This window comes from Streptomyces hypolithicus, from assembly GCF_052934925.1.
This window is the reverse complement of sequence record NZ_CM128811.1, coordinates 5,334,954-5,389,767: the sequence shown is the minus strand read 5'-3', so window position 1 is coordinate 5,389,767 and position 54,814 is coordinate 5,334,954. Positions and strand designations below refer to the sequence as shown.

The window sequence follows — 54,814 nt, the reverse complement described above, 5'->3', positions numbered from 1 at the left end:
CCCGGCCTCCCCGGAGCCCCCGCGGGCCTGCGGCCCTTCTTCGGTGCTGCCACCTTCTCGTTTCTCCCTGTCCAACCGCCCTGCGCCGGGTGAGCGCCGGGGCGGCCACGAAGTATGTGGGGCCCAGCCCCGCGGAAGTCGGCACGATCCGGGGACCGGGGTACGCCGGTGGGCGCGCCGCGGTCCCCCTGCGTGACTACTTCACGTCGCCCTCGCCGTCGGACTTCTTGTCCTTGGGCTCGTCGGTGGCCGCGTCCGCCGCCGTGTCGGCCTTCTCGTCCTGGTCGTCCTTGTCGAGGTGGACGCCCTTTTCCGGCTTCTTGCCGAGGTCGATGTGCGCCACCTCGTCGTCGGAGGTCGTCAGCGAGGAGGCGTCGTCCGGGACGACCGGGGTGTCGGCGTCGGGGTGGCTCTCGCCGTGGACGATGCGGTTGTACTCCTCGTCGTCGAGGACGGCGCCGACGGAGTTCTTCGCGTAGACAGCGTGCACGCCCGGCGCGACCTCAAGGAGGACCGTGTCGTCGTGGACTTCCTTGACGGTGGCGTACATGCCCCCGATCGTCCGGACGCCGGTGCCGGGCTGCATTTCGTTGCGCATCTGCGCAGCTGCCTGCTGCTTCTTCTTGGCGGAGCGGGTCATCAGGAACATGGCCCCGATGAGCACGATGAAGGGGAGGAGGAAGCCGATATTCACGGGACGAAAATTCCTTCGCACGACCGCGCCGGGGAGCGGCCTGATCTACGGGGGTGGGCACGCCGCTGATAGGGGCGGCATCGGCGGAGTCTAAGCGAGTCCGCATCAATGGAACAACGCCCAGCATCGCACCGTGGTTCCTGGCCGGGCGAACCTGCGCGCCGTCACGCCCTGAACAGGCCCTGTTGTCCGCTGGTGCCAGGGCCCTGCTGCGGCGGTACGAGCCCCAGGTGGGCCCAAGCGGCGGGCGTGGCCACCCGGCCCCTGGGGGTACGGGCCAGCAGGCCCTCCCGTACGAGGAAGGGCTCGGCCACCTCTTCGACGGTCTCCCGCTCCTCCCCCACGGCCACGGCCAGCGTGGACAGCCCCACGGGGCCGCCGCCAAACAGCTTGAGCAGCGCGCCGAGCACGGCCCGGTCGAGGCGGTCGAGGCCCCGGGCGTCAACCTCATACACCTTCAGGGCGGCGGCGGCAATGTCGCGGACGATCACGCCGTCGGCCTTGACCTGGGCGTAGTCACGGACGCGGCGCAGCAGCCGGTTGGCGATCCGGGGCGTCCCGCGGGAGCGTCCGGCGATCTCGGCGGCGCCCTCGACGTCGATCTCGAGGTCGAGGAGGCGGGCGGAGCGGTGGATGACCCGCTCCAGCTCGGCGGGCTCGTAGAACTCCATGTGGCCGGTGAAGCCGAAGCGGTCGCGCAGCGGGGGCGGCAGCAGGCCGGCCCGGGTGGTGGCGCCGACGAGGGTGAACGGGGGGAGTTCGAGCGGGATGGCGGTGGCGCCGGGGCCCTTGCCGACGATGACGTCGACGCGGAAGTCCTCCATGGCCATGTAGAGCATTTCCTCGGCCGGGCGGGACATGCGGTGGATCTCGTCGAGGAAGAGCACCTCACCTTCGTGGAGCGAGGAGAGGATCGCCGCGAGGTCGCCGGCGTGCTGGATGGCGGGGCCGGAGGTGATGCGGATCGGGGCGTTCATCTCGGCCGCGATGATCATCGACAGGGTGGTCTTGCCCAGGCCGGGGGCGCCCGAGAGCAGGACGTGGTCGGCGGTGGCGCCGCGTGCGCGGGCCGCCCGCAGGACCAGGTCGAGCTGCTCGCGGACCTTCTCCTGGCCGACAAATTCGTCGAGATCCTTGGGGCGCAGCGCGGCCTCTACGGCCTGGTCCTCACCGTCGGCGCCGGAGTCGACCAGCCGCTGGTCGGTGTCGGGTCCGGTCTCGTCCCAGTTCATTTACGGATCTCTCGAATCAGCGGGCGCGGTTGAGGGTCTGGAGCGCGGCGCGCAACAGCTGGGGCACCGGGGGCCTACTGCCCCGGGCCAGGGCCTCCTCGGCCTGCGGCGCCACCGCCGCCACGGCCTCGTCCGCCTCGCGCGGGGCGTACCCGAGGCCGATCAGCGCGGCCTGCAGCTGCTCGCTCCACGGGGCGGGTCCGGATGCGGCGGCGCGCTGGGCGCCCACGTGCGCCCCGGTGCCCAGCGGTTCTCCGAGCCGGTCCTTGAGCTCCAGGAGGAGCTTCTGGGCGCCCTTCTTGCCGATGCCGGGGACGGCCATGAGCGCCTTCTCATCACCTGTCGACACCGCGAGGCGCAGGGCGTCCGGCGCGTGCACGGCCAGCATGGCCTGCGCGAGCCGGGGGCCCACGCCGCTGGCGGTCTGGAGCAGCTCGAAGACCTGACGCTCGTCGTCGTCGGCGAAGCCGTACAGGGTCAGCGAGTCCTCGCGTACGACCAGGGAGGTGGCGAGCTTCGCGTCCTGGCCCATCCGCAGGGTGGACAGCGTGTTCGGCGTGCACTGGACGGCCATGCCGACACCGCCGACCTCGATGACCGCGGTGGCCGGGGCGAGTGCGGCGACCGGGCCGCTGACGAACGCGATCATCGGGTGACCTTCCGTACGGGGATGCGGGGCGGGCGGGCCGCTGCGTGCGCCTGCTGAAGCCGGTTGAGTGCGGGGGCACGCCAGATGTGGCAGATGGCGAGCGCGAGGGCGTCCGCCGCGTCGGCGGGCTTGGGCGGGGCGTCGAGCCGGAGCAGCCGGGTGACCATCGCGCCGACCTGATCCTTGTCCGCGCGGCCGCTGCCGGTGACCGCCGCTTTCACCTCGCTCGGCGTGTGCAGGGCGACAGGCAGTCCGCGGCGGGCGGCGCAGAGCATGGCGACCGCGCTGGCCTGCGCTGTGCCCATGACCGTACGCACGTTGTGCTGGCTGAACACCCGCTCCACGGCGACGCATTCGGGCCGGTGTTCGTCGAGCCACTGCTCGATGCCGCGCTCGATGGCGACGAGCCGCTCCCCCAGTTCGGCGTCCGCCGCCGTACGTACGACGCCCACGGCGATCATCTTGAGGGGACGGCCGGCGACACCTTCGACGACGCCGACGCCGCACCGGGTCAGCCCGGGGTCCACGCCCAACACCCGCATCGCGCCCCCTCCCCTCACGCTTTCGGCCATGTGTCCCTGCGTTCCTGCAGGTTAACGGCTGCCACTGACAACGCGCGGACGGGCCGGCGGGAGCGTGTCCCGTCGGCCCGTCCGCGCGTGCAACGCACTGCCGCCGTGCTGATCAGCCGTCAGGCATGACCTCAGGCGTCGACCTTCTCCATGACCTCGTCCGAGACGTCGAAGTTGGCGAAGACGTTCTGCACGTCGTCGCTGTCCTCCAGCGCGTCGATGAGCTTGAAGATCTTCCGGGCGCCTTCCTCGTCGAGCTCGACCTGCATGGTCGGCACGAAGTTGGCGTCCGCCGAGTCGTAGTCGATACCGGCCGCCTGGAGCGCGGTGCGGACCGCGACCAGGTCGGTGGCCTCGCTCATGACCTCGAAGGACTCACCGAGGTCGTTGACCTCCTCGGCGCCGGCCTCCAGGACGGCGTCCAGGACGGTGTCCTCGGACAGCTCGCCCTTCGGGACGATCACCACGCCCTTGCGGTTGAACAGGTACGAGACCGACCCTGGGTCGGCCATCGAGCCGCCGTTGCGGGTCATGGCGACACGCACGTCGGAAGCGGCGCGGTTGCGGTTGTCGGTGAGGCACTCGATGAGTACCGCGACACCGTTCGGGCCGTACCCTTCGTACATGATCGTCTGGTAGTCGACGCCGCCCGCCTCAAGACCGCCGCCGCGCTTGACCGCGGAGTCGATGTTCTTGTTGGGGACGGAGCTCTTCTTCGCCTTCTGCACGGCGTCGACGAGCGTCGGGTTGCCTTCGGGGTCGACGCCGCCGGTGCGGGCCGCGACCTCGATGTTCTTGATCAGCTTCGCGAAGAGCTTGCCGCGCTTGGCATCGATCACGGCCTTCTTGTGCTTCGTCGTAGCCCATTTAGAGTGGCCGGACATCCGCCTGTCTCCTTCGCGTCACCAATACTGCTGCGTTCGGCAGAGATCCTACCGGGATCCCCTCAGCGTACGGCGCGCACCATGGCGGTAAACAGCTCGTGCACACGGTGGTCGCCGGTCAGTTCCGGGTGGAACGACGTGGCGAGGACGTTGCCCTGGCGCACGGCGACGATGTGGCCACCGTGCTCGGCGAGCACCTCGACCTGAGCGCCGACCGACTCCACCCACGGTGCGCGGATGAAGACGCCCTCGACCGGGCCGCCCTCGACGCCCTGGACCGCGACCGCGGCCTCGAACGACTCGTTCTGCCGTCCGAACGCGTTGCGGCGCACGATCATGTCGATGCCGCCGAGCGTCTCCTGGCCGGAACGCGGGTCCAGGATCTTGTCGGCCAGCATGATCAGGCCGGCACAGGTCCCGTACACGGGCATACCGCCCTTGATGTACTCGCGCAGGGGCTCCAGCATGCCGAACAGCTCGGCCAGCTTGGACATCGTGGTGGACTCGCCACCGGGGATGACCAGGCCGTCGACCTCGGCGAGCTCCTCGGGGCGCCGGACCGGCCTGGCCGTGGCGTCGGCCACGGCCAGGGCGACCAGGTGCTCCCGTACGTCGCCCTGGAGCGCCAGGACTCCGATCACAGGATTGCTCATCGAATTACCAGCCGCGGTTGGCGTAGCGCTCGGACTCGGGGAGGGTGTCGCAGTTGATGCCCACCATGGCCTCGCCCAGGTTGCGGGAGGCGTCCGCGATGATCTTCGGGTCGTCGTAGAAGGTGGTGGCCTTCACAATCGCGGCGGCGCGCGCGGCGGGGTCGCCGGACTTGAAGATGCCGGAGCCGACGAAGACACCCTCGGCGCCGAGCTGGCGCATCAGCGCGGCGTCGGCGGGGGTGGCGACGCCGCCGGCGGAGAACAGGACCACCGGCAGCTTGCCGAGCTCGGCGACCTCCTTGACGATCTCGTACGGGGCGCGCAGCTCCTTGGCGGCGGCGTACAGCTCGTTGTTGTCGTAGCCACGCAGCCGGGCGATCTCGTTCTTGATCTGGCGCAGGTGACGCACGGCCTCGACGACGTTGCCGGTGCCGGCCTCGCCCTTCGAGCGGATCATGGCCGCGCCCTCGGCGATGCGGCGCAGGGCCTCACCCAGGTTGGTGGCGCCGCACACGAACGGGGTGGTGAACGCCCACTTGTCCGAGTGGTTGACCTCGTCGGCCGGGGTCAGGACCTCGGACTCGTCGATGTAGTCGACGCCGAGGGACTGGAGCACCTGGGCCTCGACGAAGTGGCCGATGCGGGACTTGGCCATGACGGGGATGGACACGGCCTCGATGATCTCTTCGATCATGTTCGGGTCGGACATCCGGGCCACGCCGCCGTCCTTGCGGATGTCGGCGGGCACGCGCTCCAGCGCCATGACCGCCACGGCGCCGGCGTCCTCGGCGATCTTCGCCTGCTCCGCGTTGACGACGTCCATGATGACGCCGCCCTTGAGCTGCTCGGCCATGCCGCGCTTCACGCGGGCGGTGCCGGTCTCGGGGGCCTGGGGGGTGTGGGTGCTGGACACGGATGGACCTCACTCGGTGAAAGAAGGCTCTTGCCTCACTGAGGGAACCCTCCACGACCAGTCCACTGCAAGGGCCAATGGGTAGCCGGTGGATCGTTTTACTGGCTACCGGGTCGGTCCGCCAGGGCTACCGGGGGTGAGTCGTCCATCTCGAACGCGAGCGGGAACGGGGCGTGGCCGGCCAGCCGGAACCAGCGGACCTTGCGGTGGCGGCGCAGGGCGCGGGCCGCTCGTACCGAGTCGTTGTGGAAGCGCCGGGCCATCGGGACGCGGCGTACGGCCGCCGCGAGCTCGCCGGCGGCGTCCTCGCCGCCTGGCGCCTCCTTCACGGCGTCCACCTGCGCCACCTCCCCGAAGACGGCCCGCAGCGCCTGGCTGAGCTCGCTCTCGGCGACCTCGCGGTGGTCCTCCTCGGCCTGACGGGCGGCGTGCGCGGCCTGGTACAGCACGATGGAGGCGGCGGGGTCGAGGACGTTGGAGGTGGCCAGTTCCTGGGTGACCGAGGCGCGACGCAGCAACTGGGCGTCGAGCGCGGCGCGGGAGGCGTCGATACGGGCGTGCAGTCGGTCGAGCCGGCCGGCGGTCCAGCTGAGGTACAGCCCGATCGCTAGGAGGGCGACGACGATCCAGATGAGGGTTGCGGTCACGAACGCCAAGGCTACCGGGGGCCGGCCTTGGCCTTGGGCGGCCGGCTGCGGGGCGGTGGGGCCGGTGGGGGTGCGGTGGGGGTGTCGGGCGCGGCGTGGGTGCGGCCGGAGCCGGTGGGGGTGCCGGGGGCGGGCCGCTACGGGGGCGGCATTCGGGACTGCATGATTTGCGGCCCGGTGCGCGATAGGGGCCGGGCCGTAAGGCGCGACTCGGGGGCATGGAATATGACGGCCACGCCGAGCCCACAAATCACGCTCTACGTCCCGAACACCACCCCCTTAAGCGCCCCACCCCCTCACGCCGGTGGACACGTGCGGGCCACGGAGCTGCCCGGGGAGGGGTGCAACTCGCCAGTGAGCACTGGTACCGCGGGGTGGCGTGTGCGCGAATGGCGGAGGGCGGCAGTCCCCCTCCCGTAGGAATCCCACACCTGATGGCCACACCGGGCCGGTACCAAACCCCGGTCAGTCGCGGGCCAGGCCGAACCGTGCTCGTAGTCCCGTGCGTTCGTCGGTGTCGACGGACGCCGCCCCGTCCGTCACCGTCTCGTACACCGACAGGATGTCCGCCGCCACCGTCGACCAGTCGAAGCGCCGCACATGCGCCGCCCCTCGCTCCCGCAGCTCCGCCAGCCGCTCCGGGGCCGCCAGCAGCCGGACCGCCGCCGAGGCCAGCGCGTCCGCGTCCTCGTTGGCGAAGAGCTCGCCCGCCGCCCCCTGGTCCAGCACCTGCGCGAACGCGTCCAGGTCGCTGGCCAACACGGCCGCGCCCGCCGACATCGCCTCGACCAGGACGATGCCGAAGCTCTCGCCGCCGGTGTTCGGGGCGACGTACAGGTCGACGCTGCGCAGCAGCCGCGCCTTGTCCTCGTCGCTGACCATGCCGAGGAACTCGACCCGCCCCCGCATCCCCTCGGGGAGAGAGGCCACCGCCTCGTCCTCGTCGCCGCGCCCCGCGACGAGCAGCCGCGTACCCGGCCGGTCGGCCAGGATCTTCGGCAGGGCCCGCATCAGGACGGGCAGGCCCTTGCGCGGCTCGTCGATGCGGCCGATGAAGCCGATGGTCTGCCCCTGCCAGTCGGGCCTGGGCTCGGCCTTGGCGAAGAAGTCGACGTCGACGCCGTTGGGGATGACGACCGCGTCCCCGCCGAGGTGTTCGACCAGGGTGCGCCGCGCGTACTCGCTGACCGCGATGCGCGCGCTGATCTTCTCCAGCGCGGGCTGCAGGATCGGGTAGGCCGCGATCATCGCCCGCGACTTCGGGTTGGAGGTGTGGAAGGTGGCGACGATGGGCCCCTGCGCGGCCCAGCAGGTGAGCAGCCCGAGCGACGGCGAGGTCGGCTCGTGGATGTGGATCACGTCGAACGCGGCGTCGTGCAGCCACCGGCGGACCCGCGCGGCGGACAGGAACCCGAAGTTGAGCCGCGCGACGGAACCGTTGTAAGGGACGGGAACCGCCCGCCCCGCGGACACGACGTACGGCGGCAGCGGCGTCTCGTCGTCGGCGGGTGCCAGGACCGAGACGTCGTGGCCGAGCCCGATCAGGTGCTCCGCGAGGTCGCGGATGTGGAACTGAACGCCCCCTGGCACGTCCCACGAGTAGGGGCAGACGATGCCGATCTTCACGGGGACTCCTGCCGCAGCTCCAGGTCGTCGAGCCATAGTCGTTGCAGCATGTGCCAGTCCTCGGGGTGGTCGGCGATGCCGGTGGCGAAGGCGTCGGCCATCGCCTGCGTCATGGCCGCCGTCTTCTCGGGCCGCGTGCCGGTCTCAGGTACGTCGACGGGTGCGTGGACCCGGCCGTGCATGACGGGGCCCTCGTACCAGAGGGTCACCGGAAGCAGCAGCGCCCCGGTCTGCTGGGCGAGCAGCGCGGGCCCGGCGGGCATCCGCGCGGTGGCGCCGAAGAATTTCACCTCGGTGCCGGAGGCGGACAGATCGCGGTCGGCGACCAGGCATACGAGGCCGCCGTTGCGCAGCCGTCGCGCCAGGGTCCCGAAGGCGGAGCCGCCCGAGTGCGGCAGGACCTCCATACCGAGGCTCTCACGGTAGGCGACGAACCGGTCGTACAGCGACTCCGGCTTGAGCCGCTCGGCGACAGTGGTGAAGGGAACGCCGAGCTGGGTGGTGCCCCAGGCGCCGGCGAGGTCCCAGTTGCCGAGGTGCGGGAGCGCGACAACGACGCCGCGCCCCGCGGCCAGTGCGTCGGTGATGCGGTCGGAGTCGTGGATGCGGACGCCGGACGCGATCCGCGCCGGGCTCCACGTGGGGAGCCGGAAGGACTCCATCCAGTAGCGCATGTACGAGCGCATGCCGGCTTTGGACAGCGCGGCGAGCCGCTCGGGGGACGCGTCCGGGACCACCCGGGCGAGGTTGGACTCCAGTCGCAGCACGCTCTTGCCGCGCCGCTTCCACACCGTGTCGGCGAGCGTGCGGCCGAGGGCGACGGACACCGGCTCGGGGAGCTTCTTGACGGTTCCCCAGCCGAGTCCGTAGAGCGCGTCGGTCAGCCGGTCCTGGGCGCCGCTCATGAGGCCGCCTCGGTCCCGGGCGCGGCGGCGTCCGCCTCGGCCGATTCGCGGCGCACGGTCACGACGCGCTGCCCGAGCGTCACCAGGCTGCCTGCGGCGACGATCCACAGGGCGACGGGCAGCAGTACGTCGATGCCGGGCACCCCGAACTTGTGCAGACCTGCGAGGCCGGCGGCCACGAGCGTGATGACGAGCCGTTCGGCGCGCTCCACCAGGCCGTTGACCGCGACGGGCAGACCGATGGATTCGCCGCGCGCCTTGGTGTAGGAGACGACCTGGCCGCTGGCGAGGCAGAAGATGGCGACCGCGCACAGCACGTTGTCGTTGCCGCCGCCGGCGTACCAGAGGGCAATGCCGGCGAAGATCGCCGAGTCGGCGACCCGGTCGAGCGTCGAGTCGAGGAAGGCGCCCCAGCGGCTGGAGACCCCCGCCTGGCGCGCCATGTTGCCGTCGACGAGGTCGGAGAAGACGAACAGGGTGATGACGATCGTGCCCCAGAAGAACTCTCCCCGGGGGAAGAAGACCAGCGCTCCCGCCATCACTCCGGCCGTACCGATGAGCGTCACCGCGTCCGGGCTCACCCCACAGCGGAGCAAGAACGAGGCGAACGGTGTGAGGACACGCGTAAAGAATGCACGCGCGTACTTGTTCAGCATGGCCTTCCCGACGGTCGGTGGCCGCATGGCCCCTTGTGGCCACCGGCTGGCCCATCGTAGCCAGGGCGGGGCCCTCGCTGTGCCGGGGCACCGGCAGAGCCCACGGGTGCGTGCGGTGCCCGCCGCCCGCCCGTCGGCCCTGCCGGTGCGGTACGACGTATGGACGCGCCGTGACGTGAGTGGAAAGCTCGAATGACCGCGGGCGACACCGGTGCCGCCTCGCCACTGCGACTCCCCTGCGTCCGCGCCGCCACTCCTTCACTGCGTACGGCCCCTCTCTCTCCTCTACCTGGGAGGCACGGATCATGGGAGCCAAGACACACGCACACCCCGGAGCCGCCGGCAGGGCGCTCACGGCCGACCGGCCCTCGTCCGTCAGGAACGTTGTGCTGGTCGGCCACAGCGGATCGGGAAAGACCACCCTGGCCGAGGCCCTCGCACTGGCGTCGGGAGCGCTCAACCGGGCGGGCCGCGTCGAGGACGGTGCGACTGTCTCCGACTACGACGAGATCGAACACCGCCAGCACCGCTCGGTGCAGCTGGCCCTGGTCCCCGTGGCCTGGGACGGCGTGAAGATCAATCTGCTTGACACTCCCGGTTACGCCGATTTCGTCGGCGAGCTGCGGGCCGGTCTGCGGGCGGCGGACGCGGCCCTGTTCGTCGTCTCGGCGTCGGACGGCGTGGACGGCGCGACGCGGATGCTGTGGGAGGAGTGCGCGGCGGTCGGTATGCCGCGGGCGATCGTCCTCACGCACCTGGAGGCGGCCAGGTCCGACTTCGACGGCATGACCCGCCTGTGCGCGCAGGCCTTCGGCGGTGACGACCCGGACGCCGTGCTGCCGCTGTATCTGCCGTTGTACGGGCCCCAGGGAAGCGATGGGCACGCCCAGGTCGAGGGGCTCGTCGGCCTGCTGTCGCAGCGGATCTTCGACTATGGATCCGGTGAGCGGCGGGAGCGCGCCCCGCAGGGCGAGCAGCTGCCGAGGATGGCGGCGGCCCGCGACCGGCTGATCGAGGGGATCATCGCCGAGAGCGAGGACGAGACCCTCATGGACCGCTATCTGGGAGGCGAGGAGATCGACGTCAAGACCCTCGTCGACGACCTGGAGCGGGCTGTCGCGCGCGGGACGTTCCATCCGGTGCTCGCCGCCGCGCCGGCCGGCGAGGGCGCCCGGCAGGGCATCGGCACCATCGAGCTGCTGGAGCTGATCACGGGCGGATTCCCGACGCCGGGCGAGCGCGAAGCGCCGGCCGTCACCACGCCGGACGGCGGGCCGCGACCGGCGATCACCTGTGATCCGGCGGGGCCGCTGGTCGCCGAGGTGGTCAAGACGGCGTCCGATCCGTACGTCGGACGGGTCAGCCTGGTGCGGGTGTTCTCCGGCACGCTGCGGCCCGACGAGACGGTGCATGTGTCGGGGCACGGCCTGAAGAACCGGGGGCGCGACGTGCTGGAGCTGCACGAGCTGGACGAGCGGATCGGCGCCCTGTCGTCCCCGTTCGGCAAGCAGCAGCGCATCCTCGCGCAGTGCATCGCGGGCGACATCGCGTGCGTCGCGAAGCTGATGCACGCCGAGACCGGCGACACCCTGTCGGCCAAGGACGATCCGCTGCTGATGGAGCCCTGGACGATGCCGGACCCGTTGCTGCCGCTGGCGATCCGGGCGCACAGCAAGGCGGACGAGGACAAGCTCGCGCAGGGGCTTTCGCGGCTGGTCGCAGAGGACCCGACGATGCGTCTGGAGCAGAACCGGGACACCCGTCAGCTGGTGCTGTGGTGTCTGGGCGAGGCGCATCGCGACGTGGCACTGGAGCGCCTGCGCAGCCGGTACGGCGTACAGGTGGACGTAGTGGCCCACAAAGTGGCGCTGCGCGAGACGTTCGGCGCGAGGGCGGCGGGCCGGGGCCGGCACGTGAAGCAGTCCGGTGGCCACGGCCAGTACGCGATCTGTGAGATCGAGGTGGAGCCGCTGCCGCCGGGGAGCGGCATCGAGTTCGTCGACAAGGTGGTGGGAGGCGCGGTACCACGCCAGTTCGTCGGGTCGGTGGAGGAGGGCGTACGCGCGCAGGCCGGGCGCGGGGTCGCCGCCGGCTACCCGCTGGTGGACGTACGCGTCACGCTGCTCGACGGGAAGGCGCACTCCGTCGACTCGTCCGACGCCGCGTTCCAGACGGCCGGCGCACTGGCGATGCGCGAGGCGGCCGCCGAGGCGACGATTCTTCTGCTGGAGCCGGTCGCCGAGGTGGTGGTGCTGGTGCCGGACCACTATGTCGGGCCGGTGATGAGCGATCTGTCGGGACGGCGGGGCCGGGTCGTCGGGACGGAACAGGCCGGGCAGGGGCGCACGGTGGTGCGGGCCGAAGTCCCCGAGATCGAGATCGGGCGGTACGCCGTCGACCTCAGGTCGGTCTCACACGGCACCGGACGGTTCAGCCGTTCGTACGCCCGCCATGAGCCGATGCCACCGCAACTCGCGGGAAAGGTCCGCGAAAGCGCCTGATGGAAGCAGAGTTGGCGGCGCCGTGCCCCAAGTGTGTGGTCGCGGACGGCATTTCGCTGCGCCTCAACGGGCAGTGATCCCCCTGGACACCTGGATACGCTGGGGCAGCCCCGCAGGTGTGCGGGGCGGGCCGGCAGGGAAAGGGCCGCACGGGCGGATCTCGTGCGGCGATGGGGGGCAGCAGTGGCGGACAACGGATTCGACTTCTCACCAGGGGCGCAGGTTCCGCTCCAGGGTTCCGCCGGGCAGACCGCGGCGACGCAGGCGCTCGCGTCGGCAGCGTACCGCGACAGCCCGGTGGTCCAGCTGCTCGACGCCAACAGCGAGTGGCACAAGTCCGAGGTGAAGAAGGGCAAGTTCTCCCTGCTGGAGCCGAACCTGGGCGAGGCGTTCTCCCGCGCCGTGCAGGTGCGCTTGCTCGGCGGCGGCCGCAAGGCGCTCATCCAGTCCTTCGGCACCGAGCCGCAGACCGTCGTCGAACACTGCCTCGCAGCGACCCGTATCCGCAAGGAGCGGGACACCAGACTCACCGGCGTCATGACCCTGTTCGGCCTGGTCTTCCTGCCGGGGATGCTGATCTGGCTGGGCCTGTTCCAGCTCCGGCGTACGCTCGCGGGCGCCCAGAACAAGCGGACGAGCGCGCTGGCGACGACGGCCCTGGTCGCCCTCGCCGGGATCGCGGTGATCGCGGTGATCATGCTGCCGTTCGGCGGCTTCTGGGCCGTTTACCTGCGGGCGATGCTCGTCGCCCCGATCATCGGCTGGCTGTGGGCCAAGAGGATCAGTGAGGCCACCGCCAGGGACATGCGGACCCGCTGGGAGAGTCTGCTGGCGGGCGGCGGCGTGGGCGCCAAGGTCCCCGAGGCGGTTCCGCGCGACCCCAACGAGTCGGCGGCCGAGCAGCTGCGCCAGTCGCTCGCCCGACTCACGGCCGAGCAGCACAGCAACGCGGTCTTCTACGCGGGCCCCAAGGGAATACTGGGCATGGGCACCCGCTGGGGCAGCTGGCAGCTCGCCGAGGAGCTGATCCCGAAGGATTCCGGCAAGGAGATCCACGGGTTCCGCAGCTGGGACGTCATACGGTCCATCCACGACCAGCTGCGCATGCTGGAGCGCGGCCCGCTGCACACCGGTGGTTTCCCCAAGCCGTCCGTGCGGCACTGGATCGTCGCCCCGGTCGGAGAGAACGCGGCGGAGGTGACCAGGCCCGAGGGCCAGGACGTGGACGCCTTCCAGATCAAGGGCCACGAGATACAGCGCATCTGCAACGAGCAGCAGTTCGGCGCCGGAAACCGCCACTATCTGGGCGTGCAGTTCACCCTGTGGGACGGTCAGCTGATCATCACCATGCTGATCACCGTCACCGTGCTGCACGAGACCCTGCGCATTGAGGTGACCGGCCATGCCCTGGGGCCGGTCCACTCCCTCTTCACCACCAAGCCGCAGCCCAAGACGGTGACGGTCGGCAAGGCCTTCAAGTTCTGGGAGACCGTCGACAAGAACCTGCCGCTCGTCGACGCCAACGAGGTGGTGCGCCTGGCCGTACGGGCCCCCATGACCTGGTTCCCGCCGGTCCTGGACTACTTCGGCGGCAAGCTCGTGCTGCCCGAACCGTTCGGTCTGCGGCACGCCTGGGCCGACAAGCCCTGGCGGCACCGCTTCATGGCCGACGACGCGATGCGCGCCGCCACACCCGTACTGCGCGTGGTGCACGCGGCGGCGATCCGTGTGCTCGACGACCACGGCGTCGACACGGAGCGCTTCACGAACCGGTCCCTGATCGTCAGCGGCCTGATTCAGGACCCGGCACCGAGGCAGGCCGACCTGTACGACGCGTAGGGGGCTGCACGACGCGTAGGGGGTGTACGACGGATCAGGCGGTCGGCCAGACGTCGGCAAGCATCTTGCGGGTGTCCCCCAGCAGCTGCGGCAGCACCTTGGTGTGCCCCACGACCGGCATGAAGTTGGTGTCCCCGCCCCAGCGGGGCACCAGGTGCTGATGCAGATGCGCGGCGATCCCCGCCCCCGCGACCGCGCCCTGGTTCATCCCGATGTTGAACCCCTGCGCCCCGGACGCCGTGCGCAGCGCCGTCATCGCACGTTTGGTGAAGACGGCGAGCTCGGCGGTCTCGGCGGCGTCCAGGTCCGTGTAGTCGGCGACGTGCCGGTAGGGGACGACCATGAGGTGCCCGCCGTTGTACGGGTACAGATTCAGCACCGCGTACACCTGCTCGCCGCGCGCGATGACGAGCCCGTCCTCGTCGGACTTCGCCGGAATCGAACAGAAAGGACAGCCGTCCTCCGCGCCCGGACCGGTCGGCTTGTTCTCACCCTGGATGTACGCCATCCGGTGGGGTGTCCACAGGCGCTGGAACGCGTCCGGCGTCCCGACTCCGATCTGCTGCTCCGGCTCAATCGTCATGGTGTGCAGCATATGACTTGCCCCCCGCCGGACGTGTCGCCGGGGCGCGTCCCGCGAAGGCCCGGCCATGCTGGGGCAATGTGCGCTGATCAGGACAGTCCGCTGCGCCGCTGGGAGCGGCGGAGCCAGCTCCCGCTCGCCGTCGCGTCGCTGCTCTTCCTCGCCTCGTACGCGGTCCGGGTGCTGGCCCACGGTCTGCCGCAGAGCTGGCGGGACGTGTGCGTGGCGGTGACCGCACTCACCTGGGCGGCCTTCGGCGCGGACTATCTGGTGCGGTGGCGGCTGACCGGACGGCGACTGGGCTTCGTCCGTACGCACTGGCTGGACACCCTGGTCCTGCTGCTGCCGCTGCTGCGCCCGCTGCGGGTGGTGCAGGTCTACGCGGCGGTGCAGCGCAGACAGGGCCGGCCCCGGCTGACCCTGCACGCACGCGTGATCACGTACGCCGGCCTGACGGCACTGCTGCTGGGCTTCGCGGGCGCCCTCGCGGTCTACCAGCAGGAACACGCGGCTCCCGGCGCCACGATCCGTACCTTCGGGGACTCCGTGTGGTGGACCTGCTCGACGCTGGCGACGGTGGGGTACGGCGATGTGACGCCGGTGACCTGGCGTGGGCGGGTGATCGCGGTGGGCCTGATGGGATGCGGGCTGGCGCTGCTGGGCGCGGTGACGGGCTCGTTCTCATCCTGGCTGATCCAGAAGTTCGCGCGGGAGGACGAAAAGCCCCCGGGGAGCTGATGCTCCCCGGGGGCCGACCCCCGCTTGCGCGGGGAGCAGGGCACCTTTTGCTTCTGTGCTTCCGCATCGGTACACCCCCGCTTATGCGGGGAACAGGCCTCACACCTGGACGCGACGCTCCACCACGTCAACGAGTTTCGCCAGCGCCTGGTCACGCGGCACGCCGTTCTCCTGCGAGCCGTCCCGGTAGCGGAACGAGACAGTGCCGGCGCTCATGTCCTCGTCACCAACGATGATCATGAACGGGACTTTCTGCTTCTGCTGGGTCCTGATTTTCTTCTGCATCCGGTCCGAGGACGCATCCACCTCGACCCGCAGCCCCTTCTTCTTCGCCTCCGCGGCGAATTCCTGGAGGTACGGGATGTGGGCGTCACCGATCGGGATGCCCACCGCCTGGACGGGGGCCAGCCACGCCGGGAAGGCGCCCGCGTAGTGCTCCAGGAGCACCGCGAAGAAGCGCTCAATGCTGCCGAACAGCGCACGGTGGATCATGACCGGGCGCTGCTTGGTTCCGTCCGGGCCGGTGTACTCCAGGTCGAAACGCTCCGGCAGGTTGAAGTCAAGCTGCACGGTCGACATCTGCCAGGTTCGGCCAATCGCGTCTTTGCACTGGACCGAGATCTTCGGGCCGTAGAACGCGGCGCCGCCCGGGTCCGGGACCAGCGGGAGGCCCTGCTTCTCGGCGACCTGGCGCAGGGTCTCGGTGGCCTCTTCCCAGATCTCGTCGGAGCCGACGAACTTCTCCGGGTCTTTGGTGGACAGCTCCAGGTAGAAGTCGGTCAGACCGTAGTCACGCAGCAGCCCGAGGACGAAGGTGAGCGTCCTGTCGAGCTCCTCCGCCATCTGCTCCTTGGTGCAGTAGATGTGCGCGTCGTCCTGGGTGAAGCCGCGGGCACGGGTCAGGCCGTGCACGACACCCGACTTCTCGTACCGGTACACGGTCCCGAACTCGAAGAGACGCAGCGGCAGTTCACGGTAGGACCGGCCCCGCGCATCGAAGATCAGGTTGTGCATCGGGCAGTTCATGGGCTTCAGGTAGTAGTCCGTGCCCTCGTCGAGCTGCATGGGCGGGTACATGCCGTCGGCGTACCAGTCCAGGTGCCCGGAGGTCTCGAAGAGCTTCCCCTTGGTGGCGTGCGGGGTGTAGACGAACTCGTACCCCTCCTCCTCGTGCCGGCGGCGCGAGTAGTCCTCCATCACCCGGCGGATGATGCCGCCCTTGGGGTGGAAGACCGCGAGGCCCGAGCCGATCTGCTCCGGGATCGAGAAGAGGTCGAGCTCGTTGCCGAGCCGGCGGTGGTCGCGCTTCTCGGCCTCGGCGAGGAACTCCAGGTGCGCCTTCAGCTCGTCCTTCGACGGCCACGCGGTGCCGTAGATGCGCTGCAGCTGCTTGTTCTTCTCGCTGCCCCGCCAGTACGCGGAAGCATTCCGCATCAGCTTGAACGCCGGGATGTTCCGGGTGGTCGGCAGGTGCGGACCACGGCAGAGGTCCTTCCAGCACAGGTCGCCGGTCTTGGCGTCGAGGTTGTCGTAGATGGTCAGCTCGCCGCCGCCCACCTCGACACTCGCGCCGTCGTCGGAGGACGCGGAACCCTTGATGCCGATGAGCTCCAGCTTGTACGGCTCGTCCGCCAGCTCCTCGCGCGCGGCCTCGTCGGTGACAACGCGGCGGGAGAAGCGCTGCCCGCGCTTCTGGATCTCCTGCATCCGCTTCTCGATGGCCTTGAGGTCCTCGGGGGTGAACGGCCTCTCGACGTCGAAGTCGTAGTAGAAGCCGTCCTTGACCGGCGGGCCGATACCGAGCTTGGCGTCGGGGAAGAGCTGCTGCACGGCCTGTGCCATGACGTGCGCGGCGGAGTGGCGCAGGATGTTCAGGCCGTCCTCGGAGGACATCTCGACCGGCTCGACCTCCTCGCCGTCGGCGAGGACATACGCCAGGTCCTTCAGCTCACCGGCCACGCGCGCGGCCACGACGGTGCGCTCGCCGGGGAAGAGCTCGGCCGCCGTAGTGCCCGTGGTCACCACGCGCTCTTCCCGCTCGGAATCGCGTTGGATGAACACACGGACGTCTGACACCGGTCACTCCTGACTGAAGGGAAGCACGGCATTCCTGGTGCACGTGCACGAGGAATCGTACCGAGCCCCGGGGTCACATCGCGAAACGGTTAGTCGCCGCCGCACGCCTCCTCGAAGAAGTCCAAGTTCTCCTGCAGCGACTTCATGAGCCGGTCCCGCTCCGCGTCGTCCACCTGCACCGGCACCACGCTGTTCGCCCCGGTCAGCCGTCGGAAGCCGCCCCGGCTCTCCAGCTGCCCGTGCACCCTGATCGGCAGGCCGACCAGGTGGGCGTGCCCGGCGATCCGGTACGCCTCCTCGTCGAGCACCATCCGTATGTGCGCCACCTCGGCGCCCGCCAGGACGCGCAGCCGGACCGTACCGGGCCCGCGTGGCCCCGAGCGCCGCATGCGTACCACCGCACCCGTGACCCGTACCGCGACGGACGGCTCGTCGAGGAGGTAGCGGGCGGCCGCTTCCCGCAGCGCCGGCAGGTCGCCAGGGGAGAACTCCACCGCCTCGGGGTGGGCCGCGCATCCCGAGGGAACGCCCGCGGCCGGTGACCACTCCAGTCCGACGCGGGCGCCCTCGGAGCCGTGCACCAGCGCGATCACGGCGTCCGTCAGCTCGCGGCTGACGCCCGCCTCGACGGCGGCGTCGAAGGCCTCCATGCCGCCGGTGGCCCGCTGGTAGTCGGCTGCCTCGCGGGCGGCGTGCAGCGCGTGGTGCAGGCGTACCACCGCCTCGCGGCCGCCCTCCACCGGCACGAACGCGGTCAGCGCGCGCCCCCCGGGGAGGGGCCCCACCAGCACGCCCTCCAGTGATGCCTGCGCCTGCCGCCGGTGCCGCGCGCCGTAGTAGCCGGCGCGCCCGCGGGCGGCGAGCGCCGCGGCCAGCAGCATCTGGCGCGCGGCGGAGCGCAGCTTGTCCTGCGCGGGCCACGGGGCGGTGCCGGACGGGCCGTCGGGTACGTCGCGCCACCAGCGGATCTCGTCGCTGGGTACGACCAGCGAGACGAGCACCTCGCGGGCGGACGGCGCCGGACAACGGGCGAGGGCGGTCAGGGCCTCGCCGAGCAGGTCATCGCTGTCCGGGAACGCCCTGCTCTCCGGTACGAGCAGGCTCGTACCGGCGCCGGAGGGCCCGGGCGGCGTCCAGCGCGCGTACCGGCCGGCCGCTCCGCCGTGGCGCCGCCAGCCGTGCCGGTGGAGCAGCACGCCGAGCACCGCGGGGTCGACGTGGGCCGGGTCGGGGCCCCCGCCGGCGTCCCAGATACCCGGAACGTCCGTCGGGTGTGGTCGCATTGGCTCGTCGATCGGCCGGTGGTGCATCAGGGTCTCCCTCCCACACCGACCCGGGTCATGATCTCGCACAACGCCCGGTCGTCGAATATCCGCGAGGTCGGGATCCGCACGGTGGTCCTGCGCCTGCCCGTCACCGGGTGTCCGGCCAGGTTGGTCCAGTAGCAGCAGTGCCGCAGGTCGAGGCTGTCGTGGCCGGCGCGCAGCCAGTCGTCCTGGGTCCGCGGTACAAGCATCACGACCAGGATCTTGTGCACCGAGACCGGGCTGCGGGCGAGCTTCTCCAGATGCGGGTTGTCGAGTGTGAAGGAGAAGGAGGCCCCCGGCGGGCGGGGCGGGATCTGGTACGTGCACTTGAGCTGCACCTTGATGGTGACTTCGTCGTCGACGGTGTGCCCGGGAGCGCTGTGGCTCACGTGCCAGTCGATGCCGTTGTCCGGGAACGGCTGAGACAGAGAGCATCCAGCGGCAGCCGCGACCGCGTGGAGGTAGCCCACCTGAAGAGTCTCCATGCAGGCGGTGGTGGCGAGTCCGCCGCGCAGCGGTGGGATCCGCTCGGGCAGCAGCCCGCCCGGTTCGGGCTGCGTGAGCGCCATGGCTGACGTGTGCCTTCCGGGCTGTGCCGATCATGCTGTGCTGATTCGTGCGGTGGTGATTCGTGCGGTGGTGATTCATGCGGTGCGACCATTTCGGCCGCGACGAACCGTCAACTGCGCGCTCCGTCACCTGTGTTGTTTCCGCTCCGCCTCGGCCGCAAACAGCGGCGTACCGAACAAACGACCCGGGTATCACCGTTTCGGGCAGGGGGACGCACGCCATCTGCCAAGGCAGCAGAAGGAGTTCGGACATGACGTGCTGGTATGAGGGACCTCTGGCCGCGTTCGACACCGAGACGACGGGCGTGGATGTGGAGGAGGACCGCATCGTCTCCGCCGCCCTGGTCGTGCAGGACACCCCGGCGGCTCGGGCGCGGGTGACGCGCTGGCTGGTCAATCCGGGGATCGCGGTGCCCGCCGGGGCGACCGAGATACATGGGCTGACGGACGAACACCTCCAGTGCAACGGCCGCTGGCCCTCGCCCGTCATGGAGGAGATAGCAAAGGCGCTCGCCGAGCAGACCATCGCGCGGCGGCCGTTGGTGGTGATGAACGCACCTTTCGACCTGACCCTGCTGGACCGCGAACTGAAACGGCACCGGGCGTCTTCGCTGGCACGCTATCTGGACAGCCGTCCGCTGTGCGTGCTGGATCCGCGCGTACTGGACAAGCACCTGGACCGGTACCGCAAGGGCCGCCGCACCCTCACCGACCTCTGCGCGCACTACGAGGTGGAGCTGGACGGCGCCCATGACGCGGCGGCCGACGCGACGGCGTCGCTGGAGCTCGTACGCGCGGTGGGCAGGCGATTCGCAGGGCGTCTGGACCGGCTCTCCCCGGCCGAACTGCACACCCTCCAGGCGGTGTGGCACGCGGCGCAGGCGCGGGGCCTCCAGGCGTGGTTCGCCCGCAACGGGACGCCGGAGGCGGTCAATCCGGCGTGGCCGCTGCGCCCCGAGCTGCGTGCCGCCGCCTGACAGGGCCTCATGCCGAGGGCATGAAAAAAGCCGGTCCGTCTGCGGCGGACCGGCCTTCCCGGTGGGCGATACTGGTTTCGAACCAGTGACCTCTTCGGTGTGAACGAAGCGCTCTCCCACTGAGCTAATCGCCCGGGAACGGACTGAACCATACAGCCCCGCGCGGTTCGTTCAAACCACGCACCGCCGGGGGCGACGGCGGACCGGGGCGTACTCAACGCGGATCTGAGTATCCGCACCCATGCACCCCGGTGCGGCGGGGGCCACACTTCGGAGTCATGGAGAATGCGCCACCGCCCGCCGAGGAACTGCTGATCCTCGACCGCGAACTGCGTCACATCGAAGCCCGTCGCGCCCAGTTGCTGGCTCGCCGCGCCTGGCTGCTCGCCGTCGTCCAGCAGTCCGCCGCACCCCGGAGCCCCTTCACGCCGCCCACCGGCGCCTTCGGCCCGCCGCCGCTCCACGCGCCGAAGGACACCACCCCGCGCAGCGTCCAGAACGTACTGCTGACGCTCGGTGGCGCGCTGCTGACGATCGCCGCCGTCGCCTTCACCCTGGTCAGCTGGGGGCAGCTGGGCATCGGTGGCCGCTCGGCGGTGCTCGCCGCAGTGACCGCCCTGGCGCTGACCGCGCCCGCCCTCCTGCTGCGCCGCAGGCTCGTGTCGACCGCCGAGGCGGTGGCCGCCATCGGCCTCGCCCTCACGGTGCTCGACGCGTACGCCCTGCACCGGTTCGCGGCGCCGGACACGGACGGCCTGGCGTACACGGCCGTCAGCGCGGCCGCACTGACGGCGCTCTGGACGGCGTACGGTCTGGGGCTCCGCCCGCTGCGCATCCCGCTGCCCGCCGCACTGGTCGCCGCGCAGCTGCCGTTCGTGCTCTGGTCGGCGGCGGCCGGGGCCGGTCCGCTGACGACGGCCTGGGCGCTGCTGGCCACCGCCACGCTCGACATCGCCGTCACCCTGTGGGCCACCGGCCGCGCCCTGCGCGCGGCGGCCTGTGCGGGGGCCTGCCTGACGGGCGCCGGGGCGCTGCTGGTCGCCGGTGTGATGGCGCTGACGGCGCAGAGCCCTGCGGGTGCACTGCCGCCCGCCGCCCTGCTGTCGGCCGCCGCCGCCCTCGCCCTGTTCGCGGCCTGGCGTGCGCCGTCGGCGTACGCGGCGGTCCCCGCCTCGGCGGTGGCCGCTCTCGCCGTCCTCGCGGCCGCGGGCTCGGTCGTGCGTCCCGCGGTGCCTGGCGCCTGGGTGGTCCCGGTGTTCGTACTGTGCGCGGTCGCTCTGCTCGCCGCCGTGCGCGCAGCCGTCGTACGGGTGGGCCTGCCCGGCCCCCTGGCGCTCGGCCTGGCCGGTTCTTCGGCCGCTGTGCTCGCCATGGGCGCACTGTGGGCCGTGCCGCTGCTCGTGGCCTGTCTGGCAGGCCCACTGGCCTGGGTGGCCAACGCCTGGGCCGGCGCCCCCACCGGTGTCCGGTCGGCGCTCTCCCCGGAACTCCCCTGGTCCGCGCTGGCCCCGGCCCCGCTGGTGCTGCTGACCGTGGCCGCGGTGATCGCGACCGCCCGCCGCACGGGGGTGGTGCCGGGCCGTGGCTGGCGCACGCCGGCGGCGTGCGCGGTCCTAGCCCTGGCCTGGGCAGCGGCGTACACCGTGCCGGCCGCGCTGAACCTCGGTTACGTCCTCTCACTGCCGGTGTACCTTCTGGTGACCGCCGCGGCCCTGGCCGTCGCGGTACGCCCGGCCCTCGTCGGCGCCCGGTCGGCTGCGGGCGGGCCGCTCGCCCACACCGCGCTGGGCTGCGCGATCACGTCGGCGGTCTCCGTCGCCCTGCTGTCACTGGCCGCCCGGAGCGCCACCTTCGCCGTCCTCGGGGTCCTGCTGGGCCTGTTCGCCGTGGCCGCCGCCCGCGCCGGGGGCAGCGTCACACCGTCCGCGTCCGCTGCGACGGCCGTCGCGCTGGCGACCGGCCTGGCCGGGGCCTGCGGCGCCGCGCTGCACCTGCCCGCGCACCACACGGCCCTGGTGGTACTCGGCGTCCCCGCCGCGGCCACCGCCCTCGCCGCTCGTCTGCGCGGACACGTCACCGCTCTGCCTCTGGAGGCTTCGGGGGCACCCGCGGCACTTGTGGCGATCGGGCTCGCCGTGGGCCACGCCCCGGCCCTGGCGCTGGTGCTGGCCCTGTGCGGCGTCATCGCGTCGGGCGCCGCCGTGCGGCCCGACCGGCGGCACCCGGCCGGCTACGCGGCGGCGGGGCTCTTCCTGCTCGCCACCTGGGTCCGCCTCGCCGCTTCGGATGTGACCACCCCGGAGGCGTACACCCTGCCGGTCACGGCAGGCGCGCTCCTGGTCGGCGCGCTGCGGCGCCGCCGCGACCCGCAGGCCTCGTCCTGGACGGCGTACGGTCCCGGGCTGGCGGCCACGCTCCTGCCGAGCCTCGTCGCGGCCTGGGGCGACTCCCACTGGCTGCGCCCACTGCTCCTGGGGGCCGCCGCCCTCGCCGTCACCCTCGTCGGCGCGCGGCACCGCCTCCAGGCGCTCCTGGTGCTGGGGTCCACGGCGCTCGCCCTGGTCGCCCTGCACGAGCTGGCGCCGTACGTCGTCCAGGTCGTCGGCGTACTCCCCCGCTGGCTGCCGCCGGCCCTCGCCGGCCTGCTCCTGCTCGGCGTCGGGGCGACGTACGAGCAGCGGCTGCGGGACGCCCGGCGGCTGCGGGAGACCCTGGGCCGGATGCGCTGACAAGCCGGAGGCGCCGACAACGCCGAAGGCCCGACAGACTTTCGTCTGTCGGGCCTTCGGTCCGGGTGGGCGATACTGGGTTCGAACCAGTGACCTCTTCGGTGTGAACGAAGCGCTCTCCCACTGAGCTAATCGCCCCGGCGCTCCGCACACATTACCCCATGTCAGCGGCGGCCCCGAACCGATTACCGGTCACTCTTCGATGTTCCACGGCATGGCGAGACCGAACTTCCAGACGTAGATCGCGAGCAGAACGGCGATGATCACCAGACCGATGGTGGTGAGAATGATGTTGCGTCGCCGGACTTTGGGGTCGAGTGCTTTCTGTGCCGCCTCGGTCACTTTCCGTTTGGTCCAGCGCAGCACCAGCTGTGCCCAGACGAATTCGGTGGCCCAGATCGCCATGCCACCGAAGATCACCAGCCAGCCGGGCCCGGGCAGCGGCAGCATGACCACGCCCGCCCCGACGACCGCCAGGCCGATGACGAAAACGCCGACCTGCCAGGTCAGATGCAGCGTCCTCGATGCCTTGATGGCCTCCGGGGCCCGTGAGCCCAGCTCAGGATCGGACTCCGCAACGCCCCCCGTGGCGGGCTTTGCGGCCGCCGGTCCGACGACCTCTTCCCGCTCGCTACTCTCCGCATTCATAAGGCCCAACCTACCGGATTCAGCGTGCCGCCCGGAATGGTCGTATCACCTTCAAGCATCACTCGGCCGTACGAGGTACCTGAAGAGCCACAAAAAGGTCAGAGGGGTTTACAACGGCACCGTAGGTGGCATGTCGATTTCGCCGACGTGCGAATCCCCGAGCGCACACTGAGCGAAAGGCCCTGGCGCTTATGAACACCACGGTCAGCTGCGAGCTGCACCTGCGCCTCGTTGTGTCGAGCGAGTCATCACTGCCTGTACCCGCGGGCCTGCGGTATGACACGGCCGATCCTTACGCCGTGCATGCCACCTTCCACACCGGAGCCGAGGAGACCGTCGAGTGGGTGTTCGCCCGCGACCTTCTCGCCGAGGGCCTGCACCGGCCCACCGGCACCGGCGACGTCCGAGTCTGGCCGTCCCGCAGCCACGGCCAGGGCGTCGTCTGTATCGCTCTGAGCTCTCCGGAGGGAGAGGCCCTGCTCGAAGCCCCGGCGCGGGCCCTGGAATCGTTCCTGAAGCGGACGGACGCCGCGGTGCCACCCGGCACCGAGCATCGTCACTTCGATCTCGACACGGAACTCTCACACATCCTGGCCGAGAGCTGAGCCAGGCCGAGAGCTGCCCATCGCCGTCCGACTCGGGGCGACGGCGCGGGGTGGACAACTGCATACGGCACACGCCGGCGCCGTCCTCACGGAATCCACCGCGGGGACGGCGCCGGTGCGCTCAGCGCGAGCAGCTAAAGTCGACCGGCATCTGCGGGCGCCCGCCCGCAGCAGGCCAGGGAGCGAATCGTGCTGATCCCCCACGACACCAGGCGCGCCCTCGACGTCGTCGTCGACCTCGTGAACACCGCGGCGGAGAGTGAGCCGGAAAGTGACCACGGCGACCGGCTGGCGGACATCGAGGCGCTGTACGCCTTCGTGCGCCTCCATCACATCAGCGACGTCGGCGACCAGCTCGGCGCGCGGGACCTGGAGGCGGTACGCGACGTACGGGCGCACTTCGCGGACGTGTTCGCGGCCTCCGATCCCCGCACCGGGGCGGAGCTGATCAACCAGCTGGTCGCCGCGGCCGGCACCACACCGCGGCTGACCGATCACGACGGCTTCGACTGGCATGTGCACTACTTCGCGCCGGGCGCGTCCGTGTCCGACCACCTCGCGGCGGACTGCGGGATGGCGCTGGCGTTCTTCGTCGTCTCCGGGGAGCAGGAGCGGCTGCGCCGCTGCGACGCCCCGGACTGCCGCCGGGCCTTCGTCGACCTGTCGCGCAACCGCTCCCGCCGCTACTGCGACAGCCGCACCTGCGGCAACCGGCTGCATGTGGCGGCGTACCGCGCGAGGCGCAAAGAAGCCGCCGACAGCTCTGCCGACAGCTGAGAGTCAGAGCACAAAGAGATCGTGCACAGCTGCCATCAGCAACAGGAAGCCGATCACCCCTAGGAAGATCATCAGGGGTGGCTGGGAGAGCGCGAAAAGACAGCCGCGCGGCTCTTCGGTGTGTGCGGGGGCGTCGCCCCGGGATGTATCCAGCATCTCGGGGCGATGATGACCCAGCGGGACCAGACCCCGTGACCAACACGCCCACCTGCGCGGCGAGTTCGCCGGATCTTGGTCTTTAATGGCCAGTCGATGATCGCTTCGACATCGGATCTGACGTAGGAGATGTCAGCTTTCGGAGAGCTGTCGGATTCAGAGGCCGTGCTTCTTCAGAATGGCTTCGATGTCGCTGAAGTCCTCCCCCGCCCCCGCGTCTTTCGACTGCCCCTTCGGCTGCGCCGCCGACCGGGTCTTCGGCTGTGCGGCAGGCGGCTGCCGGGTACCGCCAAGGGCCGGGGCCGAAGCCCCTGGGGCAAGCGCGTCGCCGCGAGCGGCCGCCTTCGCCGCCTTGCGCTCCTCGCGGGTGCCGCCGCGTCGGCGTTCCACCGTCCTGGTCGTCATGAAGAGCAGCCAGGAGAGCGCGAGCAGCGCGAAGCCCGCCCAGACGTCCGGTTTGAAGGCGATGCCCGCAACCCACTCGACGAGTCCGGTCAGGACCAGGCCGAAGGGCACCAGCGCGTACGCGGCGATGCGCGTCGCAGCCAGGAATCGCTTGCGGTACGCGGTGACGGCGGCGATGCCCAGGCCGGCCGCGGACACCGCCGAACAGACAGTCTCTGCCAGCATCCGGTCCTCCAGCCTCGAAAAGCCTCAGAAAGTGCGTTCCCCTCCATCCTGCACCGGGTGCGACCGTCCGGGCCACGCCTGTGGACGACCTCAGGGTCATCTCGGGGGGCTGCCTCCTTCCCAGGTGCCGGTCGGCGAGCCGTACCCGGGCTGGGAGACTGGACCCATGAGCGACTCCTCTCCCGGCCTCCCCGTCGTCCTCGACCTCTGGTGCGAGCTCCAGTGCCCCGACTGCCATACGGCGCTGGACGACGTGCGCGCCCTGCGCGAGCGCTACGGCGACCGTCTCGACGTACGACTGCGGCACTTCCCCCTCGACAAGAACAAGCACGCCTACGCGGCCGCACAGGCGGCCGAGGAGGCGATCGAGCAGGGCAGGGGCTGGCCCTACATCGAGGCGGTCCTCGCCCGGACCGCGGACCTGACGGCGAAGGGCGAGGCCCTGCTGCTGGAGGTGGCCGCCGAACTGGGTCTGGACGCGGAGGAGTTCGACACCGCCCTCATCGACGGCCGGCACCTGCTGATCGTCGACGCCGACCAGGCCGAGGGCAAGGCGATCGGCGTCACCGGCACGCCGACCTACGTCATCGACGGCGAGCGGCTGGACGGCGGCAAGAGCCAGGACGGGCTGCGCGAGCGCATCGAGGAGATCGTCGACCGTCTGTCGGCCTGAGCGCGACGGGTGACGGGTGACGGGCGTCAGAGCAGCTGCTTGGAGAAGTGATACGTCACCGGTTCATAGCCGAGTGACTCGTACAGCCGCAGCGCCGGGGTGTTGTCCGCGAAGACGTTGAGCCCGATGTTCGCGCTGCCGTCCGCCAGCGCCTCGCGCTCGGCGAGCAGCAGCAGGGAGCGCCCGTGGCCCTGCCCCCGGCGTGCCTCGGCCACCTGGACGTCGAAGACGTAGGCGCCCGTCCGGCCGGGGATCGGGTTTCCGAGGGCCAGCCAGAGGGTGCCCAGCACGTCATCGTCACCGGTGTCGCCGGTCTCGCGGGCGTCGCGGGTCAGGACGCCCAGGTATGTGGCCGCCGTGGCGAGGCCGTCCGGAAGGCCGGCCGCGTGGTCGGACTCGGCTTTGGCGCACGCCGCCTCCTCGGAGAGCCCGCGGCGGGTCAGGGACTGTGCGTAGCCGGCCTTGGTGTGGACGATCCACGCGTCGAACTCGCGGGCGCTCATCGGCCTGGCTTGGACTCCGTCGGGCAGTGCGGGGGCCTCGGCGGGCAGCGGTTTGCTCATGTTGCGGCTGCGTTCGACGTACCCCAGGGCGGTCACCAGGTGCAGCGCGGTCGGCGCCCCGGCGGGGACGGCGACCGCGACCCGGTCGCATCCCCAGCCGCGCAGCACCTCCTCGGCGGCGAGCGCTGCGACCGTCGCCCTCCCCCGGCGCCGGTCCGCCTCGTCGACGCGCAGTGCGGCGATACGTCCAACGGCGGGCCCGAACCGGGGGTCGGTGGCGAGTTCGACCGTACCGACCGGGCGGCCGTTGACGCACACTTCGTAGGGCCGCGCCTTCGCGCCGTCGGCGTCTTGCTGAAGCGGCGCTGTGGGCCGCAGGGTTGTGGTCATCAGGGGAGTTGTACCCGCCCGACAGCCGCACGTCATCAGGAATGCGACAGGCTCTCACCGCTGCCCCGCTTACGGCCTGGTGCGCGATAAGGGGGCGGATCAGCCCGCGGCGTCGGATGCGGTGCATCGCAAGGCGGCGGAGCGTCCTCATAGCGGAGCTATTAGGGGGTGTCTGACAATTCCCCGTGGGTCAAGGAGCGGCGTCCGGTGCGTGCGATCGCAAGGCGCCGGACAGTCCTCGTAGCGGAGCTACCAGGGCTTTTCGGCAACGCTGCGAGCGTGCGTGCCGGGCGTCGCGACGCCGCGGGGAATTGTCAGACACCCCCTAGCTTGATCTTTAACCTGTGCGGCGTGGTCGTGGGGCCGTTGACTTCTTCTGTCTCTGTTTCGCTGTGCCTGGTTTGCGGACGGTGTGCACGTCGTGGCGTGGGGTGGGGCGGGTGTTTTTGCGGCCCGGTGGCCGTCCCGGTCCGGGGCGGGAGGGTTTCGGTGCCTGGGCCGGACAGGCAGTCTGCGGGCGGAGGTGCCGAAAAGCGCGGCGGACCCGGGCGGGAGTGAGCCTGTCGGGCGGGCTCGGTTTCTCCCACGGCCGCCGGAGGTCGGCTGCCAGCGGGCGTGCGAGACGGAGCTGGGTGAAGACCGCGAGGATCAGCCAGGTCCAGCGGTCTGCCGCCTCCGGGGTGCGGATCTTGGGGCAGGTCCAGCCCAGCGTCTGCTTGAACAGGCGGAAGGTGTGCTCGATGTCGAAGCGCCGCAGGAATGCCTGCCACAGCATGTCGACGTCGGTTGTGGTTGCGTCGGTGCCCGACCACCACAGCCAGACGGGCTTCGGGGTCGCGCCGCTGGGCAGGTGGTCGACCTGCAGACGGATCACGGTGCCCTCGATCATCGGGAGGGAGCCCAACTGGGCAGTCCAGGCCGAGCGGTGAGTCAGCCTTGGGTGGAGCCGGTCCCAGGCGCGGGCGACTGCGGTGCCGTAGAGGCGGGTCTCGGTCACCGTGTGCGCGTCCGGGGTGTTCCAGGTGGCCGGGTCCCCGAAGACGAACTCGCCTCCGTGGCGGGGCGGGCGGCCCCGGACGCCGGGCTCGCGGGGCGGGGCAGCCCGGCGCAGGACGCGGTCCGAGCGCATCCGGCCCAGCACCTGCACCGGCAGATCCTTCAGCAGGAAGGCCAGGCGGGGCACGTCGTATCCGGCATCCACCACGATCAGGATCTCCGGGTCGCCTTGTTTCCACTGCCCTGCGGTGATCAGCCGCTCGATCAGCTCGCGCATCTGCCCGGCCGTGACGGTCGCGGCATCGTCTCCGGGAGCCAGACGCAGCGCGTCCAGCGGTGCGGTCCACGAACTGCGGCCCGTTTCCAGCGCGCAGATCACCGAGTACGGCCAGCCGGGAACCGGAATGTGCTGGTCCTTGCCCCGTCCGTAGGTGTGGCACAGGATCCGCTGCGGTGAGGTGTGCGCACTGGGCCGCAGCCAGCAGGTGATATCGGCAGCCAGGACCAGCCGGCCGTCAGCCGCCCGCGGCAATGGCACCGCGGCCAGGGCCCACCGCAGCCGGGCCACATCGACCCGCCCCGCGGCCAGCGCGTCGTAGAGCCCACCGTGCCCGCGACGGTGTTCACCCACCAGCGACAGCTCCACCAACGACCGGACCGGACCATCCGCACACAACACCGCATCCGCCAGCTCGAACAACGCATCCGCACGCCTCGCCAGACAGGAGTAGAACGCACCCCGGAAGCGTGACAGTTCCGCAAACGGATCCTGACGGACAGCGTGATGCAACAGACTCATCCCCACGGCCTTCGTGCTGAGCTTGTGTGTTCCTTGGTCGGATCACATGCTCAGCCGAAGGCCGCCCCCACGTACGGCCGTTGCCAATCCGAGTAATCAAGTACGAGGAGCCGTTCGACCTACGAGGTTAAAGATCAAGCTAGGGAGTTTCGCCAACGCGGCGAGGTGCCGTAGCCGGCGTCGCGGGCCCGTCCCCTATCGCGCACCAGGCCGTTACGGGTCCAGGTCCGACGCGGCCCGCTCGTTGAACACACGCATCGCCTTGGCGGTCACCGGCCCCGGCGCACCGGCCAGTTGGCGCCCGTCGACACGGTGTACGGCCTGCACATCGCGCAGTGAGGACGTCAGGAAGACCTCGTCGGCGCGCTCCAGGACTTCTAGCGGCAGATCGGCCTCCCGGGCGCCCGCCCATTCGACGACGAGGGCGCGGGTGATGCCCGCCAGACAGCCGGAGGAGACGGGCGGGGTGAGGAGCTGTCCTTCGACGACGACGAAGACGTTGGACCCGGTGCCTTCGCAGAGTTGCCCGACGGTGTTGGCGAACAGCGCCTCGGAGGCGCGCTGTTCGTGGGCGCGGGCGAGCGCCACGACGTTCTCGGCGTACGACGTGGTCTTGAGGCCGGTGAGCGCGCCACGCTCGTTGCGGGTCCACGGGACGGTGATCACCGCGGTGCTGTCGGGACGACGGTGTGCCTCGCCGAGCGCGACGACGAGGGCGGGACCGGTGTCCCCGCGTTCGGAGCCGAGCGGGGAGAGGCCACCGGTGTACGTCAGCCGCAGCCGTCCCAGTGCGGTGGGGAGCGGGTTGGCTTCCACCACGGCGGCGCAGGCCCGGCGCACCTCGTCGAGGTCGGGTTCGGGCAGGCCGAGCCCGCGGGCCGAGCGGGCGAGCCGCTCCAGGTGCCGGGTGAGGGCGAAGGTCCGCCCCCCGGTGACCTTCACCGTCTCGAAAATGCCGTCCCCCACGGTCAGACCGTGATCGAACACCGACACCCTGGCCGTGGCCGCGTCCTGCAGCCCGCCGTCGACCCAAAGCTTCATGACGCGGTCCTTCCCGTTGCCCGGTACGTGCCCGACGCTACCGCAAGCAGTCTGGCCGCCTTCAGTTCAGTCTCGTCCCATTCGCGCTCGGGATCGGAGCCCCAGGTGATGCCGGCGCCCGTGCCGAACCGCAGGACGGGGCCGGCGGGGGCCGTGCGGTCGATCCAGAAGGTCCGTATGCCTACGGCCAGCTCGCCGGTCCCCCGGTCGGCGTCGACCCAGCCGATGCCTCCGCAGTACGGGCCCCGGGGCACGGTTTCCAGCGACTTGATGATCTTGAGGGCGCTGCTCTTGGGGGCGCCCGTCACCGAACCGGGCGGGAACGTCGCGGACAGCAGGCGGCCCCATCCGACGCCGGGGGCGAGTTCGGCTCGGACGGTGGAGACGAGGTGGACGAGGCCGGGGTGCGGCTCGACCGCGCAGAGTTCCGGCACGGTGACGGATCCGGTGGAGGCGACCCGGCCCAGATCGTTGCGGACCAGGTCCACGATCATCACGTTCTCGGCGTGGTCCTTGTCGAGCAGGTCGCGCGCCGTGCGTCCGGTGCCCTTGATCGGCCCCGACTCGACGGTCCGGCCGTCCCGGCGCAGGTAGAGCTCGGGGGACGCGGTGGCGATCTCCACCCCGTGCGCCGGCAACCGGATCGTGCCCGCGTACGGCGCCGGGTTGCCCCGTGCGAGCAGCGCGGTGAGCGCGTCGACGTCGGCGCCCGCCGGGTCGGGCAGCGGAGCGGTCAGGACGCGGCAGAGGTTGGCCTGGTAGACCTCGCCGCCCGCGATGTACGCCCGGATGCGGCGCACACCGGCCGCGTACGCGGCGCGGTCCATCGACGACACCCAGTCACCGGCGGCCGGGCCGCGCCACGCACCGGGCGAGGGCGCCGGCACCGGTTCCTCGCGCACATCGCCGAAGCGGGCGCAGACCAAGCGGCCCTCGAAGTCCGCCGCGACGGCCCAGAACCCGCCGGAGTCGAGCGCGGCGGGATCGCTGGTCACATCGCGCAGGTCGGAGGCGACGAGGCCGCCGAAGCGGGCCAGAGGGGGAGGAGCGTGCACGGCCCCGAGTGTAGAGCGGACCGCGATGACCTGCGCCGGGGCGAACACAGCGCGGCATCCTGCACAAACGCGTTTTTGTACTGGCCCCGGTATCCGCTAGAGTTCAACACGTCGCCGGGGCGCGGAAACGCATCGGTAAGACAAGCGGACGTGGCTCAGTTGGTAGAGCATCACCTTGCCAAGGTGAGGGTCGCGAGTTCGAATCTCGTCGTCCGCTCGGTGTGGGGGATCTTCCCGAACCCCTGTATTCACTCCTGGTGGAGTGGCCGAGAGGCGAGGCAACGGCCTGCAAAGCCGTCTACACGGGTTCAAATCCCGTCTCCACCTCCAAGGACGATTAGCTCAGCGGGAGAGCGCTTCCCTGACACGGAAGAGGTCACTGGTTCAATCCCAGTATCGTCCACTGGATCCCCGGTCGTTCGCGACAGGGGTGTCCGTCCCGCGCGATTAGCTCAGCGGGAGAGCGCTTCCCTGACACGGAAGAGGTCACTGGTTCAATCCCAGTATCGCGCACGCAGTTCGCTGTACACCGCACGCTGGTACAGCACCACACCGCAACAGGTCCCGCGCGATTAGCTCAGCGGGAGAGCGCTTCCCTGACACGGAAGAGGTCACTGGTTCAATCCCAGTATCGCGCACCAGCAAGAAGCCCCCGGCCGGGATCGGCCGGGGGCTTCTTCGTTCCCGGCCGGGCCGGGCGTGACCGGTCAGGACGAGAAGAGCATCCGGCCGAAGCCCTTCTGGCGGTGGTGACCGTGATGGCCGCCGTGGTGGCCGTGCTGGGGGGCTCCCCAGGCGGGGGCGGGGGCGGAAGGGTAGGCCTGGGGGGCCGGCGGCGCGGGCGGCGCCTGCTGGGTCCACTGCGATTCGAGGCGGGTCAGCGATTCGAGTTCGCCGTAGTCGAGGAATATGCCGCGGCAACCGCTGCACTGCTCGATCTGGACACCATTGCGGTTGTACATGTGCATGGGTGCGTGGCACTTGGGGCACTGCATGGTCGGCTCAACTCCTCGCCGTCGGTGGCAACGTCGCCGGAATGCATGCCCGGCGACGGTCCGTTCACCCTACGGCGTGCCTTCCGGTATCAACTCGGCTGGTAGGGAGGCAATTCGGGCACACGCCTCGATCATCATCTCCTCCACCTCGTCCAGCGGCCGGTTCTCCGCCGCGGACTTGGCGAGCGCGAGGGCGGCGGTCTGCACGGTCAGGGCGCGGGCGGGTACGTCGAGTTGCGGCCAGGGGTCGTGGCCGTCCGGGGGTACGGCCGTGCCTTTCGCGGCGCGGTACGAGCCGAGGAAGCGGTCCCAGATCGCGGGTGCCAGGAGGCCGGCGGCGTACCAGGCGGCGGGACGGGCGAGGTCCCACGCGGGCTCGCCGATGCCCAGGTCGTCCACGTCGATCAGTAGCCAGCGGCCCTGGGGGGCCTCGGGGGTGGGGCGGCGGACGAGCTGGCCGAGGTGGAGGTCGCCGTGGCAGAGGGCGGCGGTGCGGGACGGGTGGAGCGGGGCCTCGTCGCGGGCCCAGGGCGGGAGTCCGGCCCAGGCGCGGAGCACGGTGGCGGTGGCGCTGGCGCCGGCGGGGTGCGGATGCGCTGCTCGCATGCGGGCTACGGCACGGGCGGCCTTCGCAGGACCGCGCATCGGGGGAAGCGGGGCCGGGAGCGCGGCCCCGAGGTCCCCGGGGGCGACCGTGTGCAGGGTGGCGAGGAGGGTCGCCGCGTCCTCCCATGGGGCGGAGTCCGGGTCCCGTGGGTCGACGGGAGTTCCGTAGGGCCACAGAGTGAGGGGCCGGCCGTGCAGCTCCGCGGTCCATGGGTTCCTGGCTGCCGTGGGGACGACGGGCAGGGGCGGCAGGAGTACGCCGGCGAGGAGCGGGTGCGCGGCGGCGGCGACGCGGGCGGTGAGGGCGACGGCGTCCGTGTCGGGGGCGTGGGACTTGGCCACGACGTCGCCGTGACGTACGACCATGCCGTCGGGACGGTCCGCGAGGACGTCGGGGCGGCCGCACGGGCAGGTCGGTGCGGTGCGGATACGGAGGGATGGGGCGGTGGCGGCGTGGGCGTGCGCTGCGGCGCTGAGGGCGTGCGCGGTGGGTGTGGACAGGGGGTCCCCCGGGGTGCTGAGCGCGTGCGGCGCGGTACGTGCGGTGCGTATCGCAGGAGCCTACGCGGGTGGGGTCGGGGCGGGGGGCCTGGTCCGGGGGCGTCTATTTTCCAGCCGCCATTGAGGGCACCACCCGCGCGGGCCCAGCCCGCAGTTCACGCCGGCCGGCCGCGGCGGAGCCGGAAAACGCGTTGCCCGGACAGCTCCCCAGCTGTCCGGGCAAACGCAGCCGTCCGCCGCACCCCCGTCCCCACGGGGTCTTGAAATGGCCGGATGTCCTGGGCCGGTCCGCTCTACCGGCCCCCGGGCGCCGCTCAGCGCCCGAACATCACGCCCACGGACGACGCCTGGGTGACCACTGCTTCCCATCCTCCGAAGAGGACAACGAGCAGCGCCGCGAGGGGAAGGACCATGGCCGTCGCCACCAAGGGGTGACGCGTGCCTGACGGGCGGCTGCCGAACGAGGTGAATGCCCTGCGTCCGTGCGTGCGGATCATCGTCCGCGATGCCGTGTCCGCCATGGTCCCTCTCCTGTCATGAATGGGCAGCGGCGGGTGTCTGACCTCGGGGGACGAGTGCTTCACCCGCCGCTTGACCTCAACATTAGGGGCGGGTCAGGGCCCGGGCGTCATGCCCGCGTACCGATTGGCGGGCCTCCCGGAGGATGAGCGGCCAACCCCCGGCGTACTCCCCAGGGTGGAGAGGGCGCCCTCTGCCTTGGGGTCTTCCCGGAGGGGACGCTCCTGGTGTTCAAACACGTCCTCCCCGGAGACCGGCTGTTCGGCCAGGGCGAGGACCCGGCTCGCCCTGAACCTGGCTGTGCGCACCTCCGTACCGGAGGGGGCGCCTCGCACGCCCTGCAGACGATGGGGAGGGGTGACTTCGCTCACTTCCACCACCCCCCTGCGGACCGATGTCTCCACCCGACGGCCTGCCCCGGTGGCCACCACTTCGTACGTACGGGTCGTGTCTCCCGCGTTGAGCACCGTCTCCACGCGAGCGCCCTTCGTTGATCCAATTTCCCTTCTGCGACGGACCTTTGAGATCTCGCACGGGCCGGGAGCGGCGGATCGGCCGCCCCCTGACCACTCCTCAAGTCTCCCATCCGGCACTGACAATCGATCGGTTCGCGAGGGCGCGGCCTATGAGCACACCGGGCCGCGGATACGTAAGCTGTGCGGGGTCGACTGGACCGGTCAGCAGCGGGGTGGGGGAGGCTCCACCAGAGGTAGGGGACGGACATGGCGATGGTGCGGCTCCGGCGCGAGGACCCGCGTGTCGTCGGCTCGTTCAAGCTTCACCGGCGGCTCGGGGCGGGCGGCATGGGAGTCGTCTACCTGGGCTCCGACCGGCGCGGTCAGCGCGTCGCGCTGAAGGTGATCCGGCCGGATCTGGCGGAGGACCAGGAGTTCAGACTGCGTTTCGCGCGCGAGGTGTCCGCGGCCCGGCGGATCCGCGGCGGATGCACGGCGCGGCTGGTGGCGGCCGATCTCGAAGCCGACCGGCCATGGTTCGCGACCCAGTACGTGCCGGGTCCCTCGCTGCACGACCGGGTCGCCGACGAGGGGCCGCTGTCGGCCGCCGAGGTCGCCTCGGTCGGCGCGGCGCTGTCGGAGGGTCTCGTCGCCGTGCACGAGGCCGGGGTAGTCCACCGTGACCTCAAGCCGTCGAACATCCTGCTGTCGCCGAAGGGGCCGCGCATCATCGACTTCGGCATCGCATGGGCGACCGGAGCGAGCACGCTCACTCATGTCGGTACGGCGGTGGGCTCCCCCGGCTTCCTGGCGCCGGAGCAGGTGCGCGGCGCGGCGGTGACGCCGGCCACGGACGTCTTCGCGCTGGGCGCCACCCTCGCGTACGCGGCGACCGCCGACTCCCCCTTCGGGCAAGGCAGTTCCGAAGTGATGCTGTACCGGGTGGTGCACGAGGAGCCGCAGTTGTACGGCGTGCCCGACGCTCTCGCGCCCCTGGTCCGGGCCTGTCTCGCCAAGGACCCGGAGGACCGTCCCAGCACGCTCCAGCTGTCCATGCGGCTCAAGGAGATCGCGGCCCGGGAGTCGCAGGGCGTCGGGGAGGCCAGGCCGCCGGCGCAGCGCGGCGAGCAGGACCGGCCGAGCGGGCGGTTCGGGGAGGGGTACGCCGAGGAGGTCACCCAGCGGGGCGGTGCGGCGGGCACGCCCGCGCCGCGCGACCGGAGTGCGCGCGCCTCGTCCTCGCACACCGTGTCTCCGCACGGCTCGTCGTCTCCGCACGGCTCGTCGCCGCGGACAGGTTCACGCCAGACGGCCGGACGCAGCTCGCCCCCATCGAGGGGACGTACGAACGGGCGGCAGCAGGCGTCCAGGCCTGGAGCGCGTTCGACGTCGGCGGGGCGGCGTCCGGCGAATCCGCGTCTGCTGCGGCAGCGACTCGTCGTCTTCGTCGTGGTGACGCTGCTGGTGGCGCTGGGAATCGCGGCGGCCCAGGGGTGTCAGGGGCCCGCCAGGAGCCTCGGCGTACACCTCGACGGCGCACCGCCGGCCCCGCAGGCGGAGCCGGGCCACACCCGGGCGGTCTGAGGGCCCGGGGCCTCGGGCTTCAGGGCTGCGGACGGCCCGCCGTCACCGCGTAGAAGGCGACCGCGGCCGCGGCGCCGACGTTCAGCGAGTCCACGCCGTGAGCCATCGGGATACGTACCCACTCGTCGGCGGCGGCCAGCGCCCGCCGGGACAGCCCTTCGCCCTCGGCCCCGAGCATCAGTGCCACGCGGTCCAGGCGGTGCGGGGCCACGTCGTCGATCACCGAGGCCTTCGCGTCCGGGGTGAGCGCCAGCAGGCGAAAGCCCGCCTCCCGTACTGGCTCCAGGTCCGCGGGCCAGGATTCCAGGCGGGCGTACGGCACCGAGAAGACGGCCCCCATGGAAACCTTCACGGACCTGCGGTAGAGCGGGTCGGCACAGTCCGGCGAGAGCAGCACGGCGTCCATGCCGAGCGCGGCGCCGCTGCGGAAGATGGCGCCGATGTTGGTGTGGTCGTTGACGGCCTCCATGATCGCGACGCGGCGGGCGGTGGCGAGGAGGGCGGCGGGGGCCGGGAGCGGTTTGCGCTGCATGGAGGCGAGGGCGCCCCGGTGCACGTGGTAGCCGGTGACGCGTTCGGCGAGGTCCGGGGTCACGGCGTACACCGGAGCCGGGACCTCGTCGATGACGTCGCGCATGACGTCGACCCACTTGGCGGAGAGCAGCATCGAGCGCATCGCGTACCCGGCCTGCTGGGCGCGTCTGATGACCTTCTCGCCCTCGGCGATGAACAGGCCCTCGGCGGGCTCGCGCCTGCGGCGGAGTTCGACGTCGGTGAGGCCCGTGTAGTCGTGAAGGCGCGGGTCGTCGGGATCGTCAATGGTGATGAGTTCGGCCACAGGTGCTACTGCCTTGTCGGGGTGGTGGGGGTGGTGGGGGTGGTGGGGGTGGCGTTACTGGTCGGTCGCGGGGGCGGTGCCTGCCGGTGTCACCCGGACGACTTCGCCGATGACGATGACGGCCGGCGGGCGTACGTCCTCCTGCCTGACCTTCTGCGCGATCGTCGCCAGCGTCGCGTCGATGCGGCGCTGGGAAGCCATCGTGCCCTCCTGGACTACCGCCACGGGGGTTTCGGGGGCGCGGCCGTACGTGGTGAGGGCGTCGGCGATCGCGCCTATCCGTTCGACTGCCATCAGGAGTACGAGCGTTCCGCGCAGGCCCGCGACGGCCTTCCAGTCGACGAGCGAGCGCGGGTCCTCGGGGGCGACGTGGCCGCTGATCACCGTGAACTCGTGCGCGACGCCCCGGTGGGTGACGGGGATTCCGGCCGCTCCCGGGACGCTGATGGAGCTGGAGATTCCGGGTACGACGGTGCAGGGGATGCCGGCCGCGGCGAGTGCCTGGGCCTCCTCCATGCCGCGGCCGAAGACGAAGGGGTCGCCGCCCTTGAGACGTACGACGCTCTTGCCTGCTTTGGCGTGCTCGATGAGCGCGTTGTTGATGGCCTCCTGCGCCATGTAGCGGCCGTACGGGATCTTCGCGGCATCGATCACCTCGACGTGCGGCGGCAGCTCGTCCAGCAGGTCGCGCGGGCCGAGGCGGTCTGCGATGACGACGTCGGCCTCGGCGAGGAGACGCCGACCGCGGACCGTGATCAGGTCCGGGTCGCCGGGGCCGCCGCCGACGAGGGCTACGCCGGGGGTGCGGGTGCGGTGGTGGGGGGCCACGAGCGTGCCGTCGCGCAGGCCCTCGACGATGGCGTCGCGCACGGCGGCCGAGCGGCGCGGGTCACGGCCGGTGAGGACCGCCACGGTCACGCCCTCGGAGCGGCCGGTGGCGGGGGTCCAGGCGGTGGCGGCCTCGGCGTCGTCGGAGCGTACGCACCAGGTGCGGTTACGTTCGGCTTCGGCGGACGCTGCGTTGTTGGCGGCGGAGTCGGTGGACGCGATCAGGGCGTACCAGGCGTCGGCCAGGTCCCCTTCGGCGTACGGGCGGCGCTCCCAGCGGATCTCGCCCGCCTCAGCCATGGCCTCGACGGAGGGCGTGGCGGAGGGCGAGACGAGGACGATGTCGGCGCCGGTCGCGATGAGCGCGGGGAGGCGGCGCTGTGCGACCTGGCCGCCTCCGATGACGACGACTTGGCGCCCGGCGAGGCGGAGTCCGACGGGGTAGGCGGGGTGCGGGTCGCCTGCGGCGGCGTGCGGGTCGCCTGCGGCGGCGTGCGCGGTCATGACGTGCGGCTCCTCGGGCGGGGCGGGGGCGGGCCGCTGCGGCGGTGGAGCGGCGCTGGTGGGGCGGTGTGCGCGACCCCTGCGGTTACCTTACGGGGCGGGGTGGTGCGGGTGGGGGTGGGGCGCCTGCGGCGCGGTCGCCGGCGGCTGGACGGGCGGCCGCGAAGGCGGCACTTCGGGGGCGGTGCCGCCGCCGGGGGCGCCCCCGGCGGCGGGGTCGTCGGCGGCTGGGACGGGTGGCCGCGAAGGGCGGGGGCTTCGGGGTCGGTGCCGCGCCGGGGCGTCTCCTCGGGCGCCGAACGTGCGGGGGGCCGGGTCCGTCTGGAGGGTTGCGTTCGGCGCCCTGCGGGGAGCGCCCCGACGCGTCCCCTCCCGGCACCGCTCCGCAGGACCCCGCGCAGCCGCCGCAAGGGGGGTCCGGTCCGTCCGGCGGTTTTGTTCGGCGCCCTGCGGGGAGCGCCCCGACCCGTCCCCTCCCGGCACCGCCCCGCAGGACCCCGCGCAGCCGCCGCAAGGGGGGTCCGGTCCGTCCGGCGGGTTGCGTTCGGCGGCCCGCGGGAGCGCCCCGGCATGTGCCCCCCCGCGGGACTACGCGCCGCCGCCCGGGCGTCCGGGTGGGTGGCGGCGGCGGCCGGGGGTTTACGGCCTGGTGCGCGATAGGGGGCGGATCAGCCCGCGGCGTCGGATGCGGTGCATCGCAAGGCGGCGGAGCGTCCTCATAGCGGAGCCATTAGGGAGTTTCGCCAACGCGGCGAGGTGCCGTAGCCGGCGTCGCGGGCCCGTCCCCTATCGCGCACCAGGCCGTTACTTCTCTGTGACGCCCGCCGAGTCGAACGTGGCCACCTCGTGCATCGCCCTGGCCGCGCTCTGGACCAGCGGGAGGGCCAGCAGGGCGCCGGTGCCCTCGCCGAGGCGGAGGTCGAGGTCGACCAGCGGGCGCAGGCCGAGCTTGTTCAGGGCGGCGACGTGGCCCGGCTCCGCGCTGCGGTGGCCGGCGATGCATGCGGCCAGTGCCTCGGGGGCGATGGCGCGGGCGACCAGGGCCGCCGCTCCGGCACTCACGCCGTCCAGGATCACTGGCGTACGCAGGGACGCTCCGCCGAGCAGGAAGCCGACGAGGGCCGCATGCTCCAGGCCGCCGACCGCTGCCAGGACGCCGACGGGGTCGGCGGGGTCCGGCCGGTGGAGGTCGAGTGCCCGGCGTACCACGTCGATCTTGCGGGCGTGCATCTCGTCGTTGATGCCGGTACCACGACCGGTGATCTCCGCCGGGTCAACCTCGGTGTAGACGCTGATGAGCGCGGCGGACACCGTGGTGTTGGCGATGCCCATCTCGCCGGTGATCAGCGCTTTGTTGCCGGCCGCCACCAGGTCACGCGCCGTTTCGATGCCCACCTCGATCGCGGCGAGCGCCTCCTCGCGGGTGAGGGCGGGGCCCGTGGTGAAGTCCGCCGTGCCCGCGCGCACCTTGCGGGGCAGCAGGCCGGGGGACGCGGGAAGCTCGCCGGCGACGCCGACGTCCACAACGCACAGCTCGGCGCCGACCTGGTTGGCGAAGGCGTTGCAAACGGCGCCGCCACCGAGGAAGTTGGCGACCATCTGCGAGGTCACTTCCTGTGGCCACGCCGTCACGCCCTGCGCGTGCACTCCGTGGTCGCCCGCGAAGATCGCGACGGCTGCCGGCTCCGGGATCGGGGGCGGGCACATCCGGGACAGGCCGCTGAGCTGCGCGGAGATGATCTCCAGCATGCCGAGCGCGCCGGCCGGCTTGGTCATGCGCTTCTGGCGCTCCCAGGCCTCGCCGAGCGCCTTGGCGTCCAGCGGCCGGATGTTGGCGACGGTCTCCTGGAGCAGGTCGTGCGGCTCCTCGCCGGGGAGGGCCCGGCGGCCGTACGTCTCCTCGTGTACGACCCACGACAGCGGGCGGCGCTTGGACCAGCCCGCCTGCATCAGCTCGGGCTCCTCGGGGAACTCGTCGACGTACCCCACGCAGAGGTAGGCGACCACTTCCAGGTGCTCGGGGAGGCCGAGCGCGCGGACCATCTCGCGCTCGTCGAAGAAGCTGACCCAGCCGACACCGAGGCCCTCGGCGCGGGCCGCGAGCCAGAGGTTCTCGACCGCGAGGGCGGAGGAGTACGGCGCCATCTGCGGCTGGGTGTGCCGGCCGAGGGTGTGGCGGCCGCCGCGGGTTGGGTCGGCGGTGACGACGATGTTGACCGGGGTGTCGAGGATGGCCTCGATCTTCAGTTCTTTGAACTGCTTGGCCCGGCCCTTGGGCAGCGACTTGGCGTACGCGTCGCGCTGGCGGGTGGCCAGTTCGTGCATCGAGCGGCGGGTCTCGGCGGAACGGATGACCACGAAGTCCCACGGCTGGGAGTGGCCGACGCTCGGCGCGGTGTGCGCGGCTTCGAGGACGCGAAGCAGGACCTCGTGCGGGATGGGGTCGCTGCGGAAGCCGTTGCGGATGTCGCGGCGCTCGCGCATGACCCGCAGAACGGCCTCGCGCTCGGCATCGTCGTAGCCGGGGGCGGGGGGCGTGCGGGGCGCCTCGGGGGCGAGGTCGAGTGCCGGCTCGGGTTCGGCGGGCGTACGGGGCGCCTCGGGGGCGGGGGCGAGTGCCGGCTCGGGTTCGGCGGGGTCGAATGTCGGCTCGGGGGCGGGGTCGAGTGCCGGCTCGGGTTCGGCGGGAGCGGGCTCGGACACCGGCGCTGGCTCGGGCTCGGTTTCTGGCTTGTACGCCGCTACCGGGGCCACTGCGGGTGTGGGCTCGGGCTCCGGTGCGAGCGGCGGCTCGGTGGTGGGGCCGCCGTCGCGCGGGGCGGGGACGGTCGCTGCGGGTGCCGGCTCGGCGGGGGGCTCTATGACGGGGGCCGGGTCGGCACGTGGTGCGGGCTGCGGTTCCAGCTCGGGCTCCAGCGCGACGGGCGCGGCCGTCGGTTCCGCAACGGGCTTCGAAGTGACGGGCTCCGGAGTGAGGTGCTCCGGAGTGGCGGGCTCCGCCGATTCCGGGGGCTTGGCGTCGGCCTGGGGCGCGTCCGTGGCAGGTGCCGGCTGCGGCTCCGGTACGAGTGTGAGCAGGGGTGCCGGTTCGGGCGCGGGCGCAGGCGCGGGCTCCGCCGTCGGCGCCTCGGGCTCGGGTGCCGCGACCACCGGCTCGGGCTCGGGCTCGGGCTCGGGCTCGGGCTCGGGCTCGGGCTCGGGCTCGGGCTCGGGCTGGGGCTCGGCGACCGGCTCTTCGGCCGGCGCGAGCGTTGGCTCGGAGAATGTGTCGAGCGCGCTCTGGACAGGGACGAACTGATCGGCGCGCTGCGGCTGATCCTGCTCCTGCGGCTCGGCGGTAGCCGCTTCGGGAACTACTGCCTCCGGCTCAACCGCCTCGGCGGCGTCGGCCTGCGGTTCCGGAACCACGAGCTCCGGAACGACCGTTTCTGCGGGCGCTTCCTCGGGCCCCGGGGACGCCTGGGGCTGCGGCCGCGGCGTAACAGCCTGCGACGGAATCATGCCGAGCTGCGGTCCCGGCAGCGCGGCCGCTCCGTCGCGCGGGATGTCGAGGTACTCCGGACCGATGGTCGAGGGACCCGGATTGCGTACGGGCGTCGGGTTCGGCTGCGTCGCCACCGGCCCGGTCACCGCGCCGGTGGCGGGGCCCCGGTCGGCCAGCGAGCGTACGACTCCGCCGGTAGCCTCCGGCATCGGCGGGCCGAGGTGCAGCGGACGGCGGGCGGGCGGCGTGGCGGCGACGGACGCGGGCGGCGGAACGCGCACGCCACCGAGGTCCACGGGGCCGGAATCGCGGCCACCGGTCTCGTGCGCGCCGGGCTCACCGCCCTGGGGTTCGTGAGGGGCAACCGTGACCGGCGCGGGTACGGCAGCCGGCATCTCGCCGGGCCGACCCTGGGCCGCGTGCTCGGGGTGGGCCGCTTGAGCCGCCGGGGACTCCTGCGGCAGGTGGGGCGGCTCGTACATCTGCGGCTGCGGCTGCGGCACGTACTGCGCCTGAGCCGGCGGCGGCACGACCTGCGGGTCGCTCCACGCGCCCTGCGCGCCCGGCATGAGCAGCAGGTCGTCGTCCTCGGACGCACTCTCGGAGGGTTCGAGGAAGGTGTACGCGCCCGGAGCGGGGATGCCCGGCTGCGCCACCATGCCTGCGTCCTCCGGCAGTCCCTCGCCCGGGACCTGGCCGGTGTCAGTCATGCGTACCCCTCGCCCATCGCTTGTGCTTCTTCGGCCCTTCGCCCGGAACGCCCGAGCGCGGCATGTCCGGCCCTCGTTCAAGGAACAACGAGCGACCTTGTCACGCGGCACGAAAACGTCGCGGACACCACGCATTCTCGCGGCTGCACGCCTCCGACGCGGGAAGTCCCGCCCCGGCCCGGTGTGGGCTGCGCCACGTTGCGCGCCCCCGGCTGCGCTGTACCACAGAGAGCCCCAAACCGGGCCTCGTTTCGGGACATTGGCGAACGAAACGCCGAAGGCCCGGGTGCGGTACAACAATCGGCCAGCCTACCCCGCACGGCCCGGCGGCATCGTCACGGGGCGCGTTCCGCTCGTCGCCCGGAGAGAACGAAGACGACGGAGCGGTCGCTTTCCGACCAGTCAGCGGTGTCGAGGGTGTCGAGTTCGACGGACTGCAACAGGGCGCACTCGACGGCGTATCCGCCCGCGGCGAGCGCCCGGCCGATCGCCTCCGCCTCGTCGCGCGTGGACGCGTGCGTCACGATCCGCTCGGGGCGCCGGTCGGCGCACGCGGAGACAACGGGCGTTCCCCCGCCGCCGATGCGTACGACGTCGGGCTCGGGCAGGTCCTCCAGGATGTGCGGCGCCCGCCCGTGCATCGCCTGGAGCTGTACGCCGAAGCGGCGCGCGGCGGCCGTCGTGCGCGCACAGGCGTCCGGGTCGGCGTCGACGGCTATGACGGCCGCCCCGAACCTGGCGGCCTCGACCGAGAAAGCCCCGCTGCCGGAGCCGATGTCCCAGACCAGGTCGCCGGTGCGCGGGCCGAGGTGGGCGAGCTGCGCGGCCCGCAGGCCCACGGACTCGCCCTCCCCCGGGCTCAGGTCGTACTCCTGCGCGGGCAGTGCCCAGCCCCTGACCGCGGGGGGATAGCCCGGCTCGCGTCCGGCGATCCAGCCGGCGCCGGGGGCCACGGCGGGGCCGGCGGGCGCGAACGAGCTGCCGCCGATGACGATGACGACGTTGGGGTCGCGCCAGACGTGGTCGGCGGCCTTGTCGGAGGTGAGGACGGTGACCTGCTCGCGCGCGGTCCCCAGTTCCTCGCAGATGACGAAGGTCCGGTGGACGCCTTCGAGCAGCAGGGCTAGCTCGGCGGGCCCGGCGCCCGGCGAGGTGAGCACGGCGACCTTGCTGTGCGCCCGGCATACGTTGACGGCCCGGCGCAGGGTGCGCCGGTGGGCGACGACGATCTGGGCGTCGTCCCACGGCATCCCGGCCCGGGCGAAGGCGGTGGCCACGGAGGTGACCGCGGGCACGACCTCGACCTCAAGGCCGTGCTCGGGGGCGCGCAGGGTTCGTACGACACCGAAGAAGCCGGGGTCACCGTCGGCGAGGACGACCGCGGTGCCCCGGTGCCCGGCGACGCGGCGGGCGGCGAGGTCGACGCTGCCGAGGCGGATCCGTTCGGCGCCCGGTGGCACCTCGGGCAGGGCCAGGTGGTGTGCGGCTCCCGCGACGAGGGTCGCGGCCGCGAGGGCGGACCTGGCCGCGGAGGTGAGGGGCGAACCGTCCCAGCCGATCACTGTGACCCGGTCGGCCATCCTTGTCAGTCTCCTGGAGTTGTGGCAGGTCGCGAAGGCCTGCAGCGGCACGCGGGAGCAGGGTGAGAGTACCTGGTACGGACCACGGCCGTGCAGGGCCGCGGGGCCCGGATTCCCGGAAGCGGTGCGGGAAGAGTCAATTCCAGTCGTACGACCCGTAGCCGCCGGCGTCGGCCATACGGTCGGCGACCCCTTCGAGGTCTTCGGGCAGCAGGCTCCAGACGATCAGGTCGGTGCGGATGTCGGTCCAGCCGCCGTCCGTGCCGTTCTCGGTCCGCGTACGCGCTATCCAGGCGTTGCGCAGTACCCCTTCGCTGATGCAGCCGATCTTCTGCGCGACCTGCTGGGACGCGGTGTTGTCGGCGGCGGTGCGCAGTTCGAGGCGCTCGAACCGCTGGTCGCGGAAGATCCACTGGGCGACGGCGAGCACGGCCTCGGGGGCGTAGCCCTCGCCGCGGGCCCAAGGGGCGGTCACGTACGAGACCTCGGTGGCGCGGGTGCGCCAGTCGGTGCGCCCGAGGTGGACGGTGCCGACCAGCCGCTGGGTGAGGAACTCGGTGACGGCGAGGGCGATACCGCGGCCCTGTGTGCGTTCAGCAGGAGCGATCCTGCGGACCCAGCGCTCGGCGTCGAGGGTGGTGTAGGGGTGGGGCGCGGACGTCCAGGCGATGACCATCTCGTCGTTCATCATCTCGGTCAGCGCCGGGATGTCGGACTCCTCGAAGGGGCGCAGCACCAGCCGGTCCGTGCTGACGGAGATATCCGGGAAGGTGGTAGTCATGCGCAGCTCCATGCCGTGGACCGTCGTGAGGGACGTGAATGCACAGCATGCAGCATCGTGTGTGCGATGTGCAGGGGTGGGTGGCCGCGCCGCGGACGGGCGGCGGACGCGCGAAGGCCCCGCGCGCCCGGTGGGGGCGGGCGGGGCCTCGCTCACAAGGGCCGTACGGGCGTCAGGACTTGACGGGGTCGAACAACGGGACGACGGAACCGGCGTACTTGTCCTCGATGAACTTCTTCACCTCGTCGGAGTGGAGGAGCTTCGCGAGCTTCTGCACGCGGGCGTCCTTCTCGTTGCCGCCCTTAACCGCGAGGAAGTTGGCGTACGGGTTGCCCTCGGCCTTCTCGATCGCCAGGGCGTCCTTGGCGGGCTTGAGGTCTGCCTCGATGGCGTAATTGCCGTTGATGACCGCGGCGTCGACGTCGTTCAGGGAGCGGGGCACCGTGGCCGCCTCCAACTCCTTGAACTCCAGGCCCTTCTTGTCCTCAATGTCGGACAGCTTGGCGTCCTGGCCGGCGCCGTCCTTCAGCGTGATGAGGCCGTTGTCGGCGAGCAGCTGAAGGGCGCGGCCCTCGTTGGTGGTGTCGTTGGGCACGGCGACCGTCTGGCCGGGCTTGATGTCCTTCAGTTCCTTGGCCTTCTTGGAGTAGAGGGCCAGGGGCTCCAGGTGGACGTTGGCGACGGGCGCGACGGTGGTGCCCTTCTTCTTGTTGAAGTCGTCGAGGTAGGGCTTGTGCTGGAAGAAGTTCGCGTCGACCTCGCCGCTCTGGGTGGCGGTGTTCGGCAGGACGTAGTCCGTGAACTCCCTTATCTCGAGCTTCAGGCCGCTCTTCGCCGCCAGGTTGTCCTTGACGTACCTGAGGATGTCGGCGTGCGGCGTGGGAGAGGCCGCGACGACGAGCGTCTCGGACGCGTCGGCCTTCCCGCCCGGCTCGGTCTTGGCGCCCGGGTCGGAGGCGGTGCCGCAGGCGGAGAGGCCGAGGGCGAGGGTGGCGGAGGCGGCGGCAGCCGCGGTGATCTTGATGTTCTTACGCACGAAGAGTGCCTCTTTCTGGTGGTGCGGGTGGACCGCCCGGACAAGGAGTGCGGGCTTGTTTGCGGAGGAAGGGCTTACAGCCTGGTGCGCGATAGGGGGCGGATCAGCCCGCGGCGTCGGATGCGGTGCATCGCAAGGCGGCGGAGCGTCCTCATAGAGGAGCTATTAGGACGTTCCGCCAACGCGGCGAGGTGCCGTAGCCGGCGTCGCGGGCCCGTCCCCTATCGCGCACCAGGCCGTTATGGCGCTGCGGCCTAGGTGGCGCTGCGGCCGCGTCGGTTCAGGATGCGGATGGCGCCGTCGCCGATGAGCTGCACGAGGGTCACGATCGCGATCAGGATGACGACGGTGACCAGCATGAACTCGGTCTCGAAGCGCTGGTATCCGTAGGTGACGGCCTTGGAGCCGAGACCTTCGCCGCCGACCGCGCCCGCCATCGCCGAGTAGCCGACGAGCACGATGACGGTGGTGGTGACGGAGGAGATCAGCGACGGCAGGGCCTGCGGCAGCAGCACCTTGAAGACGACGGTGGGTACGCCGCCCCCCATGGCCTGGACCGCCTCCACCAGTCCGTGGTCGACCTCGCGGACCGCCGTCTCGACGAGCCGCGCGAAGAACGGGATGGCACCGATGGCGAGTGGGACGATCATGGCGCTGGGGCCGATGAAGGTGCCGACGACCAGCGTGGTGAAGGGGATCAGGGCGATCAGCAGGATGATGAACGGCAGCGAGCGGCCGATGTTCACGATGACGCCGATGACCTTGTTGACGGCGACGTTCTGGAGCAGCCCGCCTTTGTCGGTGAGGACGAGCAGGACGCCCAGCGGCAGCCCGCCGATGATCGAGGCGACGGTGGACCACATCACCATGTAGAGGGTGTCGATGGTTCCCTGCGTCAGCAGCGGCTGCATCTCCGACCAGTTCACTTGGCACCTGCCTTTACCAGTGCGGGAGTTCCGGTCTCTTCGGTGACGACTTCGACCTGGAGTCCCTGCTCGCGCAGGAAGCCGACGGGGACGACGTTCTCCTCGTACCGGCCGGGCAGCTCGATGCGCATGCGGCCGATCTGGTTGCCGCCGACGGTGTCCATCGCGGCGCCCAGGATCGAGATGTCGATGTTGTACGTACGGGAGAGCTGGGAGATCACCGGCTGCGTCGCGGCCTCGCCGTGGAAGGTCACGTCGATGACGGTCCGGCCGGGGCCGGAGGCCTGGCCGCCCACGGGGAATAGTTCCTGTGCGAGTTCGGAGCCGGGCGTCGCCAGCAGTTCGCGGACCGTACCGGACTCGACGACGCGGCCCTTCTTCATCAGCGCGGCCGAGTCGCAGACGGTCTTGACGACGTCCATCTCGTGCGTGATGAGCAGCACGGTCAGGCCGAGCTGCTGGTTGAGGTCGCGCAGCAGCTGGAGGATCGAGCGGGTGGTCTCCGGGTCGAGGGCCGAGGTGGCCTCGTCGGAGAGCAGCACCTTGGGGTCGCCGGCCAGGGCGCGGGCGATGCCGACGCGCTGCTTCTGGCCGCCGGAGAGCTGGGCGGGGTAGGCCTTCGCCTTGTCGGCGAGGCCGACCAGGTCGAGTAGTTCCCGGGCCTTGCGCGAGCGCGCCTGCCGGGAGGTGCCGAGGATTTCCAGCGGCAGCTCGACATTGTCCTGCACGGTGCGCGAGGACAGCAGGTTGAAGTGCTGGAAGACCATCCCGATGCGGCTGCGCGCCTCGCGCAGCTCGTTGCCGGCGCGCCGGCCGCGTCCGGCGAGTGCGGTGAGGTCCTGGCCGTCGACGGTCACGGTGCCGGCGGTGGGGCGCTCCAGCAGGTTGACGCAGCGGATGAGGGAGGATTTCCCAGCGCCGCTCTGGCCGATGACTCCGTACACCTCGCCCGGGCGGACGTACAGGTCGACGCCGTCCAGGGCGGTGACCTCGCGGCCACGCGATGGATAGACCTTGGTGAGGCCCGTAGTGGTGATCACAGGGTTTCCGTCACTGTCGAGTGCACGGCGAGGTGTCCGCCGGGCACGGGGCAATTCGTCTTGTGGACGTGGCACGGCTGGACCGGTGGGTACCGGGAGGCAACGCGTGCGCGGGGCGGCCCGGGTCCTTCGGTGCGCGCGGGGACGCTCGAAGGGACACGGGCGGGGCTGTCGGGTCTCGCTTCGGGGCGCGAGGCTCAGGCAGGGGCCCTCAGAAGGCGCACATTCGACACATACAACGAGCACCGGGCGTCATCGTCGCCTCGGTCGCAAGGGTGCGGCTGCTCGTCGTGGTCATGCGGTTGAGTAAACCAGACATGCGTACGCAACGATCGACCTTGTCCGAATAGCGGACACCCCTGTCTCACGTTCAGTCCGCCGCGGTGATCTCCACGCCGTCGCGCCTGGCCTGTGCCGACACGGCCGAGAGGTCCCTGACGACGATGTCCGCCGACAGCTCGGCGCGGTCGTGGGTTGTGGCCAACGCCACGGTCCTCATGCCGGCCGCGCGTCCTGCCTGGAGTCCGGCCGGGGCGTCCTCGAAGACCACGCAGCGGGCCGGGTCGACACCGAGCATGCGGGCGGCCAGCAGGTAGGGCTCGGGGTCGGGCTTGCCGCGGGTGATGTCGTCGGCCGCGACCATCGTCTTCGCCCGTACGCCGACCTCGGCCAGGCGCGCTTCCGCGAGCCTGCGGGTGGCGGAGGTGACCACGGCCCAGCGCTCGGCGGGCAGGCTCGCCAGGAGGGCGGCGGTGCCGGGGAGCAGTACGACTCCCCCGGCCACGTCCTCGACTTCGATCTGTTCGATACGGGCCACCGCGCCCGGCACCACATCGGCGGGCAGCAGATCCGCGGCGATCTCGGCGGCGGGGCGGCCATGCAGCTCGACGGCGGCGAACCGCTCCGCCGATATGCCGTACTCATGGGCCCAGCGGGTCCAGCAGCGGAGCACCGATGCCACGGAGGAAAGGAGCGTTCCGTCGTTGTCGAACAGCAGGGCTTCGGCGTGGATCTTCATGTGGACCGACCCTACGCCCAGGTGTGGTCGCGGCCGTAATACGCTCGTCGTCATGCTCGACGCCCTGACGGTTGCGGTCTCCGTGGCCGCGCTCCTCCTCGCCGCGTGGTGCGGTTACGCCGCCTTCCGCGATCAGCCCACCAAGGACTGGCACTTCATCGGCATGGCCGTGGTGTCCGTCCTCGCGCTCGCCCAGCTGGTGGTCGGCGTCGTGCGGCTCGCGCGCGGCGAGAAGCCGGACGAAGGCGCGGTGATCTTCGTCTCCTACCTCATCGGCGCGTTCGCCGCCGTGCCCGCGGCCGGCTTCCTCTCCCTCGCCGAGCGGACCCGCTGGGGGTCGGTGACGGTCGCGGCCGGCGCGGTGGTGCTGGCGGTGCTGGAAGTACGGCTGCACGACATCTGGGGAGGCTGACGTGACGGAGTCCGTCGCGGGGACGAAGGAACGCAGCAGGCTGGTCCAGGGGCCCGGGCTGCTGCTGGTGTGGCTGTACGGCGTGATGTCGGTCGGCGCGGTGTCGCGTTCCGTCTACCAGATCGCCACGGAGTTCGGCCGTGCGCCGCTTGCCTATTCCTTGTCGGTGGTCGCCGCCATGGTGTACGTGTTCATCACGTACACGCTGGTGCGGGGCGGGGAGCGGGCCCGCAGGGTGGCGCTGGTGTGCTGTGCGGCGGAGCTGGCGGGTGTGCTGGTGGTGGGGACATGGACGGTGATTGATCCGGGTGCGTTCCCGGACGCGACCGTGTGGTCGGAGTTCGGGTGGGGGTACGTGTTCCTGCCGGTGCTGTTGCCGGTGACGGGGCTGATGTGGCTGCGACGGGGGCGGCGCGGGTAGGTCGGGTCCGGGGCGGAGCCCCGTGGGGCTCCGCCCTCCCCTGCTACGCGCTCGCGGCGTACGCCTCGGACGGGGTTTCCTTCTGGAGCGTGATCAGGGTGAAACCGGGGCCGACCGCCTCGGTGGCGACCGCGACATAACCGTGGCTGCGATACATCCGCAGGTTCCGCTCGCTGCGGTGGCCGGTGAAGAGCTGGAAGCGCCGCACGTCCGGCTCCCCGGCCATACGCGCCTCGATGGCGTCGAGCAGCCGTCCCCCGAGCCCGTGCCGGCGCATCCGCGGATGCACGATGAGCCGGGCGATGCGCGCCGTGGCGTCCTTGTCCACCGCCGCCCGTACCGACGCCACCACCTCGTCACCGAGCCGCGCCACCAGCGTGTGACTGCGGTCGAGTTCGGTCCGGAGGTCTTCGAGGGACTGGGTGAGCGGCTCGATGCTGTAGTCGCCGTAGAGCTCCGCCTCACTCTGGTAGCACAGGTACTGCAGCTTGAGGATCTGCTCGGCATCCCGCTCCGTTGCCGCTGAGATGGTCACGCTCATGCCCATGTGTGCATGCCTCCCGCTCGCCTGATACGCCGGTCGCTTATCGCTCCATTCCCTCTTGCCCTGGAGCTGCAACCTCCGCCGCCAGCATTCTGCGCAGGCATCCCAGGCAACGGGAACGCATGGGCCCCAAACTTCCCTGTGACATTCCCAACTTCCCTGCGATTTCTCGGTAGGTGGGGTCGTCCACCGCCAGCATCGCGTCCAGAAGGCGTGGACAGCGGCCGGGCAGTCTGCCGACCGCCGCACGCACCGCCCGGCGCCGTTCGGCGGTCAGGGCCGCGCCTTCGGGGCAGGGCGTGTCCCCGGTGGCGGCCGGCGGGGAGGGGTGCGGGAGTTCGCGGCGCGTGGCGCGGCGAGCCAGGCGCGCCTCGGTCCGTACCGCACGCGTCAGCCAGCGCGCCGGCTCGGGCGGCGGGCCCGACGCGTCGAGGAGTTCCAGGAGGCGCAGCCATACGGCCTGTTCGAGATCGCCGGGCTCCACCGACCCGTCGGCGGCCTCCGCCACAGCCTCGGCGGCCAGCAGCGGCCGCAGGGTGCGGAAGAGCTCCGACGACGGGTCGGCGGGGTCGGGGGCGACGGGGCTGGTGACAGCGGGGCTGGTGGCGGGGGCGGCCGGGGCGGGGAGTTTCATGCCCCGCAGGACGTGGCGGCGGCAGTCTGCGGTTGCCGCCCACCGCGACGATCACCCGTCCGTGGCTGCCCCCGGCCACCCCTGCGGATCAGCGGCGCGCGAAGTCCGCGGCCGCCAGCAGCGCCGTGTCCGGCTGGTCCGAGAAGATGCCGTCGATGCCCTGCTCGAAGTACGCCTTGTACGCCCCGAAGGAATCGCCGTACGCCGCCGGATCCGTGCCGCGCCGGAAGTCCGCGGGCAGGAAGGCGTTCTCGTTGCGCAGGGTGTACGGGTGGAGGATCAGCCCCTGGGCGTGCGCGTCCCGCACCAGCGTCGTCGGCGTGCCGAGCCTGCCCGCCGCGTCCTTGGGGATGATCAGGTCGAGGGTGGGGCCGACCCCTTGGGCGAAGCCCTCGATCCACTTCAGTCCTTCGGGCGTGACCAGGTCCGCGACGGTGCGCGGGTCGTTGGTCACGGTGAAGTCCCAGGGCCGGGTGTTCGCGCCGGACAGCAGGACGACGCGTGGAGCCGCGACGAGCTTGCCGAGGCGCTGCATGCTGCTGGGCTCGAAGGACTGGAGGAAGTTGGGCGAGTTCCTCTTGTGCCGGCCGTAGGTGCGCAGCAGTTTCGCCAGGCGCTCTTCGAGACCGAGGCCCAGACCGCGGAAGTAGGTGGGGTGCTTCGTCTCGATGTGCAGCCAGACACGCCGACCGCGGGCCCGCCCCTCCTTTTCGGCCCAGCGCAGTACCTCTTCGAAGGTGGGAATCGTCCAGCGGCCGTCGTAGAGGGTGTTCTCCTGCCGGGTGGCGGCGATCCGCTCCTTGGCGCGCAGCGTCTTGAGCTCGGCGAGGGTGAAGTCCTCGGTGAACCAGCCGGTGAGGGAGACGCCGTCGATGGACTTGGTCGTCCTGCGCCCCGCGAACTCGGGGTGGTCGGCGACGTCCGTCGTACCGGTGATGTCGTTCTCGTGCCGGCAGACGAGGTGGCCGTCCTTCGTGGGGACGAGGTCCTGCTCGATGACGTGCGCGCCCATGTCGAGGGCCAGTTGGTAGGAGCCGAGGGTGTGCTCGGGACGGTAGCCGCTCGCTCCGCGGTGCGCGACGACGGTCGGCACGGGCAGGTCACGGTACGAGCCGTGCCCGGCGGTACGGCGGTCGGCCGCCACCGCCGTACCGGGCACAGCGCCGAGGGTGACGCCGCCCGCGCCGATCGCCGCCGCGCCGAGCACGGCGCGCCGCCGGGGATCCGTCTTTCCGCCCTGTGTCATGAATGCTCCTCGTGTCATGCGCCTGCCGAAAAAGGGAAGGCCTGATGGTAGGCGCCTACGCCTTACGCAGACGAGGCCGTGGACGGAACGCAGCGGAAACACACGTCAACACTGCGTATCCGATGATGAGCCCGATGTGCGATCAGGTGGAGCCCGCGAGTATCGTCCTCACCTGCACAGACTTCATTTCCATACCAGCCGGGCAGGGTCAGCGGCCCAGCCACGACACCGGAGGAACCGTTGTCCCGTCTCGCGCTCATCAAGGCAGTGCTCGGACCGATCCTGCGCCTGATGTTCCGCCCGCAGGTGGAGGGCGCCCGGAACATTCCCGGGACCGGTCCGGTCATCCTGGCGGGCAACCACCTGACTTTCATCGACTCGATGATCATGCCGATCTGCTGCGACCGGCAGGTGTACTACATCGGCAAGGACGAGTACGTCACAGGCAAGGGTGTCAAGGGCCGGCTGATGGCCTGGTTCTTCACCAGTTGCGGCATGATCCCGGTGGACCGGGACGGCGGCCGCGGCGGTGTCGCGGCATTGATGACCGGGCGGCGGGTGCTGGAGGAGGGCAAGATCTTCTCGATCTACCCGGAGGGCACGCGCTCCCCCGACGGCCGCCTCTACCGCGGCCGGACCGGCATCGCCCGCCTGACGCTGATGACCGGCGCCCCGGTGGTGCCGTTCGCGATGATCGGTACGGACAAGCTCCAGCCGGGCGGCGCCGGACTGCCGCGCCCCGGCAAGGTCACGGTGCGCTTCGGTGAGCCGATGGAGTTCTCGCGCTACGAGGGCATGGACCGCGACCGCTATGTGCTGCGGGCGGTGACGGACTCGGTGATGTCGGAGGTCATGCGGCTGTCGGGTCAGGAGTACGTGGACATGTACGCGACCAAGGCGAAGGCGGCCTGAGCATACTGCGCGCAGCCACGGTTGAGGGGCCGGGTCACCGATGGGTGACCCGGCCCCTCAGCCGTACGACGTGGCAGTATCAGCCAGACGTGGTCCGCCAGACGTGTCCGTCAGTCGTGGTGCGTCAGTCGTGCATGATGTCCTCTTCGAGCTTTTGGCCGCGCAGCATGAACCAGGCCGCCGCCGCCGTCACGAACAGCACCACCGAGCCCACGGTGGCCGCCGTCTGGAAGCCGTCGGTGAACGCGTCCTGCGCGACGGAAAGCAGCACCGCCGCCTGTTCCCCGGGGAGCGTCTCGGCCGCCTCCACCGCTCCGCCGAGCGATTCGTGCGCCGCGTCGGCCACATCGCCGGGGATGCCGACCGGCACCGTGAAACCGCGGTAGATGCTGGTCACGATGGAGCCGAGCAGGGCGATACCGAGGGCCGCGCCCAGTTCGTACGCCGTCTCGGAGACCGCCGAGGCCGCTCCCGCCTGTTCCTTGGGAACGCTGGAGAGGATGACGTCCGCGGTCACGGTGAAGGCCAGCCCCGCTCCCATGCCGCCGAGGAACAGCGCCAGGCCCAGGGCCACTACCCCGGTGTCCGCCGTCAGCACCGTGCAGGCGGCCAGCGAGAGGCCCAGCGCCACCAGACCACCGGACACCGCGCTGCGAACCGATGCCCGGCGCGCCGTCCAGCCGGCCGTCAGGCCCGCACCGACCGCTCCTACCGCCGCGGGCAGTTCGATCAGCCCGGCCTCCAGGGGCGAGCGCACCTGGACGAGTTGCAGGAACTGGGAGAGGAAGAAGACCAGGCCGGACAGGCCGAGGATGGTCAGCAGGTCGGCGAGGACCGCGCCGGAGAACCCGCGGTGGTGGAACAGCCGCATGTCCAGCAGCGGCGAGGGCAGCGTGAGCTGGCGGCGTACGAACCAGAACAGTGCCGCGACTCCGACGACCGCCGCGAGAGCGATGTCCCAGCGGTAGCCGTGTACCGCCGCTTCCTTGATGGCGTACACGACGCACACCATGCCGATCAGCGAGAGCGCGACACTCACCAGGTCCCAGGGGCCGGGTGACGGGTCTTTCGATTCCGGCAGCAGCTTGATGCCGACGACGACCAGGACCGCCATCACCGGCAGGTTGATCAGGAAGACCGAGCCCCACCAGAAGTGTTCGAGCAGGAACCCGCCGACGACGGGGCCGACGGCCGCGCCCGCCGAGGCGGCAGCGCCCCAGATGCCGACGGCGAGGCTGCGTTCCTTGGGGTCGTGGAAGATGTTGCGGATCAGCGCGAGGGTCGACGGCATCAGCGTCGCACCGGCCACACCGAGCAGCGCCCGGGCGACGATCATCATCTCGGGGCTGGTGGCGTAGGCGTTGAGCACGGAGACCGCGCCGAAGGCGACCGCGCCGGTCAGCAACAGCTTTTTCCGGCCGACCCGGTCGCCGAGGCTGCCCATGGAGACCAGCAGACCGGCGATGACGAACGAGTAGACGTCGCCGATCCACAGCAGCTGGGTGCCCGAGGGCTGGAGGTCCTCGCTGAGGAAGGGCGTGGCGAGGCCGAGCACGGTCGCGTCAACGGCGACGAGCAGGACGGCGAGTACGAGGACGGCGAGCGCGAGCCAGCGGCCGGGCGGGTACACGGCTTTGTGCGCCGTCGGGCCGCGGTCGTTTCGGGTCATTGCTCCACGCTCCGCCGAGCTCCGCCGAGCAGCAACTCGACGATCATGTACTGGAAGTCCTTGGCCGCGACCCGGCCGTCCTGCACGGCCCACGCGGCGGTGCCGATCAGCCCGTACAGGGCCTCGGTCAGCCAGGCCGGGGTGAGGTCGATACGGAAGTCGCCCTGTTCCTGTCCGCGGCGGAAACACGCGGAGACGCGGGCGTCCAGACGGCCCCATCCCTCGTTGACGTCGGCGCCCTCGAAGAGCTGGTTCTCCGTGACCAGGAAGGCGAGCAGGCCCGCGGAGGGTTCGATCCGGGCTACGAGGCGGCGCAACCCTTCGTCGGCCGGCCCATCGTCGAGCCGCGCCGCGTCGAGCGCCGCCTCGAACTCCCGGATGCCCAGCTCTTCCAGGGCTCTGACGAGGGCGTCCCGCCCGGCGAAGTGGCGGTGCAGGGTGGCCCGGCCGATTCCGGCCGCCTTGGCGACCTCGTCCATGGTGGCGGACGCTTTGCGGGAGAGCAGGGCGGCCGCTGTACGGAGCACCTGCTCGCGATCGACAGTCAT

The 54,814-nt window shown here is 71.4% G+C and carries 52 protein-coding genes, 7 tRNA genes and 1 pseudogene (1 of these 60 running past the window's edge); 17 read left to right on the top strand and 43 right to left on the bottom strand.

Annotation, left to right across the window (positions count from 1 at the left end):
- From secD to pgsA, 12 genes are all read right to left on the bottom strand, one after another.
- On the bottom strand, positions 1–53 hold the start of the coding sequence (gene secD, locus ACU6WZ_RS25410) for a protein translocase subunit SecD (protein WP_447030515.1). Its footprint begins 1,723 nt before the window's first position; only the first 53 of its 1,776 coding nucleotides appear in the window; its start codon is at positions 51–53; its stop codon lies off the left edge, out of view.
- A gap of 143 nt (positions 54–196) precedes the next feature.
- Positions 197–694 carry a preprotein translocase subunit YajC gene (yajC, locus tag ACU6WZ_RS25405; RefSeq protein WP_447030514.1) on the bottom strand — a complete coding sequence of 166 codons (498 nt, stop codon included), beginning with the start codon at positions 692–694 and terminating at the stop codon, positions 197–199.
- A 164-nt stretch (positions 695–858) separates the two neighbouring features.
- A complete protein-coding gene (ruvB, locus tag ACU6WZ_RS25400; RefSeq protein ID WP_447030513.1) occupies positions 859–1,926 on the bottom strand; it encodes a Holliday junction branch migration DNA helicase RuvB in 1,068 nt (355 codons plus the stop codon).
- A 16-nt stretch (positions 1,927–1,942) separates the two neighbouring features.
- Entirely contained in the window at positions 1,943–2,575 is a 633-nt protein-coding gene (gene ruvA, locus ACU6WZ_RS25395; RefSeq protein WP_447030512.1) for a Holliday junction branch migration protein RuvA, read from the bottom strand.
- Complete coding sequence (gene ruvC / locus ACU6WZ_RS25390) at positions 2,572–3,117, bottom strand: crossover junction endodeoxyribonuclease RuvC (RefSeq protein WP_447034244.1); 546 nt, start codon at positions 3,115–3,117, stop codon at positions 2,572–2,574. Before ruvC ends, ruvA begins: the two co-directional genes overlap by 4 nt.
- Before the next feature lie 161 nt (positions 3,118–3,278).
- The gene (locus ACU6WZ_RS25385) at positions 3,279–4,031 is read right to left on the bottom strand and encodes a YebC/PmpR family DNA-binding transcriptional regulator (protein WP_447030511.1); all 753 of its coding nucleotides are present in this window, start codon (positions 4,029–4,031) and stop codon (positions 3,279–3,281) included.
- 62 nt (positions 4,032–4,093) lie between these two features.
- Positions 4,094–4,684, bottom strand: a complete 591-nt coding sequence (pdxT, locus tag ACU6WZ_RS25380; RefSeq protein ID WP_447030510.1) for a pyridoxal 5'-phosphate synthase glutaminase subunit PdxT — start codon at positions 4,682–4,684, stop codon at positions 4,094–4,096.
- Between the two features lie 4 nt (positions 4,685–4,688).
- Positions 4,689–5,537 carry a pyridoxal 5'-phosphate synthase lyase subunit PdxS gene (gene pdxS, locus ACU6WZ_RS25375; protein ID WP_447034242.1) on the bottom strand — a complete coding sequence of 283 codons (849 nt, stop codon included), beginning with the start codon at positions 5,535–5,537 and terminating at the stop codon, positions 4,689–4,691.
- 158 nt (positions 5,538–5,695) lie between these two features.
- Positions 5,696–6,244: a hypothetical protein gene (locus ACU6WZ_RS25370; protein ID WP_447030509.1), complete on the bottom strand. Its 549-nt coding sequence runs from the start codon at positions 6,242–6,244 to the stop codon at positions 5,696–5,698.
- A 465-nt stretch (positions 6,245–6,709) separates the two neighbouring features.
- Positions 6,710–7,870, bottom strand: a complete 1,161-nt coding sequence (locus tag ACU6WZ_RS25365; RefSeq protein ID WP_447030508.1) for a glycosyltransferase family 4 protein — start codon at positions 7,868–7,870, stop codon at positions 6,710–6,712.
- The gene (locus tag ACU6WZ_RS25360) at positions 7,867–8,775 is read right to left on the bottom strand and encodes a phosphatidylinositol mannoside acyltransferase (RefSeq protein WP_447030507.1); all 909 of its coding nucleotides are present in this window, start codon (positions 8,773–8,775) and stop codon (positions 7,867–7,869) included. Before ACU6WZ_RS25360 ends, ACU6WZ_RS25365 begins: the two co-directional genes overlap by 4 nt.
- Entirely contained in the window at positions 8,772–9,431 is a 660-nt protein-coding gene (gene pgsA / locus ACU6WZ_RS25355) for a phosphatidylinositol phosphate synthase (RefSeq protein ID WP_447034240.1), read from the bottom strand. The genes ACU6WZ_RS25360 and pgsA overlap by 4 nt, the downstream gene beginning before the upstream one ends.
- A 305-nt stretch (positions 9,432–9,736) precedes the next feature.
- On the opposite strand from pgsA, the gene ACU6WZ_RS25350 reads away from it, so the two are divergent.
- Positions 9,737–11,932, top strand: coding sequence for an elongation factor G-like protein EF-G2 (locus ACU6WZ_RS25350; RefSeq protein WP_447030506.1), 2,196 nt, complete (start codon positions 9,737–9,739; stop codon positions 11,930–11,932).
- Positions 11,933–12,115: 183 nt separating this feature from the next.
- Positions 12,116–13,771 (top strand): AbeC-like domain-containing protein, encoded by a 1,656-nt coding sequence (locus tag ACU6WZ_RS25345; protein WP_447030505.1) that lies wholly within the window; start codon positions 12,116–12,118, stop codon positions 13,769–13,771.
- 34 nt (positions 13,772–13,805) lie between these two features.
- On the opposite strand, the gene ACU6WZ_RS25340 is transcribed toward ACU6WZ_RS25345, so the two are convergent.
- The gene (locus ACU6WZ_RS25340) at positions 13,806–14,366 is read right to left on the bottom strand and encodes an HIT family protein (RefSeq protein ID WP_447030504.1); all 561 of its coding nucleotides are present in this window, start codon (positions 14,364–14,366) and stop codon (positions 13,806–13,808) included.
- 66 nt (positions 14,367–14,432) lie between these two features.
- On the opposite strand from ACU6WZ_RS25340, the gene ACU6WZ_RS25335 reads away from it, so the two are divergent.
- Positions 14,433–15,092, top strand: coding sequence for a potassium channel family protein (locus ACU6WZ_RS25335; RefSeq protein ID WP_447030503.1), 660 nt, complete (start codon positions 14,433–14,435; stop codon positions 15,090–15,092).
- A 99-nt stretch (positions 15,093–15,191) separates the two neighbouring features.
- Here ACU6WZ_RS25335 and thrS read toward each other — a convergent pair whose 3' ends face one another.
- From thrS to ACU6WZ_RS25320, 3 genes are all read right to left on the bottom strand, one after another.
- Entirely contained in the window at positions 15,192–17,168 is a 1,977-nt protein-coding gene (thrS, locus tag ACU6WZ_RS25330; protein WP_447030502.1) for a threonine--tRNA ligase, read from the bottom strand.
- Positions 17,169–17,257: 89 nt separating this feature from the next.
- Entirely contained in the window at positions 17,258–18,478 is a 1,221-nt protein-coding gene (locus ACU6WZ_RS25325; RefSeq protein WP_447030501.1) for a hypothetical protein, read from the bottom strand.
- The gene (locus tag ACU6WZ_RS25320; protein ID WP_447030500.1) at positions 18,478–19,044 is read right to left on the bottom strand and encodes a DUF4365 domain-containing protein; all 567 of its coding nucleotides are present in this window, start codon (positions 19,042–19,044) and stop codon (positions 18,478–18,480) included. Before ACU6WZ_RS25320 ends, ACU6WZ_RS25325 begins: the two co-directional genes overlap by 1 nt.
- A gap of 251 nt (positions 19,045–19,295) precedes the next feature.
- On the opposite strand from ACU6WZ_RS25320, the gene ACU6WZ_RS25315 reads away from it, so the two are divergent.
- Positions 19,296–20,021: a 3'-5' exonuclease gene (locus ACU6WZ_RS25315; RefSeq protein WP_447030499.1), complete on the top strand. Its 726-nt coding sequence runs from the start codon at positions 19,296–19,298 to the stop codon at positions 20,019–20,021.
- A 62-nt stretch (positions 20,022–20,083) separates the two neighbouring features.
- Here ACU6WZ_RS25315 and ACU6WZ_RS25310 read toward each other — a convergent pair.
- Positions 20,084–20,155, bottom strand: a tRNA-Val gene (locus ACU6WZ_RS25310).
- 144 nt (positions 20,156–20,299) lie between these two features.
- Here ACU6WZ_RS25310 and ACU6WZ_RS25305 point away from each other — a divergent pair.
- Complete coding sequence (locus ACU6WZ_RS25305) at positions 20,300–22,750, top strand: SCO7613 C-terminal domain-containing membrane protein (RefSeq protein WP_447030498.1); 2,451 nt, start codon at positions 20,300–20,302, stop codon at positions 22,748–22,750.
- A 66-nt stretch (positions 22,751–22,816) separates the two neighbouring features.
- Here ACU6WZ_RS25305 and ACU6WZ_RS25300 read toward each other — a convergent pair.
- Positions 22,817–22,888 (bottom strand) — tRNA-Val (locus tag ACU6WZ_RS25300).
- 54 nt (positions 22,889–22,942) lie between these two features.
- Positions 22,943–23,398, bottom strand: a complete 456-nt coding sequence (locus tag ACU6WZ_RS25295; protein ID WP_447030497.1) for a TIGR02611 family protein — start codon at positions 23,396–23,398, stop codon at positions 22,943–22,945.
- A 191-nt stretch (positions 23,399–23,589) separates the two neighbouring features.
- On the opposite strand from ACU6WZ_RS25295, the gene ACU6WZ_RS25290 reads away from it, so the two are divergent.
- Positions 23,590–24,003 carry an SsgA family sporulation/cell division regulator gene (locus ACU6WZ_RS25290; protein ID WP_003959770.1) on the top strand — a complete coding sequence of 138 codons (414 nt, stop codon included), beginning with the start codon at positions 23,590–23,592 and terminating at the stop codon, positions 24,001–24,003.
- A gap of 189 nt (positions 24,004–24,192) precedes the next feature.
- Positions 24,193–24,780, top strand: coding sequence for a CGNR zinc finger domain-containing protein (locus ACU6WZ_RS25285; protein ID WP_447030496.1), 588 nt, complete (start codon positions 24,193–24,195; stop codon positions 24,778–24,780).
- A 3-nt stretch (positions 24,781–24,783) separates the two neighbouring features.
- Here the strand turns inward: ACU6WZ_RS25285 and ACU6WZ_RS25280 are convergent, their stop codons facing one another.
- Positions 24,784–24,936, bottom strand: coding sequence for a hypothetical protein (locus tag ACU6WZ_RS25280; protein WP_447030495.1), 153 nt, complete (start codon positions 24,934–24,936; stop codon positions 24,784–24,786).
- Between the two features lie 156 nt (positions 24,937–25,092).
- Positions 25,093–25,566 (bottom strand): hypothetical protein, encoded by a 474-nt coding sequence (locus ACU6WZ_RS25275; RefSeq protein WP_447030494.1) that lies wholly within the window; start codon positions 25,564–25,566, stop codon positions 25,093–25,095.
- Between the two features lie 166 nt (positions 25,567–25,732).
- Here ACU6WZ_RS25275 and ACU6WZ_RS25270 point away from each other — a divergent pair, with 166 nt between their 5' ends.
- Positions 25,733–26,239: a DsbA family protein gene (locus ACU6WZ_RS25270; RefSeq protein WP_447030493.1), complete on the top strand. Its 507-nt coding sequence runs from the start codon at positions 25,733–25,735 to the stop codon at positions 26,237–26,239.
- Between the two features lie 26 nt (positions 26,240–26,265).
- On the opposite strand, the gene ACU6WZ_RS25265 is transcribed toward ACU6WZ_RS25270, so the two are convergent.
- From ACU6WZ_RS25265 to ACU6WZ_RS25250, 4 genes are all read right to left on the bottom strand, one after another.
- Positions 26,266–27,132 carry a GNAT family N-acetyltransferase gene (locus ACU6WZ_RS25265; protein ID WP_447030492.1) on the bottom strand — a complete coding sequence of 289 codons (867 nt, stop codon included), beginning with the start codon at positions 27,130–27,132 and terminating at the stop codon, positions 26,266–26,268.
- A 337-nt stretch (positions 27,133–27,469) separates the two neighbouring features.
- Positions 27,470–28,927 (bottom strand): NF041680 family putative transposase, encoded by a 1,458-nt coding sequence (locus ACU6WZ_RS25260; RefSeq protein ID WP_447030491.1) that lies wholly within the window; start codon positions 28,925–28,927, stop codon positions 27,470–27,472.
- Between the two features lie 213 nt (positions 28,928–29,140).
- Entirely contained in the window at positions 29,141–29,968 is an 828-nt protein-coding gene (locus ACU6WZ_RS25255) for an aminotransferase class IV (RefSeq protein ID WP_447030490.1), read from the bottom strand.
- Positions 29,965–31,023, bottom strand: a complete 1,059-nt coding sequence (locus tag ACU6WZ_RS25250) for a chorismate-binding protein (RefSeq protein ID WP_447030489.1) — start codon at positions 31,021–31,023, stop codon at positions 29,965–29,967. The genes ACU6WZ_RS25255 and ACU6WZ_RS25250 overlap by 4 nt, the downstream gene beginning before the upstream one ends.
- 144 nt (positions 31,024–31,167) lie before the next feature.
- Between ACU6WZ_RS25250 and ACU6WZ_RS25245 the strand changes: the two genes are divergently transcribed.
- The 5 genes from ACU6WZ_RS25245 to ACU6WZ_RS25225 all read left to right on the top strand — a co-directional run bounded on the left by ACU6WZ_RS25245 (position 31,168) and on the right by ACU6WZ_RS25225 (position 31,664).
- Positions 31,168–31,240 (top strand) — tRNA-Gly (locus tag ACU6WZ_RS25245).
- Positions 31,241–31,279: 39 nt separating this feature from the next.
- A tRNA-Cys gene (locus tag ACU6WZ_RS25240) sits at positions 31,280–31,353 on the top strand.
- 1 nt (position 31,354) lies between these two features.
- Positions 31,355–31,426, top strand: a tRNA-Val gene (locus tag ACU6WZ_RS25235).
- A gap of 38 nt (positions 31,427–31,464) precedes the next feature.
- Positions 31,465–31,536, top strand: a tRNA-Val gene (locus tag ACU6WZ_RS25230).
- 53 nt (positions 31,537–31,589) lie between these two features.
- A tRNA-Val gene (locus ACU6WZ_RS25225) sits at positions 31,590–31,664 on the top strand.
- A gap of 66 nt (positions 31,665–31,730) precedes the next feature.
- On the opposite strand, the gene ACU6WZ_RS25220 is transcribed toward ACU6WZ_RS25225, so the two are convergent.
- The 4 genes and pseudogenes from ACU6WZ_RS25220 to ACU6WZ_RS25205 form a co-directional block, all read right to left on the bottom strand.
- Positions 31,731–32,018 (bottom strand): TFIIB-type zinc ribbon-containing protein, encoded by a 288-nt coding sequence (locus ACU6WZ_RS25220; RefSeq protein ID WP_447030488.1) that lies wholly within the window; start codon positions 32,016–32,018, stop codon positions 31,731–31,733.
- Positions 32,019–32,087: 69 nt separating this feature from the next.
- The gene (locus ACU6WZ_RS25215; protein ID WP_447030487.1) at positions 32,088–32,990 is read right to left on the bottom strand and encodes a phosphotransferase; all 903 of its coding nucleotides are present in this window, start codon (positions 32,988–32,990) and stop codon (positions 32,088–32,090) included.
- A gap of 449 nt (positions 32,991–33,439) precedes the next feature.
- On the bottom strand, positions 33,440–33,646 hold the full coding sequence (locus tag ACU6WZ_RS25210) for a hypothetical protein (RefSeq protein WP_447030486.1): 207 nt from the start codon (positions 33,644–33,646) through the stop codon (positions 33,440–33,442).
- A 195-nt stretch (positions 33,647–33,841) separates the two neighbouring features.
- Positions 33,842–34,144: pseudogene (locus tag ACU6WZ_RS25205) on the bottom strand (DUF8836 family protein); the annotation flags it as partial.
- A 222-nt stretch (positions 34,145–34,366) separates the two neighbouring features.
- On the opposite strand from ACU6WZ_RS25205, the gene ACU6WZ_RS25200 reads away from it, so the two are divergent.
- On the top strand, positions 34,367–35,683 hold the full coding sequence (locus tag ACU6WZ_RS25200) for a serine/threonine-protein kinase (RefSeq protein ID WP_447030485.1): 1,317 nt from the start codon (positions 34,367–34,369) through the stop codon (positions 35,681–35,683).
- Positions 35,684–35,702: 19 nt separating this feature from the next.
- Here ACU6WZ_RS25200 and ACU6WZ_RS25195 read toward each other — a convergent pair whose 3' ends face one another.
- The 9 genes from ACU6WZ_RS25195 to ACU6WZ_RS25155 all read right to left on the bottom strand — a co-directional run bounded on the left by ACU6WZ_RS25195 (position 35,703) and on the right by ACU6WZ_RS25155 (position 48,428).
- On the bottom strand, positions 35,703–36,521 hold the full coding sequence (locus ACU6WZ_RS25195; protein ID WP_447030484.1) for a TrmH family RNA methyltransferase: 819 nt from the start codon (positions 36,519–36,521) through the stop codon (positions 35,703–35,705).
- Between the two features lie 54 nt (positions 36,522–36,575).
- Entirely contained in the window at positions 36,576–37,853 is a 1,278-nt protein-coding gene (gene cobA, locus ACU6WZ_RS25190; RefSeq protein ID WP_447030483.1) for a uroporphyrinogen-III C-methyltransferase, read from the bottom strand.
- Between the two features lie 804 nt (positions 37,854–38,657).
- Positions 38,658–42,047 (bottom strand): nicotinate-nucleotide--dimethylbenzimidazole phosphoribosyltransferase, encoded by a 3,390-nt coding sequence (gene cobT / locus ACU6WZ_RS25185; RefSeq protein ID WP_447030482.1) that lies wholly within the window; start codon positions 42,045–42,047, stop codon positions 38,658–38,660.
- 335 nt (positions 42,048–42,382) lie between these two features.
- Positions 42,383–43,627, bottom strand: a complete 1,245-nt coding sequence (gene cbiE / locus ACU6WZ_RS25180) for a precorrin-6y C5,15-methyltransferase (decarboxylating) subunit CbiE (protein ID WP_447030481.1) — start codon at positions 43,625–43,627, stop codon at positions 42,383–42,385.
- 136 nt (positions 43,628–43,763) lie between these two features.
- Positions 43,764–44,408 (bottom strand): GNAT family N-acetyltransferase, encoded by a 645-nt coding sequence (locus ACU6WZ_RS25175; RefSeq protein WP_447030480.1) that lies wholly within the window; start codon positions 44,406–44,408, stop codon positions 43,764–43,766.
- Positions 44,409–44,580: 172 nt separating this feature from the next.
- Positions 44,581–45,444, bottom strand: coding sequence for a MetQ/NlpA family ABC transporter substrate-binding protein (locus ACU6WZ_RS25170; RefSeq protein ID WP_447030479.1), 864 nt, complete (start codon positions 45,442–45,444; stop codon positions 44,581–44,583).
- A gap of 254 nt (positions 45,445–45,698) precedes the next feature.
- Positions 45,699–46,370 carry a methionine ABC transporter permease gene (locus ACU6WZ_RS25165; protein WP_447030478.1) on the bottom strand — a complete coding sequence of 224 codons (672 nt, stop codon included), beginning with the start codon at positions 46,368–46,370 and terminating at the stop codon, positions 45,699–45,701.
- A complete protein-coding gene (locus ACU6WZ_RS25160; RefSeq protein ID WP_447030477.1) occupies positions 46,367–47,410 on the bottom strand; it encodes a methionine ABC transporter ATP-binding protein in 1,044 nt (347 codons plus the stop codon). The genes ACU6WZ_RS25165 and ACU6WZ_RS25160 overlap by 4 nt, the downstream gene beginning before the upstream one ends.
- Positions 47,411–47,780: 370 nt before the next feature.
- Positions 47,781–48,428: an HAD family hydrolase gene (locus ACU6WZ_RS25155; protein WP_447030476.1), complete on the bottom strand. Its 648-nt coding sequence runs from the start codon at positions 48,426–48,428 to the stop codon at positions 47,781–47,783.
- Between the two features lie 52 nt (positions 48,429–48,480).
- Between ACU6WZ_RS25155 and ACU6WZ_RS25150 the strand changes: the two genes are divergently transcribed.
- Together ACU6WZ_RS25150 and ACU6WZ_RS25145 are read left to right on the top strand one after the other, a co-directional pair.
- Positions 48,481–48,840: a hypothetical protein gene (locus ACU6WZ_RS25150; protein WP_447030475.1), complete on the top strand. Its 360-nt coding sequence runs from the start codon at positions 48,481–48,483 to the stop codon at positions 48,838–48,840.
- A gap of 85 nt (positions 48,841–48,925) precedes the next feature.
- Entirely contained in the window at positions 48,926–49,261 is a 336-nt protein-coding gene (locus tag ACU6WZ_RS25145) for a hypothetical protein (protein WP_447034238.1), read from the top strand.
- A 43-nt stretch (positions 49,262–49,304) separates the two neighbouring features.
- On the opposite strand, the gene ACU6WZ_RS25140 is transcribed toward ACU6WZ_RS25145, so the two are convergent.
- From ACU6WZ_RS25140 to ACU6WZ_RS25130, 3 genes are all read right to left on the bottom strand, one after another.
- Entirely contained in the window at positions 49,305–49,808 is a 504-nt protein-coding gene (locus tag ACU6WZ_RS25140; RefSeq protein WP_447030474.1) for a GNAT family N-acetyltransferase, read from the bottom strand.
- Between the two features lie 37 nt (positions 49,809–49,845).
- On the bottom strand, positions 49,846–50,439 hold the full coding sequence (locus tag ACU6WZ_RS25135; RefSeq protein WP_447030473.1) for an RNA polymerase sigma factor: 594 nt from the start codon (positions 50,437–50,439) through the stop codon (positions 49,846–49,848).
- Between the two features lie 88 nt (positions 50,440–50,527).
- Entirely contained in the window at positions 50,528–51,685 is a 1,158-nt protein-coding gene (locus ACU6WZ_RS25130; protein WP_447030472.1) for a glycerophosphodiester phosphodiesterase, read from the bottom strand.
- 240 nt (positions 51,686–51,925) lie between these two features.
- Between ACU6WZ_RS25130 and ACU6WZ_RS25125 the strand changes: the two genes are divergently transcribed.
- Positions 51,926–52,597, top strand: coding sequence for a lysophospholipid acyltransferase family protein (locus tag ACU6WZ_RS25125; RefSeq protein WP_447030471.1), 672 nt, complete (start codon positions 51,926–51,928; stop codon positions 52,595–52,597).
- Positions 52,598–52,721: 124 nt separating this feature from the next.
- Here ACU6WZ_RS25125 and ACU6WZ_RS25120 read toward each other — a convergent pair whose 3' ends face one another.
- Together ACU6WZ_RS25120 and ACU6WZ_RS25115 are read right to left on the bottom strand one after the other, a co-directional pair.
- Complete coding sequence (locus ACU6WZ_RS25120; protein ID WP_447030470.1) at positions 52,722–54,266, bottom strand: MFS transporter; 1,545 nt, start codon at positions 54,264–54,266, stop codon at positions 52,722–52,724.
- Positions 54,263–54,814 carry a TetR/AcrR family transcriptional regulator gene (locus ACU6WZ_RS25115; protein ID WP_447030469.1) on the bottom strand — a complete coding sequence of 184 codons (552 nt, stop codon included), beginning with the start codon at positions 54,812–54,814 and terminating at the stop codon, positions 54,263–54,265. The genes ACU6WZ_RS25120 and ACU6WZ_RS25115 overlap by 4 nt, the downstream gene beginning before the upstream one ends.

Excerpts from the sequence above, each read along its gene's own strand:
- ruvB (WP_447030513.1), bottom strand. The coding sequence starts at position 1,926 with ATGAACTGGGACGAGACCGGACCCGACACCGACCAGCGGCTGGTCGAC.
- ruvA (WP_447030512.1), bottom strand. The coding sequence starts at position 2,575 with ATGATCGCGTTCGTCAGCGGCCCGGTCGCCGCACTCGCCCCGGCCACC.
- ruvC (WP_447034244.1), bottom strand. The coding sequence starts at position 3,117 with ATGCGGGTGTTGGGCGTGGACCCCGGGCTGACCCGGTGCGGCGTCGGC.
- ACU6WZ_RS25385 (WP_447030511.1), bottom strand. The coding sequence starts at position 4,031 with ATGTCCGGCCACTCTAAATGGGCTACGACGAAGCACAAGAAGGCCGTG.
- pdxT (WP_447030510.1), bottom strand. The coding sequence starts at position 4,684 with ATGAGCAATCCTGTGATCGGAGTCCTGGCGCTCCAGGGCGACGTACGG.
- pdxS (WP_447034242.1), bottom strand. The coding sequence starts at position 5,537 with ATGGCCGAGCAGCTCAAGGGCGGCGTCATCATGGACGTCGTCAACGCG.
- ACU6WZ_RS25360 (WP_447030507.1), bottom strand. The coding sequence starts at position 8,775 with ATGAGCGGCGCCCAGGACCGGCTGACCGACGCGCTCTACGGACTCGGC.
- pgsA (WP_447034240.1), bottom strand. The coding sequence starts at position 9,431 with ATGCTGAACAAGTACGCGCGTGCATTCTTTACGCGTGTCCTCACACCG.
- ACU6WZ_RS25350 (WP_447030506.1), top strand. The coding sequence starts at position 9,737 with ATGGGAGCCAAGACACACGCACACCCCGGAGCCGCCGGCAGGGCGCTC.
- ACU6WZ_RS25340 (WP_447030504.1), bottom strand. The coding sequence starts at position 14,366 with ATGCTGCACACCATGACGATTGAGCCGGAGCAGCAGATCGGAGTCGGG.
- ACU6WZ_RS25335 (WP_447030503.1), top strand. The coding sequence starts at position 14,433 with ATGTGCGCTGATCAGGACAGTCCGCTGCGCCGCTGGGAGCGGCGGAGC.
- ACU6WZ_RS25325 (WP_447030501.1), bottom strand. The coding sequence starts at position 18,478 with ATGCACCACCGGCCGATCGACGAGCCAATGCGACCACACCCGACGGAC.
- ACU6WZ_RS25320 (WP_447030500.1), bottom strand. The coding sequence starts at position 19,044 with ATGGCGCTCACGCAGCCCGAACCGGGCGGGCTGCTGCCCGAGCGGATC.
- ACU6WZ_RS25315 (WP_447030499.1), top strand. The coding sequence starts at position 19,296 with ATGACGTGCTGGTATGAGGGACCTCTGGCCGCGTTCGACACCGAGACG.
- ACU6WZ_RS25305 (WP_447030498.1), top strand. The coding sequence starts at position 20,300 with ATGGAGAATGCGCCACCGCCCGCCGAGGAACTGCTGATCCTCGACCGC.
- ACU6WZ_RS25295 (WP_447030497.1), bottom strand. The coding sequence starts at position 23,398 with ATGAATGCGGAGAGTAGCGAGCGGGAAGAGGTCGTCGGACCGGCGGCC.
- ACU6WZ_RS25290 (WP_003959770.1), top strand. The coding sequence starts at position 23,590 with ATGAACACCACGGTCAGCTGCGAGCTGCACCTGCGCCTCGTTGTGTCG.
- ACU6WZ_RS25280 (WP_447030495.1), bottom strand. The coding sequence starts at position 24,936 with ATGCTGGATACATCCCGGGGCGACGCCCCCGCACACACCGAAGAGCCG.
- ACU6WZ_RS25275 (WP_447030494.1), bottom strand. The coding sequence starts at position 25,566 with ATGCTGGCAGAGACTGTCTGTTCGGCGGTGTCCGCGGCCGGCCTGGGC.
- ACU6WZ_RS25270 (WP_447030493.1), top strand. The coding sequence starts at position 25,733 with ATGAGCGACTCCTCTCCCGGCCTCCCCGTCGTCCTCGACCTCTGGTGC.
- ACU6WZ_RS25265 (WP_447030492.1), bottom strand. The coding sequence starts at position 27,132 with ATGACCACAACCCTGCGGCCCACAGCGCCGCTTCAGCAAGACGCCGAC.
- ACU6WZ_RS25260 (WP_447030491.1), bottom strand. The coding sequence starts at position 28,927 with ATGAGTCTGTTGCATCACGCTGTCCGTCAGGATCCGTTTGCGGAACTG.
- ACU6WZ_RS25255 (WP_447030490.1), bottom strand. The coding sequence starts at position 29,968 with ATGAAGCTTTGGGTCGACGGCGGGCTGCAGGACGCGGCCACGGCCAGG.
- ACU6WZ_RS25220 (WP_447030488.1), bottom strand. The coding sequence starts at position 32,018 with ATGCAGTGCCCCAAGTGCCACGCACCCATGCACATGTACAACCGCAAT.
- ACU6WZ_RS25215 (WP_447030487.1), bottom strand. The coding sequence starts at position 32,990 with ATGGTCGTACGTCACGGCGACGTCGTGGCCAAGTCCCACGCCCCCGAC.
- ACU6WZ_RS25210 (WP_447030486.1), bottom strand. The coding sequence starts at position 33,646 with ATGGCGGACACGGCATCGCGGACGATGATCCGCACGCACGGACGCAGG.
- ACU6WZ_RS25200 (WP_447030485.1), top strand. The coding sequence starts at position 34,367 with ATGGCGATGGTGCGGCTCCGGCGCGAGGACCCGCGTGTCGTCGGCTCG.
- cobA (WP_447030483.1), bottom strand. The coding sequence starts at position 37,853 with ATGACCGCGCACGCCGCCGCAGGCGACCCGCACGCCGCCGCAGGCGAC.
- cobT (WP_447030482.1), bottom strand. The coding sequence starts at position 42,047 with ATGACTGACACCGGCCAGGTCCCGGGCGAGGGACTGCCGGAGGACGCA.
- cbiE (WP_447030481.1), bottom strand. The coding sequence starts at position 43,627 with ATGGCCGACCGGGTCACAGTGATCGGCTGGGACGGTTCGCCCCTCACC.
- ACU6WZ_RS25175 (WP_447030480.1), bottom strand. The coding sequence starts at position 44,408 with ATGACTACCACCTTCCCGGATATCTCCGTCAGCACGGACCGGCTGGTG.
- ACU6WZ_RS25155 (WP_447030476.1), bottom strand. The coding sequence starts at position 48,428 with ATGAAGATCCACGCCGAAGCCCTGCTGTTCGACAACGACGGAACGCTC.
- ACU6WZ_RS25150 (WP_447030475.1), top strand. The coding sequence starts at position 48,481 with ATGCTCGACGCCCTGACGGTTGCGGTCTCCGTGGCCGCGCTCCTCCTC.
- ACU6WZ_RS25145 (WP_447034238.1), top strand. The coding sequence starts at position 48,926 with ATGTCGGTCGGCGCGGTGTCGCGTTCCGTCTACCAGATCGCCACGGAG.
- ACU6WZ_RS25140 (WP_447030474.1), bottom strand. The coding sequence starts at position 49,808 with ATGGGCATGAGCGTGACCATCTCAGCGGCAACGGAGCGGGATGCCGAG.
- ACU6WZ_RS25135 (WP_447030473.1), bottom strand. The coding sequence starts at position 50,439 with ATGAAACTCCCCGCCCCGGCCGCCCCCGCCACCAGCCCCGCTGTCACC.
- ACU6WZ_RS25130 (WP_447030472.1), bottom strand. The coding sequence starts at position 51,685 with ATGACACAGGGCGGAAAGACGGATCCCCGGCGGCGCGCCGTGCTCGGC.
- ACU6WZ_RS25120 (WP_447030470.1), bottom strand. The coding sequence starts at position 54,266 with ATGACCCGAAACGACCGCGGCCCGACGGCGCACAAAGCCGTGTACCCG.
- ACU6WZ_RS25115 (WP_447030469.1), bottom strand. The coding sequence starts at position 54,814 with ATGACTGTCGATCGCGAGCAGGTGCTCCGTACAGCGGCCGCCCTGCTC.